The following is a 52,845-nucleotide window of genomic DNA, read 5'->3' on the forward strand; positions in this document are numbered from 1 at the left end:
ACGCGGGGTGGGCCCCCTCATCCCGTCTTCTCCGCCTCCTGCGCCCGCTTCAGGGCGTCGGCGAGGTCCTTCTGCGCCTGGCCGTAGGCGCCCCAGTCGCCCTCCCTGAGCGCCTTCTGGCCCGCCTCGTACGCCTGCTGGGCGTCCTCGAGGGCCTGGGCGACGGTCGCGTCGCCCGCGGCCGGCGGTTCGGTTCCCCCGCCGTCGCCCGAGTCCGGGGGCGGCGGCGGCTTCTCGCCGTCCACCCCGAAGACCGCGTCGAGCGCCTGCCCGAGCGTGTCCTCGAACTCGGTCTGGCCGCCGTAGCTCACCAGCACCTTCTTCAGCAGCGGGTAGTTGGTGCCGGCGCCGCGTACGTAGACCGGCTCCACGTAGAGCAGCCCGCCGTCGAGGGGCACGGTCAGCAGGTTGCCGTACTCGACCTCGGAGTCGCCGCCCTTGAGCAACCTGATCTTCTCCGCCACATCGGGGTCGGAGTTGAACTGGCTCTGCACCTGCTGCGGGCCCGACACCGTGGTGTTCGAGGGCAGCTTCAGCACCCTGATCGCACCGTAGTCCGCGCTCTTGGCGTCGGCGTCGACCGCCATGAAGGCGCTGAGGTTCTCGCGCTTGTTCGGCGTGAAGGTCGTCGTGAGCGAGAACACCTGCGCGTTCTGGTCGGGCATCTTCAGGCTCAGGTAGTACGGCGGCACCGACTTCCCGGTCTTCGCGGCCGGGTCGTTGGGAACCTCCCACACCTCACTGCCGCTGTAGAAGGTCGACGCCTTGGTGATGTGGTAGCGCGTCAGCAGCTCACGCTGCACCTTGAACAGGTCCTGCGGGTAGCGCAGGTGCGCCATCAGCGTGTCGCTGATCGCCGTCCTGGGCTCGACCGTGCCGGGGAAGGCCTTCATCCAGGTCTTCAGCACCGGGTCCTTGGTGTCCCACTGGTAGAGCGTGACCTTGCCGCTGTACGCGTCGACGGTCGCCTTCACCGAGTTGCGGATGTAGTTGACCTGGTTCTGCTGCGCCAGCACGGCGCGCTGCCCGTCGGTCAGCGAGTCCGCGGTGGTGTCGCCGAGCGTGGTGCGCGAGGAGTACGGGTAGCCGTTGCTCGTCGTGTAGGCGTCCACGATCCAGACGACGCGGCCGTCGACGATCGCCGGGTAGGAGTCGCCGTCGATCGTCAGCCAGGGCGCGACCGCCTCGACCCGCTCCTTGGGCATGCGGTTGTACAGGATCTGCGAGTCGTCGCCTACGGCGCCGGAGTAGAAGATCTGCGGCTCGCCGAAGGCCACCGCGTAGGCGAGGCGGGTCACCGGGTTCTTCAGTGCGACACCGCTCTTGCCGGTGTAGGTGTACGACTTCTCGCCCTGGTCGTCGGTGATGTAGTCGATCTCCGGCGTGGACTTGTCGCCGACGATCGACCACTGCTTGGTCTGCTCGCCGTAGTAGATCCGCTGCTGGTACGTCCCGAGGTCGCCCTTGGTCGGCAGGTTGTACTCGATGAAGTCCGGCTCGCCGCTGGAGGTCGTGGTGGTGCCCTTGGCCGCCACCACGCCGTAGCCGTGGGTGTACTTGAAGTGGTCGTTGATCCAGCTGTGCTGCGGGATGCCCTCGAGGTTCAGCTCCCGCAGGCCCACCACCGTGTCCTGCTCCTTGCCGTCGATCGTGTACCGGTCGACGTCGAGCGTGGACGGGAAGGCGTAGTAGCCGCGCACCTTCTGCAGCTGCTGGTACGTCGGCGAGACCACGTTCGGGTCCAGGAGCCGGATCGACGCGGCCGTGTCGGCGTCGCTGCGCAGCTTCTCCTTGTCGTCGCCGCTCGTGCCCGAGTAATCCGTCACCTCGGTGTGGTCGATGCCGTACGCCTCACGCGTGGCGTCGATGTTCTTCTGGATGTACGGCTGCTCCTTGGCGGCCTCGTTCGGCTGCACCTGGAACTTCTGCACGATCGCCGGGTACAGGCCGCCGATCAGGATCGCCGACAGCACCATGAGGCCGAAGCCGATCAGCGGCAGCGACCAGGTGCGCCGCCACAAGGTGGCGAAGAACAGCAGCGCGCAGATGATGGCGATGGCGAACAGGATCGTCTTGGCCGGCAGATAGGCGTTGGCGTCCACGAACCGCAGACCCGTCCAGTCGTTCGACCTGAGGTTGCCGGACTTCACCGCGAGCGAGTAGCGGTCCAGCCAGTACGCCACCGCCTTCAGGGTGACGAACAGTCCCAGCAGCACCGACAGGTGCCCGGTCGCCGCCGCCGTGGCCCGGCCGCCCGGGGAGGTGATCCGCAGGCCCCCGTACAGGTAGTGCACCAGCACCGCCGCCAGCAGCGACAGCACGACGGCCGCGAAGCCGAAGCTCAGCAGGAAGCGGTACCAGGGCAGGTCGAAGGCGTAGAAGGCGACGTCGACGTGGAACTGCGGGTCCTTGGTGCCGAACGGGGTGGAGTTCGTCCACATCAGCCATGTGCGCCACTGGCTGGAGGCGGACGCCCCCGCGATCAGCCCCACCAGCGCGCAGACGGTGAGCAGCACCCACTTCTTGTAGGGGGCGATGCCCATGCGGTAGCGGTCGAGGTTCTGCTGCTCCATGGACATCGCGCTCAGCGGCGGGCGGAGCCGGTGCGCGAGGTACACGTTGACGCCGACGGCCGCGGCCATCAGCAGGCCGAAGACGAAGAACAGTCCGATCTTCGTCCACAGTGTGGTGGTGAAGACCGAGGAATAGTGGACGGAGCGATACCACAGCCAGTCGGTCCAGAAGCCCGAGAACATGACGAAGGCCATGGCCAGCACGGCCAGCAGCCCCAGGGTCATGAGCAGTGTCCGGGCTCGCCGCGACGGGCGGCCCACTCTGATCCGCGGCCCGTGCGGACCCCCGCCGCGGTCCGGCATCTGGAATACCAAGGTGCGCACCTCGAAGTGTCGGTCTCCGTCGGACGCCGTCTCAGCGCCCATAGATGCAACTTACTCAGCCTTTACACAGTTCCCCAAGGCTCCCGATTGGGGAGCGGGTCACAGAACAGGCAGGATGTCGAGCATGTCCAACACCACCTCCGAGGGTGCGCCGCTCGCCGCGAACCCGCTCACCCGTGCCGTCCTGGAGATCGACGACTATGCGTCCGGCCTGGGCTGGGACCAGCCCGCCCGGCTGTTCGCCCTGGTCGACACCGCGGCGCTGCGCGCCCAGGAGCCGAAACTCGCCGAGGAGCTCGGCCTCGGTGACGACAGCGCCGCCGGGTTGACCCCGATCGAGCAGGACGAGCTTCCGCCCGGCGCAGCGCTGGACGAGTTCCTCGCCACCATCGCCTGGCCGGGCGTCGTCAGCGGCTGCGCCCTCACCGTGGAGCGGCTGATGCTGCCGCCGTCCGCGGAGCAGTCCATCCCCGAGGGGCTGGACGACGCCGCGCTGGCTCGCTGGGTCGCCGCGCACCCCGACCGGCAGGAGGTCCGTATGACGGTGGGCGTGCTGCGTGACGGCTCGAGGGAGTCCGCGGTGCGGCTGCGCGAGAAGGACTCCCCCACCGAGGTGCTGACCGGCTCCGCGCTGGTGCCCGGACTGGCCGACGCCCTGGCGGCGACCTTCGAGGACTGACGTCCGACGGCCCCGGGGAAGCGCCCCGGGGCCGTCGAACGCGGTCACGCCTGCCGGCTAACCCGTCGTGCAGGAGGGGAGGGCCGACGTCCTGCCCTCGCGGATGTCCTTGAGCGCGTCCAGGGCGCCGTCGATGGTCTTCACCTTGACCAGGGTGAGGCCGCTCGGGGTGTCCGCCGCCGCCTCCGCGCAGTTGTCCGCGGGGGTGAGGAAGTACTCGGCTCCCTTGTCCCGCGCGGCGATCGTCTTCATGTCTATACCGCCGATGGGACCCACCCTCCCCTCGTCGTCGATCGTCCCGGTGCCCGCGATGAACGTGCCGCCGGTGAGGTCCTGGGGGGTGAGCTTGTCGATGATGCCCAGCGCGAACATCAGGCCGGCGCTCGGGCCGCCGACGTCCGCCAGCTTGATGTCGATCTTGAACGGGAAGGTGTGCTCGACCCCGGCCTGGATGCCCACGATCGCCCGGGGTGCTCCGTCGTCGTCCGATGCGCCCGTGGTGATCCTCACGTCCCGGGACGCGTCGCCTTTCGCTCCCTCGGGCACCACCGTGAAGACGACCGTCTGCCCCGGCTGATGCCTGGTGACCAGCTCGGCGACATCGCCCGCCGCCTTGACCGGCCGGCCGTCCACCGCCTTGATCACATCGCCGGCATGGAGCACGCCCTCGGCCGGGGCGCCCTTGACCACGGTGGAGACGATCACCCGGGAGCCGACGGGTATGCCGAGCTGCTCCAGGGCCGCGACCTTGGCGCTGTCCTGGGACTGGGTGAACTCCTCGGCGTTCTCCTGGTCGGCCTGCTCAGCCGTCTGCCCCTTTGGGTAGAGGGTGTCGTGCTCGACGACCTTCTGGTCGTGCGCCAGCCAGCCGACGACCGCCTCGACGAGGTTCATCGAGTAGTCCGCGCTCGTCACCCGCACCGTGGTCATGTTGAGATGACCGCTGGTCGGGTACGTCTTGTGCCCGGAAATCTGCAGCACCGGATCCCCGCCGTGCGACCCGAGCGTGTTGACCGTGGGCCCCGGGGACATCTCCGCGTACGGGACGGGCCACAGCAGGGCCCCGCACAGCAGCGCTATCAGGGTCAGGGTCGATGCGAGCAGCGTCGCGGTGCGGCGTGGCATGGAACGACAGTACGGTACGGGACCCCCGGCCGCCCCGTGGGCCTCAGGCCCGTCCGCCCGATCCGGTGCGCTGCATGGCCTCGCGGAAGCGCTCGTAGTCGGCGAGCGAGGCGCCGTCACCGGTGGAGCGCGTACGCGCCGCCCAGCTTCCCCAGACAGCCGCGGCGATCGCGGCGACCAACGGGATGAGCAACCATGCGAGCGCTGCCACTTCGGCCTCCCGGACGCGCATGCCGATCAGAAACTATGAGCAGACTAATCTTCTGCTGCTACAACGTTCAGAGCGGGTCGCAGGTTACGCAACCCCAGGTGGGCCACTCAGTGGGCCGCCGGGCGCTGGAGCCGCGGGACGGACGACGGGCGCAGTCGCCGCGCGGTGGGTCATCGGGCGCAGGCGCCGACCCACTCCTCGGTGCCGTCGGCGAAGGCCTGGTGCTTCCAGATGGGGACCTCGCGCTTGAGGTCGTCGATCAGCCGCCGGCAGGCGGCGAACGCCTCGGCGCGGTGCGGGCAGGAGACGGCGACGACCACCGCGAGGTCGCCGACCCGCAGATCGCCCACCCGGTGGACGGCGGCCAGGGCCCTGACCGGGAAGTCCGCCGCGACCTTCTCCGCGACGCGGCGCAGCTCCGCCTCCGCGCTGGGGTGCGCGGAGTAGCCGAGCCCGGTCACCGCTGCGTCCGAGGGACCGTCGTGATCACGAACGGTGCCGACGAACAGCGCGGTGCCCCCGGCGGAGTCGTGTCCCACCGCGCGGAAGACCTCGTCGACGGACAGCTCGGTGTCCCGGATCGCGATGAGCCGGAGGGGTTCGTCGTGCGTCTGTGCCATGCGGCTCATGCTGCCCCATCGTCCGCCCTGAGCAAACCCCCACCGGAACGCGTCGGACCGGCGCCCCTCAGACACCGCGGCGCCGGCGCGCCCTGCGCACCATCGCCGCCGTGCCGACCAGGGCCACCGTCGCGCCGGCGGCGCCGAGTGTGGCGGCGTCCTTGCGCCCCAGGCGCCGCCCGACGACGGAGTTGCGGCCGGAGACCTCCTCCAGCAGGACCGCCAGCACCTCCTCGTTGGTCCACTTCGGCCGCCAGCCCGACTCGTGCAGCCGACTGCCGCTGACCACCCAGGGATGCATGGTGTACGCCAGATCACCCGCCGGTGAGGGGGTCAGGCCCAGCCGGTGCAGCCGGGAGGCCGCTCCGAGCGCCACCGCGGGAGGCAGCTCCATGCGGCGGATGCCCGAGAGCTCCTCGACCTCCTCCTGCTCCAGCCAGCCGTCGCAGCCCACGGCCATCTCGCCGTCGACCCTCTCCAGCGCCGCGTGCTCCAGCGCCGTCACCAGGTCGTCCACGTGGCAGAACTGCCAGCAGGGGCGGCTGCCGCCCACCACCAGCAGGCGCGGCGACTCGAAGTACCGGGTGAGCGCGGTGTCGGTGCCGCCGACCAGGACGGCCGGGCGCAGGATGGTCACGTTGAGGCCGGGGTGGGCGCGGGGGGCGCGCTTGCCGAGCCGCTCGATCTCCAGCAGGTCGCCCACGAAGGACGCCTCCGCCGTCGCGCGCAGCGGCGCGTCCTCGGCGAGCGGGACGTCGTTGTCCGCGTGGGCGCCGTAGACCATGGCCGAGGTGCACAGCACCACGCGCCGCACGCCCGCGGCGGCCGCCGCGGTGAGCACCGTCTGGGTGCCGCGCACATTGAAGGCGCTGCGCGCCCTGGGGTCGGACTCCAGGTCCAGGTCGAGCGCGAGATGGACGACGACGTCCACACCGCGCAGCCGCTCGGCGATCGCCGGGTCCCGTACGTCGAGCACCGCCCACTGGGCGCCGGGGACGTCGCCGCGGCGCTCGTCGATCGCCACGACCCTCTTGACCTGGTCGGTGCCGGCCAGCCGCTGGGCCAGCCGCAGGCCGACCCCGGAGGCGGCGCCGGTGACGGCGACCACCGGTCCGGCGGGGGCCCTGCCGCCGCTCCGCTCTGGGCGAACGGTCGGTTCTGGGGAACTCACCAGGTGTCTCCCACGGTTGTCTCTGGTACCGGTGCGCGGCCCGCAACCGCGGTCCGTACGCAGCCATCCTGCCTGACGGGTGTCTAGGCTGGAGGTACAGCCCACAACACACAGAGCCGAGGAAACCGTGAGCGACATCCCATTCGGATTCGGAGTCCCTCCCGAGGAGCCCGAGGAAGGGGACGACAGCAGGAAGCCGGGCGGTTCCGGCGGCTCCCGGGGACCGGCTGATCCCTTCGGCTTCGGCGGCCAGAACCCCTTCGGCGGCCCGGGCGGGGACAACCCCTTCGCCGCGATGTTCGGCTCGCTCAACCCCAACGAGTTGGGCGCGGCCTTCCAGCAGCTGGGCCAGATGCTCTCGTACGAGGGCGGCCCGGTGAACTGGGACATGGCCAAAGACATCGCCCGGCAGACGGTCGCGCAGGGCGCCGAGGGAGGGTCGAAGGACGTCAGCGTGGGGGCCGCCGACCGCGCCAAGGTGCAGGAGGCGCTGCGGCTGGCCGATCTGTGGCTCGACGGGGTGACGTCGATGCCCTCCGGCGCCGCATCCGCCGTGGCGTGGAGCCGCGCCGAATGGGTCGAGGCGACCCTGCCCGTGTGGAAGGAGCTGGTCGACCCGGTCGCCGAGCGTGTCGGCACGGCGATGGGCGACGTGCTGCCCGAGGAGATGCAGGCCATGGCCGGCCCGCTGCTGGGCATGATGCGCTCCATGGGCGGCGCGATGTTCGGCAGCCAGATCGGGCAGGCGCTCGGCACCCTCGCCGGCGAGGTCGTGGGTCCGACCGACATCGGCCTGCCGCTCGGCCCGGTCGGCAAGGCGGCCCTGCTCCCCCTCAACGTGGAGGCCTTCGGCCAGGGACTGAGCGTGCCCGAGGACGAGGTCCGGCTCTATCTGGCGCTGCGCGAGGCGGCACACCAGCGGCTGTTCGCCCATGTGCCGTGGCTGCGGGCACACCTGTTCGGCGCCGTCGAGGGGTACGCCCGCGGCATCAAGGTGGACACCTCGAAGCTGGAGGACGCGGTCGGCCGGCTCGATCCGTCGAACCCCGAGGCGCTCCAGGAGGCCCTGCAGCAGGGCATGTTCCAGCCCGAGGACACCCCGGCTCAGAAGGCGGCGCTGGCCCGGCTGGAGACGGCCCTGGCCCTCGTGGAGGGCTGGGTGGACGCGGTCGTGCACGCCGCCGCCGCCCCGCACCTGCCATCGGCCGGCGCGCTGCGCGAGACCCTGCGCCGCCGCCGGGCGAGCGGGGGCCCCGCCGAGCAGACCTTCGCCACACTGATCGGCCTGGAGCTGCGGCCCCGGCGGCTGCGGGACGCCTCCCGGCTGTGGGCCTCACTCACCGACGCCCGTGGCGTCGACGGGCGAGACGGGCTGTGGGCGCACCCCGACATGCTGCCGACCGCGAGTGATCTGGACGACCCCGACGGCTTCGTGCACCGCGAGCAGCTGGACTTCTCCGAACTCGACAGGATCCTCGGCGAGGCCGCCGGAGGACACGTGCAGGACGTCCCGCGCGACGAGGGCAAGGGCGGCAGCGAGGGCAAGGGCGACGAGGAGAAGTGAGCCTGTACGACGACGCCCTGCGCGTCCTGAAGGGCTGGTCCGCGCCCGACACGAGCCAGGACCAGCTGCGGCAGACCTACCTCGCGCACCTGGAGACGCACCCGGACGCCATGTGGAAGGCGTGCGCCGAGGGCCACATCACGGGCAGCGCCCTGGTGGTGGACCCGGAGCGCGGGCGGGTGCTGCTGACCCTGCACAAGAAGCTCGGGATGTGGCTGCAGATGGGAGGTCATTGCGAGCCCGGTGACTCCTCGCTGGCCGCGGCCGCGCTGCGCGAGGGCGTGGAGGAGTCGGGCATCGCGGGGCTCACTCTGCTGCGCCCCGAGCCGGTCAACCTCGACAGGCACCTGACGCCGTGCGCGTGGCACCTGGACGTGCAGTACGCGGCTGTGGCTCCGCCCGGCGCGGTGGAGGAGATCAGCGAGGAGTCGCTGGATCTGAGGTGGTTCTCCTACGACGAGGTCGCCGACGTCGCGGACGGTTCCGTCCGGACGCTGCTGGCCCGCACCCGCGCGCTGCTCTGATCTGAGGCGGCGCGCGGGGCGGGACCCGCGGCGGGGCTCAGCGGTTGGTGAAGATGTTGCCCTGGTTCATGCCGTGCGCGCCCTGCTGGCCGAAGCCGTACTGCGCGGCGACACCCCCGCCGATCGGGGCGTTCTGCGGTGGCATCAGTTCGCTGGGCTGCACCAGGACATGGCCCTGGCCGAGGAAGTTGAGCTCCCAGCCCTCACCGGTGTTGCCGCGCCGGCGCCAGACACCGGAGGAGCTGGTCTGCGCCTGCATCTGCACCCGGAGCGAGGACGACCAGGCGACGACCGCGTCGGAGTCGGCGGAGACGTACGCGTCCGGGGTGACGGGCATCAGCAGGGGCTTGCCCGACGTCATCAGCGCCACCTTGCCGTGACCCGAGATGTTGAGGTTGTAGGCGCCGCTGCCGGAGATCCCGAACTGGCTGTCCACGGAGATGACTTCCCAGTGCAGCCCGGAGTCGAGCGCCAGCACATAGGCGCCGTCCACCGTCAGGCCCTCCTGGTCGACATCGACGATGTGGATGTGCTGGGCGAGGTTGGCCAGATAGACCGTGCCCTGCCCGGAGCAGCGCATCAGGTCCAGCCCCTCACCGGTGCGGCGGCGGGCGGAGCGCTGGGCGTGGCTCTGGTACTCGCCGTCGAACTCGATCAGACCCTGGTACGCGACCATGGCGCCCTTGCGGGCCAGGCAGTCGGTGCGGCCGTCGAGCGTGACCCGCAGCAGGTACGGGTTCTGGAGTGCGTACTGTTCCTCGGCCTGGACCTCGGTGTACGCGAAAAGCGGGCTCTGCATGATGTCTCGCTCCCCCTCAGCCCCGGACTCGGAGGCGGTCGGTGCTGTCCTCGCTGGGCTGTACGACGACGAAGCCCTGACCGGAGAAGCCGATCTGGAAGGCCTCGCCGCTGCCGCGCCCGATGAGGGCGGACGCCTTGAAGCTGCGCTTCGCCTTCGTCTTCAGTCCGCTCGACCAGGCCACGAGCGCGTCCGGGTCGACGTAGGTCTCGTCCTCGCCTCGTCCGCAGTCGACCACGACAGGGGTGCCGCGGGAGGTGAGGGCCACCCAGCCGGTGCCCGAGATCCCGACGTTGAACAGTCCCTGGCCCGCGAACTTGGCCAGGCCCTTCACCCGCTCCACACCCCACTGCAGGTGGGCGTCGAAGGCGAGCAGATTGCTGCCGTTGACCGACAGCGCCTCGTTGTCGAGGTAGACGCAGACGACGTCGGCGCCGTAGTCCGCCAGGTACAGCAGCCCGTCGCCGGAGCACTTCATGATCGGCGCCCCCTCGCCGGTGAGCCACTGGGAGGCCATCTGTCGAACGGCGGGCGGGTTGGGCTCGTACTGGACGAAGCCCTCGTAGGCGACCATCGAACCGGTGCGCGCGTAGAGGTCCTGGCCGCTGCTCATGGCCACCTTCAGCATGCTGCTGCCGTGGTTCTCCATGCGGGCGGTGACGGGTGCCGGGGCGTACCCGGAGATCAGTGACTGGTCCATGACGGGCTCCCCCTCAGACCTCGTACGGCTGGACGATGACGAAGTTTCCGGGAGCACCCCTGAACTGCAGGTTCACAGTCTCCCCGCTGTGGCCCGGATAGGCGTTCCTGCGCAGCCGGACCTGGCTGGAGAGCACCACCTGCGAGGCGGCCGACCAGGCGACGATCGCGTTGCTGTCCACATAGGTCGTCGGGGTGACCGGCAGCACCACCGGGGTGCCGTGGGTCTTGACCACGACCGTTCCCGTGCCCTGGAACTGCATGGTGAACAGGGCGCCGCCGGGGATGCCGTGGCCCTCGATGCGGCGGACCTCGTGCTGGAGGGACTCGTCGAAGGCGAGCACGTTCTCCGCGGAGACGCAGATGGCGTCGCCTTGGAGCTCGATGGGGTGCAGATAGGAGGCGTCCTCGGCGAAGAAGACCTGGCCGCGGCCCGTGCAGCGCATCAGCTGCAACTCCTGACCGGTCATGTTGCCGACGACGCGACCGGTGAATCCGGCGCCTTTGTAGCCGAATTCGACCTTGCCCTGGTACAGCACCATGCTGCCCTGCCGGGCGAGCACCGGCTGCCCGCCGGCCTGCCCGAGGTCGGCGCGCATCAGCTTCGGGTTCTGCTGGGTCCAGCGCTGGCCGGTGGGCTGCTCCCGGTACTTCTGCAGAGCGGCCGCGAGTCCGGCGCCGGGCGGCGGCGGGAACTGGCCGGCGCCGGCGTGCGGGGCCTGCGGCGGCTGACCGAAGGCGGGCTGGCCGGGCACGCCCTGACCGGGCATCGGCTGGCCGTACGGGGGTTGGCCGAAGGGCGGTTGACCCGTCTGGCCGGGGGGCGCCGGCGGCGGGACCTGACCGAACGGCGGCTGGCCCGGCGGCGCCTGGGGCGGCGGGACCTGACCGAACGGCGGCTGGCCCGGCGGCGCCTGGGGCGGCGTGGCCGTCGGCGCCACCATGGTGGGGGCTGTGTGCGCGGGCGCGGGGGCCGGCACCGGGGCCGCGGTGGACGGGGTGCCGAAGGCGGGTGCGGGCGGCACGGAGGCCGCCGGGGGCGCGAAGCCCGGCGGGGGCCCGGCCGGGGGCGCGAAGCCCGGTGCGGCCGCGGGCTGTCGCTCCTCGGCCTGCTGCTCCTCGGCGACCTCGCCGCCGAAGTTCTTCAGCAGGGCTTCCAGTCCGCCGTCGAAGCCCTGGCCCACGGCGGCGAACCGCCAGACGTCCTTGAGGTAGAGGTCGGCGAGCATGACGGCACGCTCGGTGCTGAACTCGGCACCCGTGAAGGCGTAGCGGGCGACCTCTTCGCCCCCGGCGACGATCCGCACGTAGCCCGGGCCGATCTGCGACATCTGCCCGGCGCCGTCGATCGTCGCGGTGAAGCTCAGCTTCTGGATCCGGGCGGGGATCCGGTCCAGCGTCACCCGGAAGGACTCGGTGTCCCCGGCCTGCGGCCCCAGCTGCTGAATCGCCTCCTCGGGCGACTTGGGCTGGTTGTAGAAGACGAAGTAGCGGTCGTCGGAGAGTCGTTCTTCGGCGTCCAGCCCGAAGCAGCTGATGTCGAAGCCGAGAGCGGGGCCGCTGATCTGCACACCGATGTACAGATCCGTTCCCGCGGTCAGGTCACTGATCTTGGCCTTGTGGCCGCGCTGGAATTCCCTGGCCATCTCTGAGGACCGTCCCCCCGTCCGTATGTGCTTGCTGCGTTGCGCCAGGCTAACTGCTGGCGCAGAACGGGGCTATTCCCCCGGCTGATCCTCACTCGCCGTGGGCGGGTGCGGCAGCCGGGCCGCGGCGACGACGCCCTCCAGGTACCCGCGCGCACGCTCGGTGCGCGGGTAGGACTCCAGCAGCTTCCAGAAGTCCGGTCCATGGCCGGGCACCAGGAGGTGGGTGAGTTCGTGAAGGAGGACGTAGTCGACGACGTACTCGGGCATGCCCTGCAACCGGTGGGACAGGCGGATGCTGCCCTCGGCCGGCGTGCACGAGCCCCAGCGGGAGTTCTGGTTGGTCACCCATCGCACCGTCCGCGGCCGCGCGCGGCCGGCGAGGTACTGCGCGGACAGTTGCTCCGCCCGGGCGGTCAGCTCGTCGTCGCCGAGCCGGCGGCGGCTCTCCTGGGCGGCGAGCTTGTCGAGCATGACCGTCACCCACCGCTTCTCCTCGGCGGCGGACATCCGGGCGGGGATGAGGACCACGGTGACGTCGCCCTCGCGGTACGCCGAGACCGTCCGGCGCCGTCGGGAGCTTCGGCGTACTTCGACGGCGCCGGTCCGGGGGGAGCGCGAGGGCTGGCCGGAAAGGCTCTGGGCGGGGTCGGCGGACACGCCCCGACGTTACCCGCACCAGGTCCGGGAAGTCCCGTCCCCCGGGATGCCGGGTGAGAAAGGAAACAGCGGGGCACTGCTGGAGAGCCCGGAAAACCGCAGGTGGCGGGCAAACCCCGCGGAAGGCGACGGGGGCCGGCGTGGAGCAGGCCGGGAGGAGGCGGGGAAGACCTGGAAGGACTCGGAAAGCCCGGGAAAGCTAGGGAAAGCCCGGGAACGCCCCCGAAAGACCCGGAAAGTACCGGACGCCGGTCATATCGAATGACTGTCCACAGCACCTGTGGATAACTTTCCGGGCCGGTTCGGGGGTTCAGGGCATGCTGGTCCTGTACGGAGTCGGAACAGTCTCTCGATCGGGAGCCGAGCCCACGGGGGTGGCGATGCGTCCCATGCTCAAAGCGGCGATGCGCCGCAGTTGGCGCAGCCGGGAAAGCCTGCAATTCGGCGTCGACCCGGCACACGCGGTGGTCCTGGACCCGGTGGACGGCGCGGCCGCCGCCTTCCTCGACCTGCTCGACGGCACACGCGGGCTCGGCCCGCTCGCCCGCGAGGCCGAGTCGCTGGGGCTGCGGCCCCCGCAGGCCCGGCGACTGCTCGGACTGCTGGCCGACGGCGGTGTGCTCGACGACGCGACGGCGCATGCCGAACTGTCCGAGACGATACGGCACCACTCCGCCGCGCTGGACCGGCTCCGCCCCGACCTCGCGGCGCTGTCCGTGGTGCACTCCGACCCCGGCGGCGCAGCGGACCGGATGAGCAGGCGGCGGGCCGCCCGGGTGCGGGTGGCCGGGGCCGGCCGGGTCGGCGCGACGGTGGCGGCGGTGCTGTCCGCGGCGGGCGTCGGCAAGGTCGACGTGCACGACGGCGGCCGGGTCGAGCCCTGGGACACCGCGCCGGGCGGCATCCCCGCCGAGCACATCGGCGAGCGCCGGGACGCGGCGGCGCGCGGCCTCGTGCGCAGAGCGGCGCCCGATCCCCGGGCGGCGGCGGTGGGCCGGCGGGGGCCGTCCGCCGTGCCGGAGTCCGGGCTGTCCCTGGTGGTGCTCGCGCCGCGGGACGGCCTGGCCGCCTACGCTCCCGATCCGCAGGGAGCCGCCCCGCTGATGGCCGCCGGGATCCCCCATCTGTACACGGGGGTGATGGAGGGCCGGGGAGTGGTGGGACCTCTGGTGGTCCCGGGCAGCACGGGGTGCGCGGGATGCCTGGCGCAGCGGATGGCGGACGCCGACGCGGCCTGGCCCCGAGTGCTGGCGCAGTTGCGGTCCGGGCGGGGCGGGGTCCCGGCCTGCGACGTCGCGCTGGCCACCGCGGTCGCGGGGCTCGCCGCGGCACATGCCCTGGCCTTCGTGGACGGCGGCCGGCCGCCGAGTTGCGGCGGGCGGGTCGAGATGGGACTCGCCCGGCTGACGACGGAGCTGCGGCCCGTTCCGGGCGACCGCAGGTGCGGCTGCGGGGCGCGCACCGGGGGCGCCGCGGGTGATGCGGGTGATGCGGGTAGCGGGGTGACCGACGACGCCTGAGGTTTGTGACACCGGCGATCCCGCGGTCCGGGAGAGGCGGGGGACAATGACGAGGTGACCGAACGGAAAGAGGGGGCGCATGTCTGATCTTCCGCGCAAAGCGATGACCCGTACCGCCAAGCTGGCGGCGCTCCCGCTGGGATTCGCCGGGAGAGCGACGCTGGGGCTGGGCAAGCGGCTCGGCGGGCGCCCCGCGGAAGAGGTCGCCGGCGAACTGCAGGCGCAGACGGCCGAACAGCTTTTCAAGGTCCTCGGGGAGCTGAAGGGCGGGGCCATGAAGTTCGGCCAGGCCCTGTCGGTCTTCGAGGCCGCCCTGCCCGAGGAGGTCGCCGGCCCCTACCGCGCCGCCCTCACCCGACTGCAGGACGCGGCGCCGCCGATGCCCGCCCGCACCGTGCACGCCGTGCTGGCCGAGCGTCTCGGCGCGGACTGGCACGAGTTCTTCATCGAGTTCGAGGACGTGCCGGCGGCGGCGGCCTCGATCGGGCAGGTGCACCGGGCCGTGTGGCACGACGGCCGCACGGTCGCGGTGAAGGTCCAGTACCCCGGCGCCGGGGAGGCCCTGCTGTCGGACCTCACACAACTCGGCCGGGTGGCGAAGCTGTTCGGGCCGCTGATTCCCGGCATGGACGTCAAGCCCTTGATCTCGGAGCTCCGCGACCGGGTCGCGGAGGAGCTGGACTACGAGCTGGAGGCCCAGGCCCAGCACACCCACGCGGTGGAGTTCGCCGACGACCCGGACGTGGTGGTGCCGAACGTGGTGCACCGCACAGACCAGGTGCTGGTCACCGAGTGGATGGACGGGGTGCCGCTGGCGGAGGTGATCGCGCGGGGCACGGCGGAGATGCGCGACCGCGCGGGTCAGTTGCTGGCGCACTTCCTCTTCGCCGGACCGGCCCGCACCGGGCTGCTGCACGCCGATCCGCACCCGGGCAACTTCCGGCTGCTGATCGACGACGGCCCGGCGCAGGGCTGGCGGCTGGGCGTGCTGGACTTCGGCACGGTGGACCGCCTCCCGGGGGGCCTGCCGCTGCCGATAGGGACGGCGCTGCGCCTGGCGCTGGCCGACGACGCGGATTCGGTGCACGCCTTGCTCTGCCAGGAGGGCTTCGTCAAGCCCACGGTCGCACTCGACCCGGACGCCGTGCTGGACTACCTGCGGCCGATCATCGAGCCGGCGGCCGTGGAGGAGTTCACCTTCGCTCGCGGCTGGATGCGCTCGCAGGCGGCGCGGATCGCCGACCCGCGCTCACCTGCGTACCAGCTGGGCAAGCAGCTCAATCTGCCGCCCTCGTACCTGCTCATCCACCGGGTGACGCTCAGCACCATCGGGGTGCTGTGCCAGCTGGCGGCCACGGTGAGGCTCCGGGAAGAGCTGCTCGAATGGCTGCCGGGCTTCGCAGAGGAGGGCCTGGTCCCACTGGCCGAGGCAGAGGACGCCTCGGCCTGAGGGGCAGCCGGGGGCGGGGGCAGGGAGCGGCTCTACCGCCAGGAGGGGTCCCTCACCACCAGGAGGAGTCCAGTCTGCCCTCGATGCTGCGGATGTGGGTGCGGGCGCAGTCGTCGCAGAAGTACACGCGGCTGCCGTTCTCGACGGAGCAGGTCCAGGTGAGGGGAAGTCCGTTGGCAACGGCCCCGCAGCGGGCGCACGCGGTCGTCTCGGGAGCAGTCCCGACCCGTTCGGATTGCGTCTTCTGGTCCACTTCGCGACGATACCGCGGGGCCGGTCGAAATCGACCGGCCCCGCGGCCTGTGTGTCGTCGCCGATCTTCCGGCGCTACTGCATCACGGCCGTCGCCAGCGCCCGGCGGGCGCGCAGCGAGGCACGTTCGGCGCGGCGCTGGAGGCGCCGGGCCCTGACCATGCGGAGGGCTGTTCGTTCGTGCTCCGCCTCGTAGAGGCGTTCTTGCATATGGGCACGGGCCAGGGCTTCTGGCATGAGTTGCATTTCGAGGTTCCTGTTCTGGCGGTCAGCGGGGGCGTCGGAGGGCCGGGCGGGGCGTTCGGTGGCGGACGGGGTCATCGGGGCCTGCTTCTTGGGGTCGTGCGTGAGGGGATGGTCGATCGTTCCGACAGTTGGGCGCTTCATGCCACAACCGCGTTCTTGCGCGGACGGCCACGGGGACGCTTGCGCGGGACGACGACGCCCTGCACGAAGAGCTCGCCACCCCAGACACCCCAGGGCTCACGGCGGTCCTTGGCACCGGCGAGGCAGGCCTCGCGGACCGGGCAGGTCTGGCACAGCGACTTGGCGTACTCCACGTCGGCCGGGGACTCGGCGAAGAAGACCTCCGGGTCGTAGGTACGGCAGGGGACGGGGACGCCGAGGCGGTCGATCTCGTCGTCGAGTTCGGTGAGGGGCAGCAAGGGGGCCTCCGGGGCAGGGTCGGGCGGAGCGGCGCGGAGCGCCTCGTCACCAGAGCGGTGGTGGATGACAGGCGGGCGTGCTGGGGCGGGTACGGACGGTGCGTGCGAGGTGAGATGCACGATCGCTTCGTTCCTCATCTGCTTGTCGGGGGTGGGAAAACAGAAGGGCCGCGGATCCCGGTCTGGGATTCCGCGGCCCTGAAGGCGCCGGCCTGATCGTCGATCAGGCTGGATCACTCCAGGGTTCGAGCCCGCGGAAGGCCCACTTCAGGTGCTGCTGCTTCTGGTTTCCGGCACCATTGGTCGCCGCAATGGCATAGGCCTGGGCTTCTGCCACCACTGCCGCCGCCGGTGCCTGCGTCGGTCGCTCGCCACCGCGCTCCCGGATGGAGAGGACGGTGGTGGGCAGACCGCCGGACAGACCGGTGCCACGGAACGAGGCACCAAGGAAGCAGGCGGCGACGACCGGGCGATCGGTCATTTTCGTCATGAAGCTGATCATTGGTCTCGCCTCCTCTCGGCGTCTCGTAGGGCGGGTCTGGCAGGTGGTGCCGGGTCAGTACATCACGGATGACACCGCTCCGGGAAGGTCCTTCACGAAGCCGCGTCGTTCGCGCTCACGCAGGCTATGGGGATTTCCATGGGGCGCGCAAACTATTTTCCGACCTCTTCCGCAACAGCTTCACCACCGGCCTCGTCCCCGGGTTCGCCGCCGTCCTCACCGCCGGGCTCGCGCCCCGCGCACAGGGCGAGGACGTCGGCACCGAACTTGTCCATTTTGCGGGCTCCGACTCCGGAGATGACGGACAATTCCCCCTCGGTGGTGGGCCGCACCTCGGCGATCGCCAGCAGCGTCTTGTCGGTGAAGACGCAGTAAGCCGGCTGGCCCAGTGCCTTCGCCTGCTCCACCCGCCATTCACGCAGCCGCTCGTACAGCGCCTCGTCCAGGTCGGAGGGGCAGTCCTCGCAGCGCATCAGCTTGATCTCGCCCGCGTCGGACAGGGTGCGGCCGCACACGCGGCACTGCACCGGGCCGCGCCGCTTCCTGCCGCCCGAGCCGCGCTCCACGCCGCCCGTGGCGGCCGAACGCCCCCCCGCGGCGCCCCGGGCCGCCGAGCCCGGCCGCAGCCCGTTCAGGAAGCGCGAGGGCCGCCTGCCGCCGCGGCCACCGGGCGACCGTGACAGCGCCCACGACAGGGCGATGTGGAACCGGGCGCGGGTCACGCCGACGTAGAGCAGCCGGCGCTCCTCCTCGACCTGCTCGTCGGTCTTGGCGTAGGTGATCGGCATCGTGCCCTCGGTCAGTCCGACCAGGAACACCGCGTCCCACTCCAGGCCCTTGGCGGCGTGCAGTGAGGCGAGGGTGACGCCCTCGACCGTCGGGGCGTGCTGCGCGCCCGCCCGCTCGTCGAGCTCGGCGACGAAGTCCGCGAGCGTGGCCTGCGGCCGGGCGCGGGCGAAGTCCTCGGCCAGCCGCACCAGGGCGGCCAGCGACTCCCAGCGGTCGCGGACGGCGCCCGATCCGGCCGGGGCCTCGGGGGACCAGCCGCGGGTGCCGAGCACCGCCCGGACATGGGCGGGCAGGTCCGCGTCGTCCAGGCCCGGGTCCGAGCCGCCGCCGGCCCGGGCGGCGCCACGCAGCAGCATCCCGGCCTCGCGGACCTCGGGGCGCTCGAAGAAGCGCTCGGCGCCGCGCAGCTGGTACGGCACGCCGGCGTCGGCAAGGGCCTGCTCGTAGACCTCGGACTGGGCGTTCACCCGGTACAGCACGGCGATCTCGCTGGGCCGCACGCCCTCGTCGATCAGCTCGCGGATCCGCCGGGCGGTGCCCTCGGCCTCGGCGGGCTCGTCCGCGTACTCGGTGTAGACCGGCTCGGGTCCGGCCTCGCGCTGCGATACCAGCTCGAGTCGGTGCTGGGCTGCCTGGCCGCGCGCCTGGGACAGCAGGCCGTTGGCCAGGTGTACCACCTGGGGGGTGGAGCGGTAGTCGCGGACCAGCTTCACCACTGTGGCCTGCGAGTGCCGGCTGCGGAACCCGAGCAGGAACTCCGGGGTGGCGCCGGTGAAGGAGTAGATGGTCTGCGAGGCGTCGCCGACGACGCAGACGCTGTCCCGGCCGCCGAGCCAGAGGTCCAGCAGGCGCTGCTGCAGCGGGCTGACGTCCTGGTACTCGTCGACGACGAAGTGCTGGTACTGGGAGCGGACGGCGTCGGCGACGTCAGGCCGGTCTTCCAGGACGCCGACGGTCAGCAGCAGCACGTCCTCGAAGTCGATGGCGCCGCGGTCGCGCTTGAGCTGCTCGTACGTCGTGTAGACCCGGGCGATCTCGGCGGGGTCGCGCGGCACGTCCCGGGCGGCCTTGGCGGCGGCGGCCGGATAGTCCTCGGGCGCCGTCTGGGTGACCTTGGCCCACTCGATCTCGGCGGTGACGTCGCGCAGCTCACCCCGGTCCAGCCGGATGCGGGAGCGGGCCCCGGCCTCCGCGACGAGCTGGATCTTGCGCTCGAGCAGCCGCGGCATGTCGCCGCCGACGGCACGCGGCCAGAAGTACTGCAGCTGGCGCAGCGCCGCGGAGTGGAAGGTGCGCGCCTGCACGCCGCCCGCGCCGAGCTGCCGCAGCCGCCCGCGCATCTCCCCGGCCGCTCGGGCGGTGAAGGTGACCGCGAGCACACTGGCCGGCTGGAGTATCCCGGCGCGCACCCCGTACGCGATCCGGTGGGTGATCGCGCGCGTCTTGCCCGTGCCGGCTCCCGCCAGCACGCACACCGGGCCGTGCAGCGCGGTGGCGACCGCGCGCTGTTCCGGGTCGAGCCCGTCGAGCACGGCGTCCGCCGACTCCGGGACGGCCGGGAACTCCGGGAAGAGCGGGGTGGGGGTCGGTGCAGTCACCCTGCCATGCTGCCATCTCCCCGAGGACGGCCCCGCGAAGTTGTCCACAGCTGAGGTGTGATGGTCACACCGCGAACGATTGCAAGGAATGCCACGGCGAGGGGTTAGCGTTCACGGGATCGACGTCATCCCCAGCCTTGAAGGAGCGAACACGATGTCCGGCACTGTGACGATGTACAGCACCACGTGGTGCGGATACTGCCGCCGCCTGAAGGGGCAGATGGACCGTGAGGGCATCGCCTACACGGAGGTCAACATCGAGCACGACCCGGACTCGGCGAAGTTCGTCGAGAGCGTCAACGGCGGCAACCAGCTCGTCCCGACGCTCCTGGTGTCGCCCAAGAGCGGCGCCGAGGCAGTCGCACTCAGCAACCCCAGTCTGGCCCAGGTCAAGCAGGCCCTCGCGGGCTGAGACCGGTCCGCCCCGGCTGTGCGCACGCGCGGCCGGGGCGGACGACGCGGCGGGCGGCGCGCTCAGCGACGGGCCGGCAGCGGCATCCCGTACCAGCGCTCGATCAGCCGCGCCGCGATGGAGATCCCGTACGGCGGCAGCACCTCGCCGGTCTCCATCGCCTTGCGGTACTCCTCGCGGGAGAACCAGCGCGCCTCGTGCAGTTCCTCGCCGTCCACGGTGATCTCCGCCGACGTGGCCCGCGCCATGAAGCCCAGCATCAGGCTCGAGGGGAACGGCCAGGGCTGGCTGGAGACATAGGACACCTCGCCGACCGCCACCCCCGCCTCCTCGGCGACCTCGCGCACCACGGCCTGCTCGAGGGACTCCCCCGGCTCCACGAAGCCCGCGAGCGTCGAGAAGCGCCCCTCGGGCCAGTGCACCTGGCGGCCCAGCAGCGCCCGGTCCTCCTCGTCGGTGACCAGCATGATCACCGCGGGGTCGGTGCGCGGGTAGTGCTCCGCCCCGCAGGCCGGGCAGCGGCGGATGTGGCCCGCGGCCGCCACCACGGTGCGTTCCCCGCAGCGCGAGCAGAAGCGGTGCATGCGCTGCCAGTTCTCCAGCGCGACCGCGTGCACCATGAGGCCCGCGTGGCGGTCCGACAGCAGGACGCCGGCCTCCCGGAGCCCGGCCGGGCGGGCCGCGTCGTCCAGGCGTCCGGGCAGCGAGTCCTTCTGCAGCGCGAAATAGCGCACCCCCGCCTCGTCGATGCCGAGGAAATAGCGGTGCACCTCGCTCTCCGGCGCCTCGAAGCTCGGCATCATGACGAGCTCGGCATGGCCGTCCGGGGTGTCCTCGATCAGGACCTGGCCCCCGGAGACCACGAACACCCGCGTCGTCGGGTGGCTCCAGGCGGCCGCCAGCCACGCCTCGTCGAGCCGGTGCTCGGCGGCGCGGTCCACGCCCGACGAGCGGGCGAGGGGCGGGGGGAAGGCGGTCGCGTCGAAAGTGGTACCGATTCCGGACGTGTCGGACAAGATTGCTGTCAACTCCCCGTAGCGCGCGGATGGAGGCGGATGCTTACAGAGCCGTGAACTCGCTCCAGAGGTACGCGGACGTCTCCACGCCCTTGAGCAGAAGGTCGATCTCCACCTTCTCGTTCACCGAGTGCCAACCGTCGGACGGCACGGAAATTCCCAGGAACAGGACGGGAACATCGAGCACGTCCTGCAGGTCGGCCGCCGGGCCCGAGCCGCCCTCGCGGGTGTAGAGGACCTCCTTGCCGAAGGCCCGGCCCATCGCCCGCGTCACCGCACGCAGCGCGGGGTGGTCCAACGGCGTCAGACAGGGGCGGGTGGCTCCCCAGAAGGTGATCTCGTGCCGGACACCGGCCGGGACGCGGTCGGCGACCCAGTCGGCGACCAGCCGCCGTACCCGTTCGGTGTCCTGCCCGGCCACCAGCCGGAAGGACAGCTTCACCTGGGCCGAGGACGGCACGATCGTCTTGCCGCCCGGGCCCTGGTAGCCGCCGCCGATGCCGTTCACCTCGGCGGTCGGACGGGCCCAGACCCGCTCCAGGGTCGAGTAGCCGGCCTCGCCGCTCGTCGCGTACGACATGGCCGTGCGCAGCCAGCGCTCCTCGTCGAAGGGGAGGCGCGCGAACAGCGCGCGCTCGCGGTCGGTGAGCTCGACCACGCCGTCGTAGAAACCGGGGATCGCCACGCGGCCGTCCGCGTCGTGCAGCGCCGCGGCGAGCCGGGCCGCCTCGGTCGCCGGGTTGGGGACGGAGCCGCCGAAGGAGCCGGAGTGGATGTCCTGGTCGGGGCCGTACAGGTCGATCTGGCAGTCGACCAGGCCCCGCATGCCGGTGCACACGGTGGGGGTGTCCTCGTCCCACATGCCGGTGTCCGAGACGATCACGGTGTCGCAGGCCAGCCGCCCGGCGCGGGCGCGCACGAGGTCGGCGAAGTGCGGGGAGCCGGACTCCTCCTCGCCCTCGATCAGCAGCTTCAGGTGCACCGCCGGCGCGGTGCGGCCGGTGGCGGCCAGGTGGGCGCGGACGCCGAGTGTGTGGAAGAACACCTGCCCCTTGTCGTCGGCGGCGCCCCGCCCGTACATCCGGCCGTCATGGATCCGGGGCTCGAAGGGCTCGCCGTCCCAGCCGTCCTCGAGCGCGGCGGGCTGCACGTCGTGGTGGCCGTAGACCAGTACCGTCGGCGCGTCCGCGGTGTCGGAGGGCCACTCGGCGAAGACCGCGGGAGCGCCGGGGGTCTCCCACACCTCGGCCACCGGGAAACCGGTCTCCTTGAGCTTCGCCGCCAGCCACTCGGCGCTGCGCCGTACGTCGGCGGCGCGTTCCGGATCGGCCGAGACCGAGGGGATGCGCAGCCACTCGGCGAGGTCGCCGAGGAAGGTCTCACGATGGGCCGCGACGTACGTGCGGACGGCGCTGTCCGGGGTGGTGCTCATGGCCTCGAGCCTAGCGGCCGCCGAAGGGTCCCCCGGCGGCGGCCTCAGGAGCGGTCCTGGGCCCTGCACCCGATCCGGGTGGTGATCCGGGTGCCGGCCCTTGCTCCGGTCCCGGCTCCGGCTCCTGCCCCGGCTCCGGCTCACCGAGCAGCAGGCGCTCCAACGCGGCCCGGTCGGGCAGCGGCTCCGGCCGAACCACCTCTCCCGTCCGAACGTGCAGGAAGGCTGCCGTGACCTGCGACAGCGGCACTCCGCGCTGCTCGGCCCAGGCGAGTCGGTAGACCGCGAGCTGCAGGGGGTCGGCGGTGCCGGACCGCCCGGTCTTCCAGTCGACGATCTCGTAGCCGTCGCCCTCCCGGTACACCGCGTCGATCCGGCCCCGGATCACCCGTCCGGCCAGGGCGAGCTGGAACGGCGCCTCGACGCGGTAGGGAGTGCGCTCGGCGTACGGGGTCCTCAGGAACGCCTCCTTCAGCGCGGCGAGGTCGCGTTCGTCGGCGATCTCGTCGTCGCCCTCGATGCCGGGCAGCTCCTCGGGGGGGATCAGCGGCAGTTCCTCGAAGCGGGACTCCACCCAGGCGTGGAAGCGGGTGCCGCGCCGGGCCGCGGGCCGCGGCGGGCGGGGCATGGGCCGGGCGAGTTCACGGGCGAAGCCGTCGGGGTCGGCGGCCAACCGCAGCAGCGCGGAGGCGCTGAGCGTGGTGGGCAGCGGGACGTCGCGTACCACCGCGCGGGAGCGGAGGAGCTCCTCGGTGAGGGCGTCGAGGTCCCGGTCCCAGGACGCGACGGCGCGGGCCTCCTCGGGGAGCAGTGGCTCCTTGCCGTGCCCGTGCCGGGGCGCGGGCGGGGGCACGGCCGGCGGTGCGTCGAGGTCGTGCGGGCCGGGCTGCCCGGGGATGGCGGGCCGGTCGGCGGGCCGGTCCTCCCACTCGCCGGGGTCGCCCGCGCCGTACGGCCCCTCGTAAGGATCGCCGTACGGGTCGCCGGCGTCGTGGTCGCCGTACCCGTCGTAGGCCTCGTCGTACGGCGGCGGCTCCTCCTCGTCCTCGGGGGGCGGCGGCCAGTCCGGGTCCGGCACGGCGGCCGCCGGCGGGGCCGCCGGGGCGCTCAGCTGGGCCAGCACGCTGCGGGCTGCCTCGCGGCGCCGGGCCATGGCCGCCGGGTCCAGGGGCAGCGGCCACGGTGTCTCGCCCGTACGCGCCAGAGCCGGGTTGCCGGCATCGGGAGCGGGCTCGTCGGCCCAGTGCTCGACCTCGCCGTGGCCGGCCTCGCAGTGCGCGCGCAGCGCCTCGAGGAAGGCGGACGGGCCGAAGGGCCGCTTCTGGTTGGGTCCCCACCAGTGGCCGGAGCCGAGCAGCAGGGAGCGCGGCCGGGTGAAGGTGACGTAGCCGAGCCGGAGCTCCTCGATCCGGTTGTGCTCGGCCATGGCCGCCTTGAAGTCCGCCAGCCCCGCCCGCGACCACTCCTCCAGGTCGGGCAGGGTGGCCGCGTCACCGCGCAGCGCATGCGGCAGCACCTTGGCGTTGAAGTGCCACGACTCGCGGCCCCGCTCACTCGGAAAGCCCTTGCGCACCAGCCCGGGAACGGCGACGACGTCCCACTCCAGACCCTTGGACTTGTGCGCCGTGAGCACCTTCACCGTGTTCTCGCCGCCGGGCAGCGAGCTGTCCAGGCCCTTCTCGTACTGCGCCGCCGTGCGCAGGAACCCGAGGAAGGCCAGCAGCGTGGCCTCTCCGTCCAGGGAGGCGAAGCCGGCCGCGACGTCCAGGAAGGCGTGCAGGGTCTCCCGGCGGCGCGCGGCCAGTGCGTGCGGGGAGGCGGAGAGTTCGACCTCCAGGCCGGTGACGGCGAGCACCCGGTGCAGGACGTCCATGAGCGGGTCGGCCAGGGCGCGGCGCAGTTCGCGTATCTCGGTGGCGAGGCGCGCGAAGCGCACCCGGGCCTCGGCCGAGAAGGGCAGGCGGTCCTCGGGCTCACCGTCGACGAAGGTCTCCAGGGCGTCGGCGAGCGAGATCACCTCGGCCGGGTCCACGCCCTCCACGGCGGCGGCCAGCCGGTCCGCTGTGTCGCCCCGGCCCGGCACCAGCAGCCGCGCCCGCCGCCCGAGCAGGGCCAGGTCGCGCGGCCCGATCCGCCAGCGCGGCCCCGTGAGCAGCCGCACGAGGGCGGCGTTGGCCGTCGGGTCCTGCAGCACCTCGCAGACCGCGACCAGGTCGGCGACCTCGGGGAGGTGCAGCAGCCCGGACAGGCCGACCACCTCCACCGGCACGTCGCGCGCGACGAGCGCCGCATGGATGTCGGCGAAGTGGCCGGCGGCCCGGCACAGCACGGCGATCTCACCGGGTGCGGTGCCCGTGCGGACCAGGTGTGCGATGGAATCGGCGATCCAGGCGATCTCCTCATGCTGGGTGGGCAGCAACGCGCAGCGCACCCCGCCGTCCCGTTCGGCGCCGGGCGCGGGCCGCAGGGCCTCAACGCCCTCGTGCCGCTCGCGCAGCTCGGCGGCGAGGCCGTTGGCGAGGTCGAGCAGGCGGCCGCCGCTGCGCCGGTTCTCCGACAAAGACTGGCGCCGGGCCGGTGTCCCGTCGGCGTGCGAAAAGTGCAGCGGGAAGTCGTCGAGGTTGGCCACCGAGGCGCCGCGCCAACCGTAGATGGCCTGGCAGGGGTCGCCGACCGCGGTCACCGGATGGCCGGTGCCGTCCCCGAACAGCGCGGAGAGCAGCAGGCCCTGCGCCACGGAGGTGTCCTGGTACTCGTCGAGCAGCACCACGGCGTACTGCTCGCGCAGGATGCGGCCGACCTCGGGGCGGGTGCGGGCCAGGGTCGCGGACAGGGCGATCTGGTCGCCGAAGTCGAGCAGGTCGCGCTGCTTCTTCTCGGCGCGGTACGCCGCGGCGAGCCCGGTCAGGTCGATGCGGGCGCGGGCCGTCTCGGGGAGCCTGCGCAGATCCGCGTTGGTCAGCCGGACGCCCTCGAGGTCGGCGAGCCACTCCCGGTCGTACGCGAGCAGCCGCTCGGGCGGCACCAGATGCTCCGCCAGCTCGCCCTCCAGCGCCAGGAGGTCGCTCACAAGGCCGGGGACGCCCTTGGTGAGCGCCGGGAAGGGACCGGGCGCGGCCCGCAGGACGCGCGCCGCCAGCTGGTAGCGCGTCGCGTCGGCGAGCAGACGCGCGGTCGGCTCCAGCCCGATGCGCAGCCCGTGCTCCTTGAGCAGCTGCCCGGCGAAGGCGTGGTATGTGGAGATCCGCGGCTCGCCCGGCGCGTGGTCGGGGTCCGCCGGGTCCGGGTCGGTCACACCGGCCCGGACGAGGGCCTTGCGCACGCGCTCGGACAGCTCCCCGGCCGCCTTGTTGGTGAACGTCAGGCCCAGCACCTGCTCGGGCGCGACCTGCCCGGTGCCGACCAGCCACACCACCCGGGCCGCCATGACCGTCGTCTTCCCGGAACCGGCGCCGGCCACGATCACCTGCGGGGCGAGCGGCGCGGTGACGCACGCCAGCTGCTCCGGGGTGAAGGGGATGCCGAGCAGCTCCTTGAGCTGTTCGGGGCCGGTGATGCGGGAGGACACAAAGGGGAGGCTATCGGGCACCACCGACAGCGGGCCGAGCCGCACCCGGTCCACCGGGGTCAGGGCGTATTCCTCCCTACCGGCGTAGAACAGCAGGTTCTACGCCGGGCCCATGGAGCGCATCCCGGTACGCGAACTGAACCAGAACACCAGTGCCGTGCTCGCACGCGTCCAGCACGGTGAAACCTTGGAGGTGACCGTGAGCGGAACCCCCGTGGCCCGTCTCGTGCCCATCTCGCGCGGCCAGTCCGTGCTGGACCGCATGGTCGCCGAGGGACGCGCCACCCCGCCCGTGGCCTCGGGTCCGGTGCCGGTGCCGCCCGTTCTCGACGACCCGGGGATCGACACGGCGGCCGCACTCGTCGCCCTGCGCGACGAGGAGCGCTGGTGATCTACCTGGACTCGGCGGCGATCGTGAAGATGGTCCGCCGGGAGCAGGGCACTCGGGAGTTGGTCGCCTGGCTGAACGACCGCCCGGACGAGCCTTTGGTGTCGTCGTCGCTCGTCGAGGTGGAGGTGCCGCGCGCCTTGCGTCGATCGGCCCCGCAGGCACTCGCCGGGGTCCCCGGGGTGATCACCCGGCTCTACCGGTTCGAGATCGACGCCGCCGTCCGCGCCACGGCTTCCGCTTACGGCGATCCGCTGCTCCGCTCTCTCGGCTCGGTCCTGGCGACCGCACAGCTCCTCGCGGGCCAGGCGGGCGCGGATCCGCTCGTGTTCGTCTCCTACGACCAGCGCCTGCTGCAGGCCGCGCGGGACCTCGGGCTGAGGGCCGAGGCCCCGGGCGGCTGAGACCCCCGCCTCACTCCACCACGTGCCGCCCCTCCGGGCGGGCGCTGCAGGAGGCGCGGAAGGCGCAGTTCTCGCAGTGCCGGCCGGTGGAGGGGGTGAAGCGCTCGTCGAGGACGCGGGCGGCCGCGTCGGCGAGCAGCGCGTCGGCCCAGTCGCCGCTGAGCGCCTCCTGGCGCTGGACGGTGGGCTGGGTGTCGCCGCCGTCGCGGCGGGCGGCGCCGATGCGCAGCTGGACGAGCTCGGCGCCGCCGGGGGCGGGCCGGGTGCCGTGGAAGAGTTCGTCGACGGCGCCCTCGCGGACGGCCAGCTGGTAGACGGCGAGCTGCGCGTGGCTCTCGACCTCGGCGGCCGTGGGTTTGGCCTTCCCGGTCTTGAAGTCCACGACATAGGCGTTGCCGTCGGCGTCCGTCTCGACGCGGTCCATGCTGCCGCGGATCCGGACGGCCACCTCACCCGTCTCCAAGGTGACGTCGAAGCCGTGCTCGGAGGCGACGGCCTGGCGGCCGCGCTCCATGACGTGCCAGCGCAGGAAGCGCTCCAGGGCGGCGCGGGCGTTCTCCTTCTCCTGCTGGGACTTCCACGGCGCGTCGAAGGCCAGCGCGTTCCACACCGAGTCCAGCCGCTCCATGAGCACGTCCAGGTCGGCCGGGGTGCTGCCGGAGGCGACCTCGTCGGCGAGGACGTGCAGGACGTTGCCGAAGCCCTGCGCCGCCGTGGAGGGCGGCTCCGCCTTCACCTCGCGGCCCAGGAACCACTGCAGGGCGCAGCTGTTGGCCAGCTGGTCCAGCGCGCTGCCGGAGAGGGTGACCGGCTGCTCGCGGTCGCGCAGCGGCACCTCGGAGCGGGTCTGCTCGTACAGGCCCCACCAGCGTTCGGGGTGGGCCGCGGGCACCAGCGGCTGACCCGCGTCCTCCAGGGCCGCGAGCCGGGCCAGACGGCGGGCGGCAGCCTCGCGCAGGGCCGGGGAGGCGGTCGGGTCGACGGTCGTGGCGCGCAGCTCGGCCACGAGGGCCGCGACCGACAGCGGACGGCGCGCCCGGTGGGTGACGTCGGCCGGCTCGACGCCGAGTTCGGTGAGGAAGCGGGAGGGCTGGTCGCCGTCGTCGGCGGCGGCCTTCACGGCCGTCACGACGAGGCGCTCGCTGGCCCGGGTGGCCGCGACGTAGAACAGCCGGCGCTCCTCGGCGAGCAGCGCGCCCGGGGTGAGCGGCTCCGCGAGGCCGTCACGTCCGATGCGGTCGGCCTCCAGCAGCGAGCCCCGGCGCCGCAGGTCGGGCCAGAGCCCTTCCTGGACACCGGCGACGACCACGAGCCCCCACTCCAGGCCCTTGGAGCGGTGCGCGGTCATCAGCCGTACGGCGTCGGGGCGGACGGCGTGGCGGGTGAGCACGTCGGCGGCGATGTCCTGGGCGGTCAGCTCCTCCAGGAAGTTCAGCGCGCCGCGGCCCCCGGTGCGCTCCTCGGCCCGGGCGGCGGTGTCGAAGAGCACGCACACCGCGTCCAGGTCCCGGTCGGCGTTGCGTCCTGCCGCGCCACCGCGCGCCGCGGACCGCTCCAGCCGGCCCGGCCAGGGGGTGCCGTCCCACAGCTCCCACAGCGCCTCCTCGGCGGTGCCGCCGGCGGCGAGCAGCTCGCGCCCCCGGCGCAGCAGCCCGCCGAGCCGCTGGGCGCCCCGCGCGTAGGACGGGTCGTGCGCCACCAGCCGCTCGGGCTCCGAGAGCGCCTCGGCGATCAACTCGTCCGACGGCCGCGGTACGGGGACCCCGGCGGCCCTTTCCTCCTCACGCAGGGCGCGGCCCAGACGGCGCAGGTCGGCGGCGTCCATGCCGCCGAGCGGTGAGCCGAGCAGGGTGAGGGCGTCCTCGACCCGCAGGCCCGGCTCCCGACCCTCCCCCGGCTCCCGCGCGTCCCCCGGCTCCCGGCCCTCCCCCGGCTCCCGGGCCTCCCGCAACGCGGCCTCGGCGCAGACCCGCAGGGCGAGCAGGAGCGGGGCGACGGCGGGTTCGTCGCGCAGCGGCAGGTCGTCGCCGTCGATGTCGACGGGCACCCCCGCGGACGTCAGGGCCCGGCGCAGGACGGGCAGCGAGCGGGACCCGGCACGCACCAGGACCGCCATGTCGGACCAGGGGACACCGTCCTCCAGATGGGCCCGGCGCAGGACGTCGGCGATGCCGTCGAGTTCGGCGCCCGGCGTGGGGTAGGTGCGGACGGCGACCGATCCCCCCTCGCGGACCGGCGTGAGCTCGCGGTGGGCGCGCACGGCCGCGGCCGGGAGCCGGGTCAGCGGCATCCGCCGGGTGAGCAGCCGGGTCGCGGCCAGCAGGGCGGCGCCCGAGCGGCGGGACGTGGTGAGGACGCGGACGTCGGCGGGGCGGCCGTCGACGTGCCGGAAGACCTCGGGGAAGCCGAGGATGCCGTTCACGTCGGCGCCGCGGAAGGCGTAGATGGACTGGTCGGGGTCGCCGAAGGCCACCAGGTGGCGGCCGCCGCCGGCGAGCGCCTGGAGCAGCCGCACCTGCGCCGGGTCGGTGTCCTGGTACTCGTCGACGTAGACGGCCTCGTAGGCCGCGGCGAGGTGGCGGGCCACCTCAGGGCGCCCGGCGAGCAGCACCGCGCGGTGCACCAGCTCCGCGTAGTCGACGGCGCCCTGGAGGTCGAGGACGTCCAGGTACTCGGCGAGGAAGCCGGCCGCCGCCGACCAGTCGGGGCGGCCGGTGCGGCCGGCGAACGCGGCCAGGGCGCGCGGGCCGAGACCCAGCTCGCGGGTGCGGGCCAGCACGGCCCGCACCTCGTCGGCGAAGCCGCGGGTCGTCAGCGCCGCGCGGAGCTCGTCCGGCCAGCGCACCCGGGTCCGCCCCTGCCGTTCCAGATGCGCCTGGCCCGCCAGGAGCTCGCGCACGGTCAGGTCCTGCTCGGGGCCGGACAGCAGCCGCAGCGGGTCCGCGAACAGCTCGGGGTCCTGGTGGGCGCGGACGAGGGCGTAGGCGAAGGAGTGGAAGGTGGTGGCCTGCGGTGCGGCCGCGCCGCCCATCCGGGCCGCCATGCGGTCCCGCAGCTCCCCCGCGGCCTTGCGGCTGAAGGTGAGGACGAGGATCCGTTCGGGGTCGGTGCCGCGCCGCACGCGTTCGGCGACGGCCTCGACCAGGGTCGTCGTCTTCCCCGTGCCCGGTCCGGCCAGGACGAGGAGCGGACCGCCGAGGTGCTCAACCACGGCGCGCTGCGCGGCGTCCAGTTCAGGGGGCGTCACCGGTTTCGGAGCGGTCCGTAGCAGCCGGTAGCCGCCGGAAGGCCCGACCGTCCCCCCGGAGCGCCGTGCGGCGGCGTCCGTCGTCTGGCGTGTGGAGGAGGAGGTCACGTGGTTCGCCGGTTCCGTGTGCGTGCGGGTGCGAGTACGAATACGAGTGCGGGAGTGGGAGCCTGTGCCGCCGGTTCCCGGGAAAGGCCAGGAGCCGACGGTACGCCACTGGTCACCGGGGCCGCCGGGCGTCCCCTGCTTCCCGTACGGATGAGGGGGCGGGCGGGCGCGGGGCGCCGTACTCCGACCGGACGGAGGATGGCGTCAACCCGTCCCGGATGGCGGAAGCTGGATGGTGTGAACGTCGGGTCGTCAGCACTCCCCGCCGGGGGGCGGCACGGGATGCGTGCCGTCCCAGCGGGCCCCGCGCATGTCGAGACGGGGTATGCGGCCCTCGGCCGACCGCGGGGCCGGGCGCAGCGGGGTGCCCTCCGCGCGGTAGTGCTCCAGGGCGCGCAGCTCGTGGCCCGCCAGCAGCCCGCCGTCCGCGCGGACCACACGCCACCACGGCACGGCCCCGCCGTACAGCGCCATGACGTGGCCCACCTGCCGGGGGCCGCCCTCCCCCAGCCACTCGGCGACGTCGCCGTACGTCATGACCCGACCGGGCGGGATCCGCTCGGCGACGTCCAGCACGCGCTCCGCGTACGCGGGCAGCTCGGGGACGTCGTCCGGGTCGTACGCGGTGTCCTTGCTCATCCGTCCCATGGTGCCCCACGGCACCGACAGGGGGGTCCGGCGGAGCGCGCGGGGGCGCCCGGAGAGGGGAATTGCCCCCTCCTGCGCCCATGCGCGGGCCGCTCGTGCCACCATCATCCGGGCGGTGACTGGTGATACGAGATCAAAAAGAGACAGCCGGAGAGCACGACGTGAGCGGGAACGGAGCCGCTCACGCGGTACCTGCTGCCTCCAAGGGCCCTGGGGACGACGCCCCGGCGACCCCGGACGAGAACGCCGGGCAGGCCGTGCCCGCGTCCGGGGACGCCCCGCCCGATGAGAGCCGCGCCACATCGGCGGCGTCGGCCGCGGAGCAGGCCATGACCCCTGCGAGGCCCGCGGTCGACAGCCCGGACCGGCCCGGCGGCGCCGAGACCACCGACGGCGCCGAGGGCCTCGCCGACGGGGAGCCCCCCAAGCCCCGCGCGGAGCAGATCGGCGCGACGCAGCCCGGCACCGGGGAGCCCGACGCACCCCGGACCGTGGTGGAGCAACCCGACTCAGCGCAGCCCCCCGGCGGCGAATCCCCGCACACCGACCCGGTCGCGCGGGACGAGCCGCTGCTCCCCGCGCGCGTGCACCGGCCCGTCGACCTCATGCGCTTCCTCTTCGGGCTGCTCGGCATCGCGGTCGTGCTGATGATCGCGGGCTTCGCACACGCGACGACCTCCGGTGTGGAGCAGGACATCGCCGAGGGAGCCACTCACGCGCCCGAGCCGCTGATCACGGTCGCCGGGCTGCTGGCGACCGTGGCGGTGCTGATCGTGCCCGTGGCGTTCGCCGTGGAGCGCCTGATCAAACGGGACGGGCTGCGCATCGCGGACGGCGTGCTGGCCGCGGTCCTGGCCCACGGGGTGTCCCTCGCGACCGACCTGTGGGTGTCGGGCGCGGCGCCGGTGGCGATCCGGGACGCGCTGACCCGCGACGCGCCCGGCGGCGGGATCACCGATCCCGTCCACGGCTACCTGGCCCCGGTGATCGCCTACATGACGGCGGTCGGCATGGCCCGGCGCCCGCGTTGGCGGGTGGCGCTGTGGTTCGTGCTGGTCGTGGACTCCTTCGCGGTGCTCGTGGGCGGCTTCACCACACCGTTCTCGATCATCGTGACGGTGCTCATCGGCTGGACCGTGGCCTACGGCACCCTCTACGGGGTCGGCTCGCCGAACGTACGCCCGACCGGCCAGAACCTGCTCGCCGGCCTGCGCCGGGTGGGCTTCGCCCCGCTGACGGCCGTCCGCGCGGAGGACGAATCCCCCGACGGGCCCGACTCCGACCGGGGCCGCCGCTATCTGGTGACCCTGGAGGACGGCCCGCTGCTGGACGTCACGGTGGTGGACCGCGAGCAGCAGGCGCACGGCTTCTTCTACCGGATGTGGCGCCGCCTCCAGCTGCGCGGGATCACCCAGCGGCGCGGCCTGCAGTCGCTGCGCCAGGCGCTGGAGCAGGAGGCGCTGCTGGCCTACGCGGCCAACGCCGCGGGCGCCAGGGCGCCACGGCTGATCGCCACCTCGGAGCTCGGCCCGGACGCCGTGATGCTGGTCTACGAGCACATGGGCGGCCGCTCGCTGGACGCGCTGTCGGACGAGGAGATCACCGACGATGTGCTGCGCGGCGCCTGGGAGCAGGTGCGGGCGCTGCAGTCGCGGCGGATCGCCCACCGCAGGCTGGTCGGCGAGGCCCTGAAGATCGACCGCTCCGGCAACGTCTTCCTCACCGACCTGCGCGGCGGGGAGATCGCCGCGGGCGACATCGTGCTGCGCATGGACGTGGCGCAGCTGCTCACCACCCTGGCGCTGCGCGTCGGCCCGGAGCGGTCGGTGGCCTCGGCCGTCGCCGTGCTGGGGCCGGACGCCGTCGCCGACTCCCTGCCGCTGCTGCAGCCGATCGCGCTGAGCCGCACCACCCGGGCAGCGCTGAAGCAGCTCGCCAGGGAGCGGGCGCAGCGCGAACGCGAGGCCGTGCTGACCGCCTCCCGGGCGCGGCCGGCGGAGGGGGCGGACGGCGGAGCCGGCGACAAGGAGCCGGGCAAGGAGAGCAAGGCCGAGCGGCGGGCCGAGAAGAAGGCGATCGAGGACGCGCTGGAGGAGTCCCGCGAGGAGGATCTGCTCACCCGGATCCGTCACCAGGTGCTGCTGATCCGCCCGCAGGCGCCGGTGGAGCCGGTGCGGCTGGAACGGGTGCGGCCGCGCACGCTGATCAGCATCATCGCGGGCGCCTTCGCCGCGTACTTCCTGCTCTCCCAGATCAGCAGCATCGACCCGACGACCCTGCTCGGCGAGGCGAACTGGATCTGGGTCATCGTTGCCGCGCTGGCCTCCGCGCTCAGCTACGTCGCGGCCGCGATGGCGCTGTCCGGCTTCGTGCCGGAGAAGCTGTCCTTCGTCCGCACCACGCTGGCGCAGGTCGCCGGCTCCTTCGTGAAGCTGGTGGCGCCCGCCGCGATCGGCGGTGTGGCGCTCAACACGCGCTACCTGCAGAAGTCCGGCGTACGCCCGGGCCTGGCGGTGGCGAGCGTGGGGGCCTCGCAGCTGGTCGGCCTCGGCTCGCACATCAGCCTGCTGCTGGTGTTCGGCTACATCACCGGCACGGAGAAGACGCCCTCGCTGTCGCCGTCCCGGACGGTGATGGCGGGCCTGCTCACGGCCGGTGTGCTCTTCCTGGTCGTCACCGCCGTCCCACCGCTGCGGCGCTTCGTCTCCTCCCGGGTGCGGGCGCTGTTCGCGGGGGTGGTGCCGCGCATGCTGGACGTGCTGCAGCAGCCGATGAAGCTCGTCACCGGCATCGGCGGCACACTGCTGCTGACCTTCGCCTTCGTGCTGTGCCTGGACGCGAGCATCCGCACCTTCCACGGTGAGGTGAACTTCGCGGCGATCGCCGTGGTGTTCCTGGCGGGCAACGCCCTGGGCTCGGCGGCCCCGACACCGGGCGGTCTGGGGGCGGTCGAGGGCGCGCTGATCGCCGGTCTGACCACCATCGGGCACCTGGACTCGGCGACCGCCACCTCGGCGGTACTGCTGTTCCGGGTGCTGACCTTCTGGCTGCCCGTGCTGCCCGGCTGGCTGGCGTTCACCCAGCTCACCCGGCGGCAGGCACTGTGACGCGGGAGCCCGCGCGGGCTCCCGCCCCGGCCTCCTCGCGGCCCTCCGCGCGGCCCCGCGGACAGGGCGGGGCCGGCGGCGGGCCTGCCCGTACGCGTCCCGAGCCCCGGGCAGGCGCGGCTCAGCGCAGGATGTCCGCGAGCTCGTAGCCGACCGGCTCCTCCAACTGCGCGTAGGTGCAGTCGGCGGGGTCGCGGTCGGGGCGCCAGCGGCGGAACTGGGCGGTGTGCCGGAAGCGGTCGCCCTGCATGTGGTCGTAGGCGACCTCCACGACCCGCTCGGGCCGCAGGGGGATCCAGGAGAGGTTCTTCCCGGCGCTCCAGCGGCTCTGGGCGCCGGGCATGCGGCCCCCGGGCTCGGCCTCCGCCCAGTCCGCCCAGGGGTGGCCCTCGGCGGATTCCGTACGCAGCGGCTCCAGCTCCCCGACCAGTTCCTCGCGGCGGCGCATGGAGAAGGACGCGCACACGCCGACGTGCTGGAGGCGGCCGCGGGCGTCGTGCAGGCCGAGCAGCAGCGAGCCCACGACGGGACCGGACTTGTGCCAGCGGAAGCCGGCGAGCACGCAGTCGGCGGTGCGTTCGTGCTTCACCTTGAGCATGACGCGCTCGTCGGGGCGGTAGCCGAGGTCCGGCGGTTTGGCGACGACGCCGTCCAGTCCCGCGCCCTCGTACTGGTCGAACCACCGCCGCGCGAGCTCGACGTCGGTGGTGGCGGGCGCCACGTGCACCGGGGCCCGTGCCCGCCCCAGCGCGTCGACCAGGGCCTGGCGGCGCCATGTCTGCGGGTCCGCCATCAGGGAGCGGTCGCCGAGCGCCAGCAGGTCGAAGGCGACGAGGGAGGCGGGGGTGCGCTCGGCGAGCTGCCGCACCCGGGAGTCGGCGGGGTGGATGCGTTCCAGCAGCGCGTCGAAGTCGAGCCGGCCCTCCCGGGCGACGACGATCTCCCCGTCGACGACGGCACGCGGCGGCAGTTCGGCGCGGACCGCCTCGACGACCTCGGGGAAGTAGCGGGTGAGGGTCTTGCCGGTGCGGCTGCCGATCTCGACCTCGGCGCCGTCCCGGAAGACGATGGCGCGGAACCCGTCCCATTTGCCCTCGTACAGCATGCCGGGCGGGATCGCGGCGGCGGACTTGGCGAGCATCGGCTTCACGGGCGGCATCACCGGGAGGTCCATGCCGCGATTGTCCGCCCGGCAGGCGCGACCCGCCCGTCGGCCCTACCGTGTCGGGTTACAGCCGGGGACAGTCCGGGGACAGTTCGGGGCAGTCAGGGACGGGAGAGGCGGTGACGGCATGGCGGAGGCGGTCGAGCTGACCGTCGGCGAGCGGACGGTCCGGATCTCGAACCCGGGGAAGGTGTACTTCCCGGAACCGGGCTTCACCAAGCTGGACGTGGCCCGCTACTACCTCGCGGTCGGGGACGGCGCCCTGCGGGCGCTGCGCGACCGGCCGACGACGATGGAGCGCTACCCGGACGGGGTGGGGGGCGAGTCGTTCTTCCAGAAGCGCGCGCCGAAGAACACCCCCGACTGGATCCCCACCGGCCGTATCCGCTTCCCCTCCGGCCGCCACGCCGACGAGATCTGCCCGACCGAGGTGGCCGCGGTCGTCTGGGGCGCCAACCTCGGCTGCCTCACCTTCCACCCCTGGCCGGTCCGGCGGGCGGACCTCGACCACCCTGACGAGTTGCGCATCGACCTCGACCCGCAGCCGGGCACCGACTTCTCCGACGCGGTGCGCGTCGCCGGCGAACTGCGCGGTCTGCTGGAGGAGCTGGGCCTGCGCGGCTGGCCCAAGACCTCCGGCGGGCGGGGCCTGCACGTCTTCGTCCCCATCGAGCCGGAGTGGACGTTCACGGGAGTGCGGCGGGCCGCGATCGCCCTCGCCCGCGAGATGGAACGGCGGATGCCGCGGCAGGTCACCAGCGCGTGGTGGAAGGAGGAGCGGGGCGAGAAGATCTTCGTCGACTACAACCAGACCGCGCGCGACCGCACCATCGCCTCCGCCTACTCCGTACGGCCCAGGCCGCATGCCCCGGTCTCGGCGCCGCTGCGCTGGGAGGAGGTGCCGCAGGTGCACCCGCGGGACTTCGACCTGTCCACGATGCCTGCGCGGTACGCCGAGCTGGGGGACGTCCACGCCGGAATGGAGGAGCACGCCTGCCGGCTGGACGCCGTCCTTGAACTGGCCGAGCGCGACGAACGCGACCACGGGCTGGGCGACCTGCCGTACCCGCCGGACCACCCCAAGATGCCCGGGGAGCCGACGCGGGTGCAGCCGAGCAGGGCCAGGCGCAAGCCGGACGGCAAGACCGGCGGGACCGGCGAGCGCTGACGGGGACGCGACGGGGGCGCCGCGGCGCTCGGCGGGCGCGGCGGTGGCGCGTCCGGGGCACGCGGGCGCGGCGGTGGCGCGTCCGGAGCGCGCGGGCGCGGCAGGGCGCGCGGCCCCGCGCAGGGCGAATGGCCGCCGCACGACCCCTTCCCACCGCGAGCGCGCCGCCGCATCATCAGCCTCATGCCCGCGCCTCGACCCGTGCCCCCGGACGAGCACCCGATCCCTCGGAGCGCCCGGCCCGCACACCACCCCGTCGGGCCCGGCGGGGACGCCCACGACCGTTCCACCTTCCACTTCCTCGACCACGAGGGCCGCACCCTGCTTGTCGCGGGCCTCGGCGTGCACCACGGCCCCGGCCCCGGCAGCGCGGACGCCGACGCCTACGCCTACGCCCACGCGACCCTGACCCGCGGCACCGGCGTCCTCGCGGTGCGCGCCCGCGACACGCTCGGGGAGGACCGCACACGGCAGCAGGTCGGTCCGCTCCGCTTCGACGTCCTGGAACCGCTCCACAGGCTCCGGCTGACCTGCGACGACGAGTTCCTCTCCTACGACCTGCAGTGGGAGGCGGCCTTCCCTGCCGTCGAGGAGCCGCACCACACGCCCTTCCGCGACGGCCGGCTCTTCCCCCAGGCCAGGCGCTTCGTCCAGGCCGGCACCTGCCACGGAGTCGTCCGCACCGGCGACGGCGAGGAGATCCGTGTGGAACGCGGCCGCTGGACGGCCACCCGGGACCGCAGCCGGGACGCGCACCCGGTGCCCCGCCAGGCTCCGGGGCAGGCCGGGGAGGGGCACCGTCCGCGCGGTTTCCCCTGGCTGTGGATGGCGATCCGCTTCGACGACCGCTTCGTGGCGCTGACCGCCCAGCAGGACGCCGACGGCTACCGATCCCTGGACGAGGCCCTGCACATCACCGAGCGCGGCCCGGACCGGCGACTGGGCCGGGCCAGGGTCGACGTGGCCTACCGCGAGGGCACCCGGGCACCCGTCTCGGCCGTCGTCCACCTGGACGGCGGGAGGATCGAGGCCGAGGTGCTGCTCTCCGGCCCGCCCACCGTCGGGACCGGCCGCCCGCGGCCCGCCCGCGACGGGCGGCACACCGGGGGGCAGGGCCGCCGTGGAGGGGTCGACCGCCATGCCTATGACCTGACGGATCCGTCGGTCACAGCACCCGCCGCGTACGAAGTCACCGGCCACACCGCGCGTTTCGCCTGGGACGGCCGGGTCGGCTACGGCATCTTTGAGCACGGCGGCTTCGGCCGCCCCACTTCCAGCGGCTCCACCGGTCAGGAGGCCTTGTGACAACGGTGCGCACCCTCACCCGCGACCCCCTGCTGCTGCGCAGCCGGCTCGACGCGTGGCTGACCGAGAAGCACCCCGGGGCCCGCAGCCGGAACGTGCGCCTGCCCGCCTCGGACGCGGTGCCCGGCGAGACCGTCCTGTTCGACCTGGCCGTCCCCCATCCGGCGGGCACCGCCCGCCAGCGCATCCGTCCCTGCGTGCTGCGGCTGGCCGGCGACCCGGAGGGCTACCCCCTCTTCCCGGCGTACGACATGGCCGCGCAGTACCGCGTCATCCGGACGGTCGCGGCCCGCACCCGCGTCCCCGTGCCCGAACTGCTGTGGCTGGAGACCGACCCCGATCCGCTCGGCGCGCCGTTCTTCGTCAGGGAGCGCGTCCCCGGGCGCGTGCCGCCGGACACCATGCCCTACACCTTCGGCGGCAACTGGCTCTTCGACGCCTCCGCGGAGGACCGGGCGCGGCTGGAGCGTTCGACGCTGCGGGTCCTCGCGGACCTCCACACCCTGCCGGGCGAGGGCACCTTGCGCGCGCATGTGGACGCCCTGCGCGCCCACTACGCGTGGGTCGTCGACGGGACGGCGCGCTCCCCCCTCGTCGAGCGGGCCTTCGCCTGGGTGGAGAAGCACTGGCCCGCCGACCCCGGCGCGTCCGTGCTCAGCCTGGGCGACGCCAGGATCGGCAACATCGCCTACGACGCGGACTTCACCCCGGCCGCCGTCCTCGACTGGGGGACGGCCTCCGCCGGTCCCCGGGAACTCGACCTGGCCTGGCTGCTGCACCAGCACCGCTTCTTCCAGGACCTCACCGTCACCGCCGGATTCCCCGGCATGCCGGACTTCCTCGACCCCGGCCGCGCGGCCGCCACCTACGCGGAGCTGACCGGGCACACCCCGCGTGACCTCGACTTCCACCTCGTGTACGCCGCGCTCCGGCACGCGGTCGTGATGCTGCGGGCCGGCCACCGCCAGGTCCGTTTCGGGCAGCGCGAGATGCCGGCCGACCCCGACGCCCTGATCCCGCACCGGGACACGCTGGAGGCGATGACGGAGGGCCGCCACCGCTGACCCCGGCCCCGGCCCCGTGCCCGGGGGCGCGGCGGCACCCCGCCCGGCCCGGTCGGCGGGGTGCCGCCCGGCCGGCAGGGCGCCGGCGCTACGACCTGCGACCGGACGCCGCGCGTGCCACTCTGACGGGGGAACGGGATGACGCCGTTCACCCGTCTGCCTTGCCGTACACCGACATGTCCTGGTACGGGCTGCGACCCTCGGTCATGAGGGGGCCCCGCGCCGTCGTGAGGAGTACGCATGCACCAGAGCCTCGCCCGTACCGTCGCGGCCACCATCCTCCTGGGCGCCTCCGCGTGCGTCACCATGCCGGCCCACGCCGCACCCGCGGACCCCTCCACCCCCACGGTCTTCGCCCACCGCGGCGCCTCCACCGAGGCGCCCGAGAACACCCTGGCGGCCGTCCGCCGGGCCCACGAGCAGCACATCACGTGGGTGGAGAACGACGTCCAGCGCACCAAGGACGGGGCCCTGGTCGTGATCCACGACGCGACGCTGAACCGCACGACCGACGTCGAGCAGGTCTTCCCGGACCGGGCCCCCTGGCGCGTCGCCGACTTCACCCTTGCCGAGATCCGCCGGCTCGACGCCGGCGTCTGGTTCGCCCCCCACTTCAGCGGCGAGCGCGTCCCCACCCTCGAGGAGTACCTGCGCCTGCTCGACCAGGACCGGCAGGGCCTGCTGCTGGAACTCAAGCGGCCCGAGCTCTACCCGGGTATCGAGAAGCAGACCGTCGACGCCCTCGAGAAGGCCGGCTGGCTCGACCAGGCCCACCTCTCCGGCCGGCTGGTCATCCAGAGCTTCGACGCCGACGCCCTGCGCCGGACCCACGAGCTGCGCCCGGCCGTCGTCACCGGGTTCCTGGGAAGCCCGCCGGTCTCCTGCCTGAAGGAGTACGCGGCCTTCGCCGACCAGATCAATCCGGACGCGAAGGACGTCACCTACGCCTATGTGCAGGCCGTCCACAGCGTCAAGGGCCCCGACGGCAAGCCGCTGCGCATGAACGCCTGGACGGTCGACGACCTCGCCACCGCCGTCCGCATGGCCGCCCTCGGCGCCGACGGCATCATCACCAACCGCCCGGACGTCATCCGCAACGGCGTGCAGTGACCGGGAAGGCGCCCGGCCGACTCGCTCGGCAGTGCCGTCGGACAGAGACGACAGAAGCCCACGGCATCGCAGCTGGGAGCCGTGGGCTTCGTCAGGCCCGCTGATGAGCGGGCGCCGCGCTCAGTAGACCGGCTTGTGCGGCTCGATCGTGTTGACCCAGCCGATCACACCGCCGCCGACGTGGACCGCGTCGGCGAAGCCCGCGGACTTCAGCACCGCGAGGACCTCGGCGGAACGGACGCCGGTCTTGCAGTGCAGGACGATCTTCTTGTCCTGCGGAAGGTCCTGGAGGGCGTTGCCCATGAGGAACTCGTCCTTGGGGATCAGACGCGCGCCCGGGATGGAGACGATCTCGTACTCGTTCGGCTCGCGGACGTCGATGATGTCGATGTTCTCACCGTCGTCGATCCACTCCTTGAGCTGCTTCGGAGTGATCGTCGAACCCATCGCCGCCTCCTGCGCCTCCTCGGAGACGACGCCGCAGAAGGCCTCGTAGTCGATGAGCTCGGTGACGGTCGGGTTCTCGCCGCACACCGCGCAGTCCGGGTCCTTGCGGACCTTGACCTGGCGGTACTGCATCTCCAGGGCGTCGTAGATCATCAGCCGGCCGACCAGCGGCTCGCCGGTGCCGGTGAGGACCTTGATGGCCTCGGTGACCTGGATGGAGCCGATGGACGCGCACAGCACGCCGAGGACGCCGCCCTCGGCGCAGGAGGGGACCATGCCCGGCGGCGGGGGCTCGGGGTAGAGGCAGCGGTAGCAGGGGCCGTGCTCGGACCAGAAGACCGACGCCTGGCCGTCGAAGCGGTAGATCGAGCCCCAGACGTACGGCTTGTTCAGCAGCACGCACGCGTCGTTGACCAGGTAGCGGGTCGCGAAGTTGTCCGTGCCGTCGACGATCAGGTCGTACTGGCTGAAGATGTCCATCACGTTCTCGGCCTCGAGCCGCTCCTCGTGAAGGACCACGTCGACGTAGGGGTTGATGCCCTTGATGCTGTCCCGGGCGGACTCCGCCTTGGAGCGGCCGATGTCCGCCTGACTGTGGATGATCTGACGCTGCAGGTTGGACTCGTCGACCTCGTCGAACTCCACGATGCCGAGCGTGCCCACACCGGCGGCCGCCAGGTACATCAGGGCGGGCGACCCGAGGCCGCCGGCGCCCACGCAGAGCACCTTCGCGTTCTTCAGCCGCTTCTGCCCGTCCATCCCCACATCGGGGATGATCAGGTGGCGGGAGTACCTGCGGACCTCGTCGACGGTGAGCTCGGCGGCCGGCTCGACCAGGGGTGGCAGCGACACGGGGACTCCGTTTGTCGATCGATCACTACGGTGGTTATTCCCGTAACACTGCCACGCCCTTCTTCATTCCGAGACCGCCGTCCCGGGACTCGAGACGATCGGTGGTCACATAGTGGGCGGCGGCTGTCGGCGCAGTATGCGCGAGGCCTCGGCCCAGTAACCCGGCAGGCCGTCCCAGGCCGCGTGGTCGGTGCGGTCGGTGAAGTAGACCGTCGCCGCGCCCTGCCAGCGGGCGATCCGCATGGCGTTCTCCAGGTGCGGGGCGGGGACGCCGTGCACCAGGTGGCAGAAGCGCTCCGGCGGGTGCGCGGCCGTCCACTCCGGGGCCTCGGACCAGCGGTACTGCGTCCACGGCCCGGCGAAGGTCACCAACTGGTCGGCGACCGCGGCATAGCCCTCGTAGGGATGGCAGCCGTGGCCCAGCACGATGTGCCCGGTACTGCCGCCCGCCACGCTCAGCAGCGCGCGCAGGGTGGTGATCACCCGCCGGCAGTCGGACAACTCCGAACTCGTGGTCGGGGCGCGGTCGAGGTAGAAGCCGTCGACCCGGTACCAGTCGAGGAAGCGGTGCGCGTCGGCGACCAGCTGGCCGAAGGGGCGGGCCCCGTGCCGGGTGTCCAGATAGCCGAGCACGGGCACGGCGGCGTCGCGCAACCGGGCGCACGCCTCCGTGTAGAGCGGGTCGACCCGGGCGCCGGGGCCGCGGGCGGCGTTGAGCACCACCCAGTGCATCGGGGCCTTCGGGCGGGCCATCTCGGCCCATTCGCCGGGGGCGACCAGCGGGTGCGCGTACGCGGGGACGCCGAAGCCCAGTCCGTCGCAGCGGTCGACGGGCTTGCGCAGGCCGCTGGGGTTCACACGCGGCATGCCGCCTCCATCCAGACGTCGGCCAGGGATTCCTCGAGGGCGATGCGCGGGCGCCATCCCAGGCGGTCGCGGGCGGTGCGGATGTCGGCCTGCTGCCAGGCGCCGCAGCCGTCCGGGTAGTGGGGGTGGCCACTGCCGTTCGCCGGCGCGTGAGGGTCCTCGACCGCGTGGAGGGCGCCCGCGTAGCCCGCGGCGTGGGCCAGGGACGCCGCGACCTCGCGCAGCGGCACGGCTCGGCCCGTGCCGATGTTGACCAGGCCCTGGGCGGCGGACAGCGAGGCCGCGTGCACGGCGCGGGCCACGTCGCGTACGTCCACGAAGTCCCGCTGCACAGCGAGGCCGGTCAGCTTCAGGTCGCCGTCGCCGGTCTGCATGGCCCGGCGCATCGCCTCCGCGAGCCGCCCGATCGGCGATGCGGTGGGCGTCCCCGGCCCGACCGGGGTGAAGACCCGCAGCACGACGGCGTCGAGTCCGGAGCCGAGCACCAGTTCCGTCCCCGCGAGCTTGCTGACCCCGTACGGGCCGCCGGGCCGGGGCACCGCGTCCTCGGCCGTCGAGGAACCGGTGGGCGAGGGCCCGTACTCCGCGGCGCAGCCCACCTGGACCAGCCGGGCCGAGGTGGCGCTGCGGCGCATGGCCTCGCACACGGACGCGGTCGCGATGGTGTTGTGCCGGGTGAGTTCGCGTGCCCCGCCGCGTGTGGCGCCCGCGCAGTTGACGACGACCCCGGGGTGGACGGCGTCCATGAACCGGGCCAGTGCGCCGGGGCTGCCGGACGACAGGTCGAACCGCACGTCGGCGTCGTCGCTGCGGCCGAGCGCGGTCAGCTGCACGGCGGGGTCCGCCAGCAGCCGCTCGGCCACGTGGCGGCCGATGAATCCGTTGGCGCCCAGGAGGAGGACTCTCATCGGGAGCGCCTCCGCTGCGCGTGCCGTGGCCGGGGGTGCGGGTGGGTCATCGTGGGTAGCTCCTTGGCTTCTTCTTCCGAACTGCTGGGTGTGCCGGGCCTGATCGGCCGCCGTCCGCTCATCGCGGCGCTGCCGGGGCCGGGTGCGCGGTGGCGCGCGAGAGCGTGGCCAGGGCGTGGGCCGCCAGCGCCAGGGCGGCGGCGCCGCAGGCCGCGCCGGGGACGGCGGCCGGCGGGAGGGGGAGGCGGTCCAGCAGGGCGGCGGCGAGCGCGACGGCCTCACCGGCGCAGGCGATGCCGGTGACGATGGCGGCCGGGTCGGGTTGGCCGTGCACCGCGAGCAGCCGGGCGGTGAACAGCAGCAGGGCGAGCGCGGCCGGACCGGCCGGCGCGGCGGGCTCGAAGGGGGCCCCGGCCACGGCGCGGGCTGCGTACAGCAGCGCGAGCACACAGCCGAGGAAGAGCGCGAGCGTGCCCGCCAGCATCGGCCGCACGGCGCCGCCGAACTCCTCCAGGGACCGGCTGCGCAGCAGATGGCCCCGGGAGCGCACCGCGAAGCGGTGGGCGCACCAGGCCGCCGGTGCGAGGCCGAGCGCCAGGGCGGTCAGTTCGGCGGTGGCCTCGGAGGGCAGCACGCCCCCGGCGAATCCGTCGAGGACGCTCGGCCCGCAGAGCCCGAAGCCCACCAGCCAGCAGCTCCACACCGCGCCGCCCGGGCCCGTGCCGTAGGGCGCCCGCAGCGGTCCGCGGCGCAGGGCGGCGAGGAGGGCGAGCAGGAGCAGCGGCACGGCCACGGCGACGACGGTGACGGCGGGCAGCACGCGCAGCGCCCCGCTCGCGGCGGCGCAGACGGCGCCGGGCACGAGGGTGAGCAGCAGCGCCGGGCGGCCGGTCGGCCCGCCCGCGGCGGGCGGGGTGGCGGCGCGGGGCACCCGTGCGTACAGCTCCTCGGCGAGGGTGAAGACGTCGCGGTGCCGGAAGCCCCCCGCGACGCGGTCGGTGACGCCCTGCGCCTCCAGCCCCGCCACGATCTCCAGCGGGTCCACGGCCTCGGCGCACAACTGACGATGACGGTGCATCAGGGACCGGACGGGATCGGCGGGGCCGCGTCTGCGGGGGCCGCTCCTGCTCGTGCCGGTCTCCCCCACCCGCGCGTGGCTCATGCGCGCTCCCGCCTCTCGGCCCCGGCGTACGCGGGTTCGCGGGCGGCGGGCGCGGGTTCGCGGGCGGCGGGCGCGGGTTCGCGGGCGGCGGGCGCGGGTTCGCGGGCGGCGGGCGCGGGTTCGCGGGCGGCGGGCGCGGGTTCGCGGGCGGCGGGCGCGGGTTCGCGGGCGGCCAGCGCCCAGGAGGGCCGGGCCGTCCAGCGGCCCCGGACGCGGGATTCGGCGGGTCGCCCGAAGGGGACGGGGGTGCCGTCGGGGTCGCGCAGCGGGGCCGGGCGGCCGGGCGCGTGGGCGACCAGGTCGAGGTAGATCTCGCGGAACGCCGCCAGGTTCCGCTCGACGGTGAAGAGCTCCAGGGCGCGTTCGCGTGCGGCGGCGCCGAGCCGACGGCGGCGCTCGGTGTCGCGCAGCAGGGCGACGCAGGCCTCGGCGAGCGCCTTGGGGTTGCGGGGCGGCACGATCAGGCCGGTCCCCCCGATGACCTCCCGTACCGCCCCGACATCCGTCGAGACGGTGGCCCGGCCGCAGAACATGGCCTCGACCAGGGTGACCGGGAACCCCTCGACGACGCTGGAGAGGACGACCACGTCCCCCGCCGCGTAGGCGTCGGGCAGCGCGGCGGCGCCCGGCGCGCCCAGCTCCTCGAAGGTGACCGGGTTCTCCCCCGCCGCGTAGGCGTCGGCCGCCTCGTCCGGGAAGAGCTGCGCCGCCAGGGAGCGGCACCGCTCCAGGTACCCGGGGTCGTCCGCGCCGGCACGGACGACCCGCAACCGCGCCCCGGCCTCCTCCTTGCGCACCTCCCCGAAGGCGTGCAGCAGCCCGATCAGGTCCTTGCCGGGCTCGACCCGGCCGACCCACACCAGCGTGGGGTCCCCGCCCTCGGCCTCGGAGACGGGTTCGGGCAGACACCCCTGGTAGCCGGGGTAGACCGTACGGACGCGGTCCCGCTCGGCGCCGCAGTGCTCCTGCCAGCGGCGGGCGTGGGCGTTGCCGGGGGTGACCAGGTCGGCCCTGCGGTACGCCTCGCCCGCCAGATGGCGGTGGAAGGCGGCGAGCAGAGCGCGTACGGGGGCGGGCAGGCCCGCGGCGCGGTGCCGCAGCAGGGTCTCGCGCAGCCGCACGCCGTACTCGGTGACCAGCAGCGGCGTACCGAAGAACCGTTTGGCCAGCAGCGCGGGAAGCAGTGCGGTGCCGCCCGTCACCGCGTGGCAGAGATCGGCGGTGGCGAGGGCGTCGCCGAACTCGTCGTACCAGGGCGCGGAGAGCGGCCGCAGCACGCGCTCGACCTGGTCGGCCGCGAGCAGGAGGTCGCCCACCCCGGCTTCCGCGACGAGGGGGCGCGCGCCGGGCGCCCGGCAGACCTCCTCCAGTACCCGCACCGCGTGCTCGGAGCGGAGCAGCGACGGAAGGCCGCCGTCCTCGCGGGCGAGTACGGCGAGGCCGTGGAGCGCGGAGGCGAAACGGTCCGCCACGCCGTCGGCCCCGGCGTCCCCCGCGAGGACGGCGACGAGGTCGCGGTACCGCTCCAGCACGTGCGCCCGCCGTCGGCGCGCCCTGCCGGTCCCGGCGCCGTGCCCCGGCGCGGGCCCCCACAGCGGCAGGGTGCGCACCTGCTCGACCTGGGGCGGCAGCGCCATCATGCCCGAGGCCACGACGCGTTCGCTCCCGCCCAGCGCGTACACCGCGAACTCGTGGCCGGCAAGCCCGCGCACGAGCCGGTCGACCCAGACGCTCCCCTCACCCCGGGTGTACGGATAACCACCCTCCGCGAGTAACGCCACACGCACGTCTGCCCCCTCTCCGCACCGGTCTGTTCGGGCGGGATGACCGTATTCCGGCGAAGCGGTGGCACGGCGGACGGTCGTCCGCCGCGCCACCGGAAGGGGTGAAGAGACGTGACTTTCCCCGGCGTTGTGCGTTGCGACCGGCTACACGTTCGCCGGGTGTCCCGGGTGGACGGGGACGGTCCCGTCGCCGGGCGCGGGCACCGTCCACGCGTGCCGCGCCCACCGGCACCAGGCGCGCCCCGACCGCGTCAGGCGGTGGCCGCCAGGGCGCGGCGGGCGGCCCGGCGCACGGCGGACTCCTCGGGGTCGAGGACCGGGACCGCCGCCAGCAGCCCCTTGGTGTACTCGTGCTCCGGGGCGTCGTAGACCCGTGCGGCGGACCCGTACTCCACGACCTGGCCCGCCCGCATGACCGCGACGTTGTCGCTGACCTGGCGCACCACGGCCAGGTCGTGGGCGATGAAGACCAGGGCGAGCCCCAGCTCCCGCTGCAGTTCACCCAGCAGCTCGATGACCTGGGCCTGTGTCGTGACGTCGAGCGCGGACACGGGCTCGTCGCAGACGATCAGCCGCGGCTCGGGGGCCAGCGCCCGCGCGATGCCGACCCGCTGGCGCTGTCCGCCGCTGAACTCGTGGGGGTAGCGGTGGTACCAGGCCGGGTCGAGCCCCACCCGCTCCAGCAGCTCCCGTACGCGGGCGACGATCGCGGCGTCGTCGAGCACCCCGGCCGTCCGCAGCGGGTCCGCGATGGACTCGCCGATGCTGCGCCGCGGGTTGAGCGAGGACACCGGGTCCTGGAAGACCATCTGCAGCCCCCGCGCGCCGAAGGCCGACGCACCGGAGCCGGAGCCGGACGCGCCGGAGCCCGCGCCCAAGAGCCGCAGCTCGCCGCCCGTGGGCTCCAGCAGCCCCACGAGCATCCGCCCCAGCGTCGTCTTGCCGCTGCCGCTCTCGCCGACGACGCCGAGCGTCTCGCCCGTGCGCACGGTCAGCGAGACGCCGTCGACCGCCGCGGCCTTGGCGCCGCGCCGGCCGAACTCCCGTCGCAGGCCGACGGCTTCGAGCAGGACCTCACCCCCGGCGGCGCCCCGCGGCTTCGCCGTCTCCACGCGTGGGACCGCGGCCACCAGGTCGCGGGTGTACTGCTGCCGGGGCGCGCCCAGTACGGTGCCCACCGGCCCGCGCTCCACGGCACGGCCGTCCTTCATCACCAGGACCTCGTCGACGCTCCCGGCCACCACGCCCAGGTCGTGGGTGACCAGCAGCAGCCCCATGCCGGTCTCCTGCCGCAGATCGCCGAGCAGGTCGAGGATCTGCGCCTGCACGGTGACGTCGAGCGCCGTCGTCGGTTCGTCCGCGACGAGCAGCCGCGGCTCGCAGGCCAGCGCCATGGCGATGAGGGCGCGCTGGCGCATGCCGCCGCTGAACTCGTGCGGCCGGAAGCGGGACCGCCTCGCCGGGTCGGGGATGCCGACGCGGTCGAGCACCTCCACGGCCCGCGCGCGGGCCGCCCGCCGGGACGCCTGCGGGTGGTGCACCCGGTGCACCTCGGCGATCTGGTCGCCGATCGCGAAGTACGGGTCGAGCGAGGACAGCGGGTCCTGGAAGACCATCGCCGCGAGGCCCCCGCGCAGCCCGCGCAGGTCCTTCTCCTGCGCGGTCAGGACGTCGACACCGGCCACCCGCACCGAGCCGCCGATCCGCGCGCCGCTGCCGCGGTGCAGTCCGAGCAGGGTGAAGGCGGTGGCGCTCTTGCCGCTGCCGGACTCGCCGACGATGCCGAGGGCTCCGCCCTGCGCCAGGGAGAAGGAGAGCCCGTCCACCGCGCGGACGGTGCCCGCGCCGGTGGGGAAGTCGATCGTGAGGTCCTCGACCTCGATCAGCGGTGACGTCATGACAGCACCACCCGTCGGTCGGCCACCGCGTACAGGACGTCCGCGAGGGCGTTGGCGAGTACCACGAAGAACCCGGTGACCAGCACGAGCCCGACGACCACCGGCAGGTCCTCGGTCCTCACCGAGTCCACCAGGCTCTTGCCGAGCCCGGGGATGCCGAAGAGCGACTCGGTGAGCACCGCGCCGCCGAACATCGTCCCGAGGTCGAGCGCGGTCAGCGCGATGACCGGCGGCAGGGCGCCGCGCAGCGCGTGCCGTCCGACGACGGAGCGCTCGCGCACGCCGTAGGCGCGGAAGGTCCGCACATGGTCCTCGGAGAGCGTGTCCAGCATGGAGCTGCGGGTGAGCCGGGCGTACTTGGCGCTCTCGAGGATGGCCAGGGAGAGCCAGGGCAGCACCAGGTTCCAAGCCCACTGCTCGGGGTCCTCGGTGAGCGGGACGTAGGACGGGAAGGGCAGCCAGCCCAGCACCGAGACGAACAGCAGCATCAGCAGGATGCCGATGATGAAGACGGGCACGGCGTTGCCGGCGAGGGTGACCGCGGTCAGCAGACGCTCGGTGAGCCCGCCGTGGCGCAGCGCCGAGAGCACGCCGCTGCCGACACCGATGAGCAGCCACAGCACCATCGCGCCGAGGGAGAGCGAGGCGGTGGCCGGCAGCCGGTGGGCGAGCAGCGAGGTGACCTGCTCGCCGTTCTGGTACGAGAAGCCCAGGCACGGGGCGCCGCAGTGCTCGGTGCCGACTCCGGTGCTGATGTCGGAACCGGCGAACAGGCCGTGCAGGAAGTGCGCGAACTGCGCCCAGGCGGGGTCGTCGAGACCGAGCTGGGTGCGGACCTGGGCGACCTGGTCGGCGGAGCACTTGGGCCCGCAGGCCAGTTGCGCCGGGTCACCGGGCAGGACGTAGAAGAGCGCGTAGACCGCGATGCTCAGCACCAGCAGCACCAGCAGGGCCGCCAGCAGCCGGCGGAGCGCGAACCGGGCGAGGAGCGTCATGACCGCGCCTCCTTGCGCCTGCGCGTCACGGCCCGCAGCCGGCTGCCCGCCCGCGGGTCGAGTGCGGTGCGCACCCCGTCGCCGAGCACGGTGAAGGCGAGGACGGTGACGAAGATCAGGCCGGCGGGCAGCAGCACGTACGTCGGATCGGCCTGGTACCAGGTGGTCGCGGAGGAGAGCATCTGCCCCCACGAGGGCGTGGGCGGCTTGACGCCGATGCCGAGGAAGGACAGTCCGGCCTCGGAGGCGATGTTGGACGGCACCAGCAGCGCGCTGTACGTCACCACGGGCGCGGCAAGCGACGGCAGCAGTTCGCGGCGGGCGATCCGCCAGGTTCCGGCGCCGCCGAGCCGGGCGGCGGCCACATAGTCCAAAGACTTCAGGCTCAGCGTCTGGGCCCGGACGATGCGGGAGGTGCCGCCCCAGCCGAGCAGGCCGAGGACGAGCACGAGCAGCACCGGACGCGGGAAGCCGGCGGGGACGATCGCCAGCAGGGCGATGGAGAAGACCAGGGTGGGCAGCGCCAGCATCACGTCGGTGGTCCGGCTGAGCAGGTTGTCCAGGAAGCGGTTGCCGAGTCCGGCGGCGAGGCCGACCGCGACGCCGATGGCGACCTGCACGACGGTGGCGGCCACGCCGATGCCGAGGGAGACGCGCGCGCCGTACGCGAGCCGCGCGAACAGGTCGCGCCCGGTGCCGGGTTCGACACCGAGCCAGTGGTCGGCGCTCACACCGCCGAAGGAGCCGATCGGGACGCCGCCGAGGGCGGAGTCGACGGCCGTGGCGTGGTACGAGTTCGGGTCCTGGCCCTCCAGCGCCGCCAGCAGCGGGGCGGCGAGGGCGACCAGGACGAGCAGGGCGATCACGGCGACACCGGCGAGTGCGGCGCGCTGGGCGCGCAGCCGCCGCCAGAGCTGCCGGGCGCGGCGAGCACATCAGTGGTGGTCACTTGACCGCGACCTGCGCGACGTCGAGGACACCGGTCCAGTCGCTGATGACGACGTTCTTGACGTCCTTGCCGTACAGGCGCTTGTAGACGGGGTACGCCAGCGGCACGGTCAGCGCCTGCTCACCGATCTTCTTGTCCAGGGCGCCCCAGCGCGCGGCGGCCGCCTGGAGGTCGGTGATCTTGTTGATCTCGTCGATCTCCTTGTTCACGGCCGGGTCGTCGAGCTGGGCGCTGTTGAAGTTGTAGCCGTCCTTGACGATCTGCCGGCCGTCGAAGATCGGGGCCAGGAAGGGCCCGCCGGACGGCCAGTCGGCGCCCCAGCCGGAGAGGAAGAAGCCCGGCTCGGTCTTGACGCTGTGGATCTTCTCGCTGTAGGCGCTGGACTCCAGGCCCTGCAGCCGGACGGTGATGCCGGCCTTCTTCAGGGCGTCCTGCAGGGCGGTGGCGACCTCGGGGCCCTGCTCGTCGCCGGTGGCGGTGTCGTGGGTCAGCGTGACGGTCAGGCCGTTCGGGTAGCCGGCCTCCTTCAGCAGTTCTTTGGCCTTGGCGGCGTCGCCGCTCTTGCCGGCCGGGAACGCGTCGTACGGTGCGTAGCCGAAGGCCTTCTGCGCGGGCAGGAAGGTGGTGGCCGGCTCGGCGAGCGAGGAGCCGCCGAGAGCGTTGACGACGGTGCTGCGGTCGACCGCGTAGGAGATGGCCTGGCGCACCTTGGGATTGTCGAAGGGCTTCACCTTCGGGTTGAAGGCGATGTAGTCGGTGTAGCCGAAGTGGCCGGTGCCGACCCGGCCCGCGAGCTCCTTGTCACCGGTGATCTTGGCGAGTTCGGCGGCGGTGAGGTTGGTGTCGGTGGTGACGGCCGCCGCGTCCTTGCCGGAGCCGGAGGACAGCCGCTGGTTGATCACGGCGGCGTCGAGGCCGGAGCTCACGTCGATGCGGTCCGGGTAGGCCGCGCGCTCCCCGTCGGTCTGCGGGTCCCAGTGGGTGTTGCGCTCCAGGACGAGGCGCTCACCGTCGTTCTCGTTGCTGACGACCTTGTAGGGGCCGGAGGAGAAGGGGTGGTTCTCGTACTTGGTGCCGGTGTCCTTGGCCTTGGGCACGGGGGCGAAGGAGGTCTGGGTGGCCAGGAACGGGAAGTCGCCCTCCGGCTTGTTCAGGTGGAAGACGATGGTCTTCGCGTCCGGGGTCTCGATCGAGGACAGGCCGTTCTTGTCCTTGTACGGGCCCCGGTAGTCCTTGCCGCCGATCAGCCAGTCGCGCAGGTAGGGGGCGCCGCCGGACAGTTCGGCGGCGAAGGAGCGCTCGATGCCGTACTTGATGTCGGCGGTGGTGATCGGGCTGCCGTCCTCGTACTTCAGGCCGTCCTTGAGGTGGTACGTCCACACCGTGGCGTCCTTGTTGGGCGTGCCGGTGTCGGTGGCGAGGTCGGGGACGACCTTCGTACCGGGCGCGCCGTTCTCGCGGTTGCGGGTGGTCAGCGTACGGAAGACCAGTCCGGGGATGTTGCCGCCGCCGGAGGTGTAGAGCCGGGCGGGGTCGAAGTCCTCCTGCGGGGACTGGTTGAGGACGTAGAGCGTGCCGCCCTTGGCGGGCTTGCCGTCGGCCGCCTTGGCCCCGTTGTCCTCCGGGCCGCATGCGGCGGCGCCACCGGTGATGGCCAGGACGACGGCCGCCGCTGCGAGACGGCGGGGTGTGACGGACGGGTGAGGCATCGAGAATCCCTTTCGCGGCTGCGAGATGGCGTGGGCAGGGCTGTGGAAGGCCCGCAGGCAGCGGCGACGGCCCCAAGGGGAGGCCGGGGAGTTCGAGTGTGCGTCGAGCGCTGTGCCCACGGGCGGAAGGACCGGGGCGGAAGGAGGGAACGTTCCCTGTTAAGCGCCCGGCACCGTGGAGCACCGACACAGGATGTCGGCCACGCAGTGCCCGGCCACGCCGATGAGCGCCAGCTCGATGCTGGCGTCGGCGTCTGAGGCAGGGCAGTGCGGCATGTCGAAAACATTGAACGATTAATCGCCCGATGTCAAAAAGCTAGCCCCGGGGGTAGGGCCAGGCGTTGGGCTTGCAGGTCAGGCCCCCGTAGGAGAGGAACTTGGTCTGCTGCATCATGACCGGGGCGAGGGCTCCCTGCTTGGGGCAGAGCACATGGTTGAAACCGAGCCGGTGCCCGACCTCGTGGTTGATCAGCATCTCGCGGTAGGTGAGCATCCGGTCCGGGCCGTAGGTCTTGGCGCCCTGGGCCCAGCGGTACGCGTTGATCATCGTCCGCGGGGTCGACGCCGCGTCACATGACACATTGTCAATCGTCGTGTCCAGACCGGACTTGGCGCACCAGGCGGCCGTCGTTCCCGGACTCGCCAGAGTGATCACGATGTCCGCGGGACCCGTTGAGACCCGCTCGAAGGAACGGGTTCCCGCGTGCGCCCAACTGCGCTTGTCGTTCAGTGTCTTGTAGACCGCGTCCGCGAAGACCCGGGCGTCCAGCGGCAGCCCCTTCTCGACGTCCACCCGCACCCGCAGCAGTCTGCCCTTGCCGGGCGCCTTCTCGTGGCCGCCCACGGTCTGGAACGTCCCGGACAGCCGCAGGTGCGGGTCGAGCGGGTAGGTCTGAGCCATGGCCTGGCCGTAGGTGAGCGGGGTGGCGACCGCGGAGGGTGAGGCCGAGGGGGTCGCTCGGCCCTCGGAGCGGGACGCGGAGCCGTCCGCGCTCCGGCTGCCTGCCGGTGACGCGGCGGCGGACGGGTGACGCTTCTCACCCCCGCCGGCCATCTGGCCCGCCACCACCACGGCCAGCACGGTCACGACCGCCGCGGCGGCGGCGCCGCTGAGAGCGCGGGATGCGGCGGCCTTCTTGCGCCGTTCGGGTTGCCCCCCGGCCTGCGCGGCCGGCGGGGCGTCCTCGGCGGGCGCCCCGAGTTCGGTGGCGGCCGGACCGGAAGGGGAGGCCGGACCGGACGGGGGAGGGGAGGCCGGGTCGGCGGGTGCGGCGGGTGCGGCGGGTGCGGCGGGTGCGGCGGGTGCGGCGGGTGCGGCGGGTGCGGCGGGTGCCGGAACGTCGAAGGCCTCGACGAAGTCCTTCCGCGGCCCCGGGGTGCTGCGGGCTCCCGCGCCGGCGCCGGGCGCCCGGCGCTGCCGCGGGAAGCCGGATATCCGGGACCCGGCCGAGGAGCCCTCGCCCCGGGGGGACTCGGTACCGGGCAGGTCCGCCAGATCGGCGGGCCGCGCCCCGCGCGGCATGCGCGGGGCGGCCCAGGAACCGGCCCGGCCCCAGGCCGCGTGCTCCCGGTGTTCGGGATGGGGGTGGCCCTCGACGTCCTCGTGACCGTCCCCGGAGCCGCCGGACCGGAAGCCGTCCCGGCCGCCTGGCGCCGGCCCGCCGGGCGCCTGGCCCGGCCCGCCCGTCCGCGGCGGGGGCGTGGGGGGGGGGGGGGGGGGGGGGGGGGGGGGGGGGGGGGGGGGGGGGGGGGGGGGGGGGG

At 73.4% G+C, this 52,845-nt stretch carries 43 protein-coding genes and 1 pseudogene; 13 read left to right on the top strand and 31 right to left on the bottom strand.

The window, feature by feature from the left end:
* Positions 1–17: 17 nt before the first annotated feature.
* The gene (locus tag ACRWND_RS07765; protein WP_431947416.1) at positions 18–2,876 is read right to left on the bottom strand and encodes a UPF0182 family membrane protein; all 2,859 of its coding nucleotides are present in this window, start codon (positions 2,874–2,876) and stop codon (positions 18–20) included.
* Positions 2,877–3,021: 145 nt separating this feature from the next.
* On the opposite strand from ACRWND_RS07765, the gene ACRWND_RS07770 reads away from it, so the two are divergent.
* A complete protein-coding gene (locus tag ACRWND_RS07770) occupies positions 3,022–3,576 on the top strand; it encodes a PPA1309 family protein (RefSeq protein ID WP_431947325.1) in 555 nt (184 codons plus the stop codon).
* A 57-nt stretch (positions 3,577–3,633) separates the two neighbouring features.
* Here the strand turns inward: ACRWND_RS07770 and ACRWND_RS07775 are convergent, their stop codons facing one another.
* From ACRWND_RS07775 to ACRWND_RS07790, 4 genes are all read right to left on the bottom strand, one after another.
* Positions 3,634–4,701 (bottom strand): YlbL family protein, encoded by a 1,068-nt coding sequence (locus ACRWND_RS07775; RefSeq protein ID WP_431947327.1) that lies wholly within the window; start codon positions 4,699–4,701, stop codon positions 3,634–3,636.
* A gap of 43 nt (positions 4,702–4,744) precedes the next feature.
* Positions 4,745–4,912, bottom strand: a complete 168-nt coding sequence (locus tag ACRWND_RS07780) for a hypothetical protein (RefSeq protein ID WP_431947329.1) — start codon at positions 4,910–4,912, stop codon at positions 4,745–4,747.
* 170 nt (positions 4,913–5,082) lie between these two features.
* Positions 5,083–5,541: a molybdenum cofactor biosynthesis protein MoaE gene (locus tag ACRWND_RS07785; protein ID WP_431947331.1), complete on the bottom strand. Its 459-nt coding sequence runs from the start codon at positions 5,539–5,541 to the stop codon at positions 5,083–5,085.
* A 58-nt stretch (positions 5,542–5,599) separates the two neighbouring features.
* Complete coding sequence (locus ACRWND_RS07790) at positions 5,600–6,703, bottom strand: SDR family oxidoreductase (protein ID WP_431947333.1); 1,104 nt, start codon at positions 6,701–6,703, stop codon at positions 5,600–5,602.
* A 127-nt stretch (positions 6,704–6,830) separates the two neighbouring features.
* Here ACRWND_RS07790 and ACRWND_RS07795 point away from each other — a divergent pair, with 127 nt between their 5' ends.
* Both ACRWND_RS07795 and ACRWND_RS07800 read left to right on the top strand, forming a co-directional pair.
* Positions 6,831–8,267, top strand: a complete 1,437-nt coding sequence (locus ACRWND_RS07795) for a zinc-dependent metalloprotease (RefSeq protein ID WP_431947335.1) — start codon at positions 6,831–6,833, stop codon at positions 8,265–8,267.
* Entirely contained in the window at positions 8,264–8,791 is a 528-nt protein-coding gene (locus tag ACRWND_RS07800) for an NUDIX hydrolase (RefSeq protein ID WP_431947337.1), read from the top strand. The genes ACRWND_RS07795 and ACRWND_RS07800 overlap by 4 nt, the downstream gene beginning before the upstream one ends.
* Before the next feature lie 37 nt (positions 8,792–8,828).
* Here ACRWND_RS07800 and ACRWND_RS07805 read toward each other — a convergent pair whose 3' ends face one another.
* The 4 genes from ACRWND_RS07805 to ACRWND_RS07820 form a co-directional block, all read right to left on the bottom strand.
* Positions 8,829–9,590 (bottom strand): AIM24 family protein, encoded by a 762-nt coding sequence (locus ACRWND_RS07805; protein WP_431947339.1) that lies wholly within the window; start codon positions 9,588–9,590, stop codon positions 8,829–8,831.
* A gap of 16 nt (positions 9,591–9,606) precedes the next feature.
* Positions 9,607–10,290 (bottom strand): AIM24 family protein, encoded by a 684-nt coding sequence (locus ACRWND_RS07810; protein ID WP_431947340.1) that lies wholly within the window; start codon positions 10,288–10,290, stop codon positions 9,607–9,609.
* Between the two features lie 13 nt (positions 10,291–10,303).
* Positions 10,304–11,935 carry a TerD family protein gene (locus tag ACRWND_RS07815; protein ID WP_431947342.1) on the bottom strand — a complete coding sequence of 544 codons (1,632 nt, stop codon included), beginning with the start codon at positions 11,933–11,935 and terminating at the stop codon, positions 10,304–10,306.
* Between the two features lie 72 nt (positions 11,936–12,007).
* On the bottom strand, positions 12,008–12,595 hold the full coding sequence (locus ACRWND_RS07820; protein ID WP_431947344.1) for a M48 metallopeptidase family protein: 588 nt from the start codon (positions 12,593–12,595) through the stop codon (positions 12,008–12,010).
* A 380-nt stretch (positions 12,596–12,975) separates the two neighbouring features.
* On the opposite strand from ACRWND_RS07820, the gene ACRWND_RS07825 reads away from it, so the two are divergent.
* Together ACRWND_RS07825 and ACRWND_RS07830 are read left to right on the top strand one after the other, a co-directional pair.
* Positions 12,976–14,115, top strand: a complete 1,140-nt coding sequence (locus ACRWND_RS07825; RefSeq protein ID WP_431947418.1) for a TOMM precursor leader peptide-binding protein — start codon at positions 12,976–12,978, stop codon at positions 14,113–14,115.
* A 79-nt stretch (positions 14,116–14,194) separates the two neighbouring features.
* A complete protein-coding gene (locus tag ACRWND_RS07830) occupies positions 14,195–15,565 on the top strand; it encodes an ABC1 kinase family protein (protein ID WP_431947346.1) in 1,371 nt (456 codons plus the stop codon).
* A 52-nt stretch (positions 15,566–15,617) separates the two neighbouring features.
* Here ACRWND_RS07830 and ACRWND_RS07835 read toward each other — a convergent pair whose 3' ends face one another.
* From ACRWND_RS07835 to ACRWND_RS07855, 5 genes are all read right to left on the bottom strand, one after another.
* Complete coding sequence (locus ACRWND_RS07835; RefSeq protein ID WP_431947348.1) at positions 15,618–15,818, bottom strand: hypothetical protein; 201 nt, start codon at positions 15,816–15,818, stop codon at positions 15,618–15,620.
* A gap of 74 nt (positions 15,819–15,892) precedes the next feature.
* On the bottom strand, positions 15,893–16,204 hold the full coding sequence (locus ACRWND_RS07840; RefSeq protein WP_431947350.1) for a hypothetical protein: 312 nt from the start codon (positions 16,202–16,204) through the stop codon (positions 15,893–15,895).
* A complete protein-coding gene (locus tag ACRWND_RS07845; RefSeq protein ID WP_431947352.1) occupies positions 16,201–16,620 on the bottom strand; it encodes a WhiB family transcriptional regulator in 420 nt (139 codons plus the stop codon). Before ACRWND_RS07845 ends, ACRWND_RS07840 begins: the two co-directional genes overlap by 4 nt.
* Positions 16,621–16,705: 85 nt before the next feature.
* Positions 16,706–16,984, bottom strand: coding sequence for a hypothetical protein (locus tag ACRWND_RS07850; RefSeq protein ID WP_431947354.1), 279 nt, complete (start codon positions 16,982–16,984; stop codon positions 16,706–16,708).
* Between the two features lie 152 nt (positions 16,985–17,136).
* Positions 17,137–19,371, bottom strand: a complete 2,235-nt coding sequence (locus ACRWND_RS07855) for an ATP-dependent DNA helicase UvrD2 (protein ID WP_431947356.1) — start codon at positions 19,369–19,371, stop codon at positions 17,137–17,139.
* 154 nt (positions 19,372–19,525) lie between these two features.
* On the opposite strand from ACRWND_RS07855, the gene ACRWND_RS07860 reads away from it, so the two are divergent.
* Positions 19,526–19,783 carry a mycoredoxin gene (locus ACRWND_RS07860; protein ID WP_431947358.1) on the top strand — a complete coding sequence of 86 codons (258 nt, stop codon included), beginning with the start codon at positions 19,526–19,528 and terminating at the stop codon, positions 19,781–19,783.
* 62 nt (positions 19,784–19,845) lie between these two features.
* Here the strand turns inward: ACRWND_RS07860 and nudC are convergent, their stop codons facing one another.
* The 3 genes from nudC to ACRWND_RS07875 form a co-directional block, all read right to left on the bottom strand.
* Positions 19,846–20,781: an NAD(+) diphosphatase gene (gene nudC / locus ACRWND_RS07865; RefSeq protein WP_431947420.1), complete on the bottom strand. Its 936-nt coding sequence runs from the start codon at positions 20,779–20,781 to the stop codon at positions 19,846–19,848.
* Positions 20,782–20,842: 61 nt separating this feature from the next.
* Positions 20,843–22,231, bottom strand: a complete 1,389-nt coding sequence (locus ACRWND_RS07870) for a M20/M25/M40 family metallo-hydrolase (protein WP_431947360.1) — start codon at positions 22,229–22,231, stop codon at positions 20,843–20,845.
* 10 nt (positions 22,232–22,241) lie between these two features.
* Complete coding sequence (locus tag ACRWND_RS07875) at positions 22,242–25,799, bottom strand: UvrD-helicase domain-containing protein (protein WP_431947362.1); 3,558 nt, start codon at positions 25,797–25,799, stop codon at positions 22,242–22,244.
* A 112-nt stretch (positions 25,800–25,911) separates the two neighbouring features.
* Here ACRWND_RS07875 and ACRWND_RS07880 point away from each other — a divergent pair, with 112 nt between their 5' ends.
* On the top strand, positions 25,912–26,190 hold the full coding sequence (locus ACRWND_RS07880) for a type II toxin-antitoxin system Phd/YefM family antitoxin (RefSeq protein WP_431947364.1): 279 nt from the start codon (positions 25,912–25,914) through the stop codon (positions 26,188–26,190).
* The gene (locus ACRWND_RS07885) at positions 26,187–26,591 is read left to right on the top strand and encodes a type II toxin-antitoxin system VapC family toxin (RefSeq protein WP_431947366.1); all 405 of its coding nucleotides are present in this window, start codon (positions 26,187–26,189) and stop codon (positions 26,589–26,591) included. The genes ACRWND_RS07880 and ACRWND_RS07885 overlap by 4 nt, the downstream gene beginning before the upstream one ends.
* Before the next feature lie 10 nt (positions 26,592–26,601).
* Here ACRWND_RS07885 and ACRWND_RS07890 read toward each other — a convergent pair whose 3' ends face one another.
* Together ACRWND_RS07890 and ACRWND_RS07895 are read right to left on the bottom strand one after the other, a co-directional pair.
* Complete coding sequence (locus tag ACRWND_RS07890) at positions 26,602–29,946, bottom strand: ATP-dependent helicase (RefSeq protein WP_431947368.1); 3,345 nt, start codon at positions 29,944–29,946, stop codon at positions 26,602–26,604.
* A gap of 252 nt (positions 29,947–30,198) precedes the next feature.
* Positions 30,199–30,594, bottom strand: a complete 396-nt coding sequence (locus tag ACRWND_RS07895; RefSeq protein ID WP_431947370.1) for an MGMT family protein — start codon at positions 30,592–30,594, stop codon at positions 30,199–30,201.
* Between the two features lie 329 nt (positions 30,595–30,923).
* Here ACRWND_RS07895 and ACRWND_RS07900 point away from each other — a divergent pair, with 329 nt between their 5' ends.
* Positions 30,924–33,701: a lysylphosphatidylglycerol synthase domain-containing protein gene (locus tag ACRWND_RS07900; RefSeq protein ID WP_431947372.1), complete on the top strand. Its 2,778-nt coding sequence runs from the start codon at positions 30,924–30,926 to the stop codon at positions 33,699–33,701.
* Positions 33,702–33,822: 121 nt separating this feature from the next.
* On the opposite strand, the gene ACRWND_RS07905 is transcribed toward ACRWND_RS07900, so the two are convergent.
* Positions 33,823–34,875: an ATP-dependent DNA ligase gene (locus tag ACRWND_RS07905; RefSeq protein ID WP_431947374.1), complete on the bottom strand. Its 1,053-nt coding sequence runs from the start codon at positions 34,873–34,875 to the stop codon at positions 33,823–33,825.
* Positions 34,876–34,993: 118 nt separating this feature from the next.
* On the opposite strand from ACRWND_RS07905, the gene ligD reads away from it, so the two are divergent.
* From ligD to ACRWND_RS07925, 4 genes are all read left to right on the top strand, one after another.
* A complete protein-coding gene (gene ligD, locus ACRWND_RS07910; RefSeq protein ID WP_431947376.1) occupies positions 34,994–36,034 on the top strand; it encodes a non-homologous end-joining DNA ligase in 1,041 nt (346 codons plus the stop codon).
* Between the two features lie 183 nt (positions 36,035–36,217).
* Positions 36,218–37,339, top strand: coding sequence for a hypothetical protein (locus ACRWND_RS07915; RefSeq protein ID WP_431947378.1), 1,122 nt, complete (start codon positions 36,218–36,220; stop codon positions 37,337–37,339).
* Positions 37,336–38,403, top strand: a complete 1,068-nt coding sequence (locus ACRWND_RS07920) for a phosphotransferase family protein (RefSeq protein ID WP_431947380.1) — start codon at positions 37,336–37,338, stop codon at positions 38,401–38,403. Before ACRWND_RS07915 ends, ACRWND_RS07920 begins: the two co-directional genes overlap by 4 nt.
* Before the next feature lie 240 nt (positions 38,404–38,643).
* Positions 38,644–39,513, top strand: coding sequence for a glycerophosphodiester phosphodiesterase (locus ACRWND_RS07925; RefSeq protein WP_431947382.1), 870 nt, complete (start codon positions 38,644–38,646; stop codon positions 39,511–39,513).
* 120 nt (positions 39,514–39,633) lie between these two features.
* Here ACRWND_RS07925 and moeZ read toward each other — a convergent pair whose 3' ends face one another.
* From moeZ to ACRWND_RS07980, 11 genes and pseudogenes are all read right to left on the bottom strand, one after another.
* A complete protein-coding gene (gene moeZ / locus ACRWND_RS07930; protein WP_431947384.1) occupies positions 39,634–40,812 on the bottom strand; it encodes an adenylyltransferase/sulfurtransferase MoeZ in 1,179 nt (392 codons plus the stop codon).
* 105 nt (positions 40,813–40,917) lie between these two features.
* On the bottom strand, positions 40,918–41,679 hold the full coding sequence (locus ACRWND_RS07935) for a spherulation-specific family 4 protein (RefSeq protein WP_431947386.1): 762 nt from the start codon (positions 41,677–41,679) through the stop codon (positions 40,918–40,920).
* Complete coding sequence (locus ACRWND_RS07940) at positions 41,667–42,587, bottom strand: NAD-dependent epimerase/dehydratase family protein (protein WP_431947388.1); 921 nt, start codon at positions 42,585–42,587, stop codon at positions 41,667–41,669. Before ACRWND_RS07940 ends, ACRWND_RS07935 begins: the two co-directional genes overlap by 13 nt.
* A 118-nt stretch (positions 42,588–42,705) precedes the next feature.
* Positions 42,706–43,749 (bottom strand): hypothetical protein, encoded by a 1,044-nt coding sequence (locus ACRWND_RS07945; protein WP_431947390.1) that lies wholly within the window; start codon positions 43,747–43,749, stop codon positions 42,706–42,708.
* Complete coding sequence (gene pelF / locus ACRWND_RS07950) at positions 43,746–45,536, bottom strand: GT4 family glycosyltransferase PelF (protein ID WP_431947392.1); 1,791 nt, start codon at positions 45,534–45,536, stop codon at positions 43,746–43,748. Before pelF ends, ACRWND_RS07945 begins: the two co-directional genes overlap by 4 nt.
* A 248-nt stretch (positions 45,537–45,784) precedes the next feature.
* Positions 45,785–47,431 (bottom strand): dipeptide ABC transporter ATP-binding protein, encoded by a 1,647-nt coding sequence (locus ACRWND_RS07955; RefSeq protein ID WP_431947394.1) that lies wholly within the window; start codon positions 47,429–47,431, stop codon positions 45,785–45,787.
* Positions 47,428–48,375 (bottom strand): ABC transporter permease, encoded by a 948-nt coding sequence (locus ACRWND_RS07960; protein WP_431947396.1) that lies wholly within the window; start codon positions 48,373–48,375, stop codon positions 47,428–47,430. The genes ACRWND_RS07955 and ACRWND_RS07960 overlap by 4 nt, the downstream gene beginning before the upstream one ends.
* Positions 48,320–49,349: pseudogene (locus ACRWND_RS07965) on the bottom strand (ABC transporter permease); the annotation flags it as partial. The gene ACRWND_RS07960 and the pseudogene ACRWND_RS07965, both read right to left, overlap by 56 nt.
* 22 nt (positions 49,350–49,371) lie before the next feature.
* The gene (locus ACRWND_RS07970; RefSeq protein ID WP_431947398.1) at positions 49,372–51,084 is read right to left on the bottom strand and encodes an ABC transporter substrate-binding protein; all 1,713 of its coding nucleotides are present in this window, start codon (positions 51,082–51,084) and stop codon (positions 49,372–49,374) included.
* Between the two features lie 159 nt (positions 51,085–51,243).
* The gene (locus ACRWND_RS07975; protein WP_431947400.1) at positions 51,244–51,360 is read right to left on the bottom strand and encodes an Ms4533A family Cys-rich leader peptide; all 117 of its coding nucleotides are present in this window, start codon (positions 51,358–51,360) and stop codon (positions 51,244–51,246) included.
* 40 nt (positions 51,361–51,400) lie between these two features.
* Positions 51,401–52,606, bottom strand: a complete 1,206-nt coding sequence (locus tag ACRWND_RS07980; RefSeq protein ID WP_431947402.1) for a DUF3152 domain-containing protein — start codon at positions 52,604–52,606, stop codon at positions 51,401–51,403.
* Positions 52,607–52,845: the final 239 nt, after the last annotated feature.

The sequence above is a fragment of the Actinacidiphila sp. bgisy167 genome, assembly GCF_965342175.1.
In the GTDB taxonomy this organism is placed as follows: domain Bacteria; phylum Actinomycetota; class Actinomycetes; order Streptomycetales; family Streptomycetaceae; genus Actinacidiphila.

Coding starts and splice junctions, on each gene's coding strand:
- ACRWND_RS07765 (WP_431947416.1), bottom strand. CDS start 2,876: ATGCCGGACCGCGGCGGGGGTCCGCACGGGCCGCGGATCAGAGTGGGC.
- ACRWND_RS07770 (WP_431947325.1), top strand. CDS start 3,022: ATGTCCAACACCACCTCCGAGGGTGCGCCGCTCGCCGCGAACCCGCTC.
- ACRWND_RS07775 (WP_431947327.1), bottom strand. CDS start 4,701: ATGCCACGCCGCACCGCGACGCTGCTCGCATCGACCCTGACCCTGATA.
- ACRWND_RS07785 (WP_431947331.1), bottom strand. CDS start 5,541: ATGAGCCGCATGGCACAGACGCACGACGAACCCCTCCGGCTCATCGCG.
- ACRWND_RS07805 (WP_431947339.1), bottom strand. CDS start 9,590: ATGCAGAGCCCGCTTTTCGCGTACACCGAGGTCCAGGCCGAGGAACAG.
- ACRWND_RS07810 (WP_431947340.1), bottom strand. CDS start 10,290: ATGGACCAGTCACTGATCTCCGGGTACGCCCCGGCACCCGTCACCGCC.
- ACRWND_RS07815 (WP_431947342.1), bottom strand. CDS start 11,935: ATGGCCAGGGAATTCCAGCGCGGCCACAAGGCCAAGATCAGTGACCTG.
- ACRWND_RS07825 (WP_431947418.1), top strand. CDS start 12,976: ATGCGTCCCATGCTCAAAGCGGCGATGCGCCGCAGTTGGCGCAGCCGG.
- ACRWND_RS07830 (WP_431947346.1), top strand. CDS start 14,195: ATGTCTGATCTTCCGCGCAAAGCGATGACCCGTACCGCCAAGCTGGCG.
- ACRWND_RS07840 (WP_431947350.1), bottom strand. CDS start 16,204: ATGAAGCGCCCAACTGTCGGAACGATCGACCATCCCCTCACGCACGAC.
- ACRWND_RS07845 (WP_431947352.1), bottom strand. CDS start 16,620: ATGAGGAACGAAGCGATCGTGCATCTCACCTCGCACGCACCGTCCGTA.
- ACRWND_RS07850 (WP_431947354.1), bottom strand. CDS start 16,984: ATGATCAGCTTCATGACGAAAATGACCGATCGCCCGGTCGTCGCCGCC.
- ACRWND_RS07860 (WP_431947358.1), top strand. CDS start 19,526: ATGTCCGGCACTGTGACGATGTACAGCACCACGTGGTGCGGATACTGC.
- ACRWND_RS07870 (WP_431947360.1), bottom strand. CDS start 22,231: ATGAGCACCACCCCGGACAGCGCCGTCCGCACGTACGTCGCGGCCCAT.
- ACRWND_RS07880 (WP_431947364.1), top strand. CDS start 25,912: ATGGAGCGCATCCCGGTACGCGAACTGAACCAGAACACCAGTGCCGTG.
- ACRWND_RS07895 (WP_431947370.1), bottom strand. CDS start 30,594: ATGGGACGGATGAGCAAGGACACCGCGTACGACCCGGACGACGTCCCC.
- ACRWND_RS07900 (WP_431947372.1), top strand. CDS start 30,924: ATGACCCCTGCGAGGCCCGCGGTCGACAGCCCGGACCGGCCCGGCGGC.
- ACRWND_RS07905 (WP_431947374.1), bottom strand. CDS start 34,875: ATGGACCTCCCGGTGATGCCGCCCGTGAAGCCGATGCTCGCCAAGTCC.
- ligD (WP_431947376.1), top strand. CDS start 34,994: ATGGCGGAGGCGGTCGAGCTGACCGTCGGCGAGCGGACGGTCCGGATC.
- ACRWND_RS07915 (WP_431947378.1), top strand. CDS start 36,218: ATGCCCGCGCCTCGACCCGTGCCCCCGGACGAGCACCCGATCCCTCGG.
- ACRWND_RS07925 (WP_431947382.1), top strand. CDS start 38,644: ATGCACCAGAGCCTCGCCCGTACCGTCGCGGCCACCATCCTCCTGGGC.
- ACRWND_RS07935 (WP_431947386.1), bottom strand. CDS start 41,679: ATGCCGCGTGTGAACCCCAGCGGCCTGCGCAAGCCCGTCGACCGCTGC.
- ACRWND_RS07940 (WP_431947388.1), bottom strand. CDS start 42,587: ATGAGAGTCCTCCTCCTGGGCGCCAACGGATTCATCGGCCGCCACGTG.
- ACRWND_RS07945 (WP_431947390.1), bottom strand. CDS start 43,749: ATGAGCCACGCGCGGGTGGGGGAGACCGGCACGAGCAGGAGCGGCCCC.
- ACRWND_RS07955 (WP_431947394.1), bottom strand. CDS start 47,431: ATGACGTCACCGCTGATCGAGGTCGAGGACCTCACGATCGACTTCCCC.
- ACRWND_RS07970 (WP_431947398.1), bottom strand. CDS start 51,084: ATGCCTCACCCGTCCGTCACACCCCGCCGTCTCGCAGCGGCGGCCGTC.
- ACRWND_RS07975 (WP_431947400.1), bottom strand. CDS start 51,360: ATGCCGCACTGCCCTGCCTCAGACGCCGACGCCAGCATCGAGCTGGCG.
- ACRWND_RS07980 (WP_431947402.1), bottom strand. CDS start 52,606: ATGCCGCGCGGGGCGCGGCCCGCCGATCTGGCGGACCTGCCCGGTACC.